Origin of the sequence: Nocardia sp. CDC160, from assembly GCF_035818795.1 — a bacterium.
Classification (GTDB): domain Bacteria; phylum Actinomycetota; class Actinomycetes; order Mycobacteriales; family Mycobacteriaceae; genus Nocardia.
Genome location: NZ_JAYKYT010000007.1, coordinates 1 through 57,671 on the forward strand (window position 1 = coordinate 1; position 57,671 = coordinate 57,671).

24 protein-coding genes (1 of these 24 running past the window's edge) are annotated in these 57,671 nt (G+C 69.8%); 8 read left to right on the forward strand and 16 right to left on the reverse strand.

What is annotated here, in order from left to right:
• Window positions 1-391: 391 nt before the first annotated feature.
• On the reverse strand, window positions 392-1,369 hold the full coding sequence (locus VMT40_RS32930) for a helix-turn-helix transcriptional regulator (protein ID WP_326363248.1): 978 nt from the start codon (window positions 1,367-1,369) through the stop codon (window positions 392-394).
• A gap of 62 nt (window positions 1,370-1,431) precedes the next feature.
• Here VMT40_RS32930 and VMT40_RS32935 point away from each other — a divergent pair, with 62 nt between their 5' ends.
• The 4 genes from VMT40_RS32935 to VMT40_RS32950 all read left to right on the forward strand — a co-directional run bounded on the left by VMT40_RS32935 (window position 1,432) and on the right by VMT40_RS32950 (window position 4,551).
• Window positions 1,432-2,544 carry an epoxide hydrolase family protein gene (locus VMT40_RS32935; protein ID WP_326363250.1) on the forward strand — a complete coding sequence of 371 codons (1,113 nt, stop codon included), beginning with the start codon at window positions 1,432-1,434 and terminating at the stop codon, window positions 2,542-2,544.
• Window positions 2,545-2,564: 20 nt separating this feature from the next.
• Window positions 2,565-3,146, forward strand: a complete 582-nt coding sequence (locus VMT40_RS32940; protein ID WP_326363251.1) for a TetR/AcrR family transcriptional regulator — start codon at window positions 2,565-2,567, stop codon at window positions 3,144-3,146.
• 78 nt (window positions 3,147-3,224) lie between these two features.
• Window positions 3,225-3,986 carry an SDR family NAD(P)-dependent oxidoreductase gene (locus tag VMT40_RS32945; protein ID WP_326363253.1) on the forward strand — a complete coding sequence of 254 codons (762 nt, stop codon included), beginning with the start codon at window positions 3,225-3,227 and terminating at the stop codon, window positions 3,984-3,986.
• A gap of 139 nt (window positions 3,987-4,125) precedes the next feature.
• The gene (locus VMT40_RS32950; protein WP_326363255.1) at window positions 4,126-4,551 is read left to right on the forward strand and encodes a DUF4254 domain-containing protein; all 426 of its coding nucleotides are present in this window, start codon (window positions 4,126-4,128) and stop codon (window positions 4,549-4,551) included.
• Here the strand turns inward: VMT40_RS32950 and VMT40_RS32955 are convergent.
• Genes VMT40_RS32955 through VMT40_RS32980 form a run of 6 tightly spaced genes read right to left on the reverse strand, consistent with a single transcriptional unit; the run spans window position 4,545 to window position 12,552 of the window.
• Complete coding sequence (locus VMT40_RS32955; RefSeq protein WP_326363257.1) at window positions 4,545-6,479, reverse strand: acetoacetate--CoA ligase; 1,935 nt, start codon at window positions 6,477-6,479, stop codon at window positions 4,545-4,547. The two genes, VMT40_RS32950 and VMT40_RS32955, sit on opposite strands and share 7 nt — an antisense overlap.
• An 11-nt stretch (window positions 6,480-6,490) precedes the next feature.
• The gene (locus tag VMT40_RS32960; protein WP_326363258.1) at window positions 6,491-7,324 is read right to left on the reverse strand and encodes an HpcH/HpaI aldolase/citrate lyase family protein; all 834 of its coding nucleotides are present in this window, start codon (window positions 7,322-7,324) and stop codon (window positions 6,491-6,493) included.
• Window positions 7,321-7,800, reverse strand: coding sequence for a MaoC family dehydratase (locus VMT40_RS32965; RefSeq protein WP_326363260.1), 480 nt, complete (start codon window positions 7,798-7,800; stop codon window positions 7,321-7,323). Before VMT40_RS32965 ends, VMT40_RS32960 begins: the two co-directional genes overlap by 4 nt.
• Window positions 7,797-8,957: an acyl-CoA dehydrogenase family protein gene (locus VMT40_RS32970; protein ID WP_326363261.1), complete on the reverse strand. Its 1,161-nt coding sequence runs from the start codon at window positions 8,955-8,957 to the stop codon at window positions 7,797-7,799. Before VMT40_RS32970 ends, VMT40_RS32965 begins: the two co-directional genes overlap by 4 nt.
• Window positions 8,954-10,969: an acetyl/propionyl/methylcrotonyl-CoA carboxylase subunit alpha gene (locus tag VMT40_RS32975; protein WP_326363262.1), complete on the reverse strand. Its 2,016-nt coding sequence runs from the start codon at window positions 10,967-10,969 to the stop codon at window positions 8,954-8,956. Before VMT40_RS32975 ends, VMT40_RS32970 begins: the two co-directional genes overlap by 4 nt.
• 8 nt (window positions 10,970-10,977) lie before the next feature.
• The gene (locus tag VMT40_RS32980) at window positions 10,978-12,552 is read right to left on the reverse strand and encodes a carboxyl transferase domain-containing protein (protein ID WP_326363264.1); all 1,575 of its coding nucleotides are present in this window, start codon (window positions 12,550-12,552) and stop codon (window positions 10,978-10,980) included.
• A 108-nt stretch (window positions 12,553-12,660) separates the two neighbouring features.
• On the opposite strand from VMT40_RS32980, the gene VMT40_RS32985 reads away from it, so the two are divergent.
• Window positions 12,661-13,254 carry an SACE_7040 family transcriptional regulator gene (locus VMT40_RS32985; protein WP_326363266.1) on the forward strand — a complete coding sequence of 198 codons (594 nt, stop codon included), beginning with the start codon at window positions 12,661-12,663 and terminating at the stop codon, window positions 13,252-13,254.
• 24 nt (window positions 13,255-13,278) lie between these two features.
• Here VMT40_RS32985 and VMT40_RS32990 read toward each other — a convergent pair whose 3' ends face one another.
• Window positions 13,279-14,046, reverse strand: coding sequence for an enoyl-CoA hydratase (locus VMT40_RS32990; RefSeq protein WP_326363268.1), 768 nt, complete (start codon window positions 14,044-14,046; stop codon window positions 13,279-13,281).
• A 21-nt stretch (window positions 14,047-14,067) separates the two neighbouring features.
• Window positions 14,068-14,511, reverse strand: coding sequence for an SRPBCC family protein (locus VMT40_RS32995; protein WP_326363270.1), 444 nt, complete (start codon window positions 14,509-14,511; stop codon window positions 14,068-14,070).
• A gap of 87 nt (window positions 14,512-14,598) precedes the next feature.
• Here VMT40_RS32995 and VMT40_RS33000 point away from each other — a divergent pair, with 87 nt between their 5' ends.
• The gene (locus VMT40_RS33000; protein ID WP_326363272.1) at window positions 14,599-15,819 is read left to right on the forward strand and encodes a TetR/AcrR family transcriptional regulator; all 1,221 of its coding nucleotides are present in this window, start codon (window positions 14,599-14,601) and stop codon (window positions 15,817-15,819) included.
• 3 nt (window positions 15,820-15,822) lie between these two features.
• On the opposite strand, the gene VMT40_RS33005 is transcribed toward VMT40_RS33000, so the two are convergent.
• Window positions 15,823-16,026: a hypothetical protein gene (locus tag VMT40_RS33005; RefSeq protein WP_326306059.1), complete on the reverse strand. Its 204-nt coding sequence runs from the start codon at window positions 16,024-16,026 to the stop codon at window positions 15,823-15,825.
• A 142-nt stretch (window positions 16,027-16,168) separates the two neighbouring features.
• Between VMT40_RS33005 and VMT40_RS33010 the strand changes: the two genes are divergently transcribed.
• Both VMT40_RS33010 and VMT40_RS33015 read left to right on the forward strand, forming a co-directional pair.
• Entirely contained in the window at window positions 16,169-17,044 is an 876-nt protein-coding gene (locus VMT40_RS33010; RefSeq protein ID WP_326363274.1) for an esterase/lipase family protein, read from the forward strand.
• Window positions 17,045-17,162: 118 nt separating this feature from the next.
• Window positions 17,163-18,935: a hydroxysqualene dehydroxylase gene (locus tag VMT40_RS33015; protein WP_326363275.1), complete on the forward strand. Its 1,773-nt coding sequence runs from the start codon at window positions 17,163-17,165 to the stop codon at window positions 18,933-18,935.
• 185 nt (window positions 18,936-19,120) lie between these two features.
• Here VMT40_RS33015 and VMT40_RS33020 read toward each other — a convergent pair whose 3' ends face one another.
• From VMT40_RS33020 to VMT40_RS33045, 6 genes are all read right to left on the reverse strand, one after another.
• Window positions 19,121-19,243: a hypothetical protein gene (locus VMT40_RS33020; RefSeq protein ID WP_326306057.1), complete on the reverse strand. Its 123-nt coding sequence runs from the start codon at window positions 19,241-19,243 to the stop codon at window positions 19,121-19,123.
• 27 nt (window positions 19,244-19,270) lie between these two features.
• The gene (locus VMT40_RS33025; RefSeq protein ID WP_326363277.1) at window positions 19,271-19,417 is read right to left on the reverse strand and encodes a hypothetical protein; all 147 of its coding nucleotides are present in this window, start codon (window positions 19,415-19,417) and stop codon (window positions 19,271-19,273) included.
• Window positions 19,418-19,511: 94 nt separating this feature from the next.
• Entirely contained in the window at window positions 19,512-19,730 is a 219-nt protein-coding gene (locus VMT40_RS33030; RefSeq protein WP_326306055.1) for an MbtH family protein, read from the reverse strand.
• Window positions 19,731-19,742: 12 nt separating this feature from the next.
• On the reverse strand, window positions 19,743-38,588 hold the full coding sequence (locus tag VMT40_RS33035; RefSeq protein WP_326363279.1) for a non-ribosomal peptide synthase/polyketide synthase: 18,846 nt from the start codon (window positions 38,586-38,588) through the stop codon (window positions 19,743-19,745).
• A complete protein-coding gene (locus VMT40_RS33040; protein WP_326363281.1) occupies window positions 38,588-56,464 on the reverse strand; it encodes a non-ribosomal peptide synthase/polyketide synthase in 17,877 nt (5,958 codons plus the stop codon). Before VMT40_RS33040 ends, VMT40_RS33035 begins: the two co-directional genes overlap by 1 nt.
• Before the next feature lie 457 nt (window positions 56,465-56,921).
• On the reverse strand, window positions 56,922-57,671 hold the 3' portion of the coding sequence (locus tag VMT40_RS33045) for a GAF domain-containing protein (RefSeq protein ID WP_326363283.1). It continues 603 nt past the right edge of the window; only the last 750 of its 1,353 coding nucleotides appear in the window; its start codon lies off the right edge, out of view — the gene reads right to left on this strand; it ends in the stop codon at window positions 56,922-56,924.

Genomic DNA, 57,671 nt, shown 5'->3' on the forward strand with positions numbered 1-57,671 from the left:
CCATCAGCCCCACCCACCAACAGCCCCACCCACCAACAGCCCCACCCACCAACAGCCCCACCCACCAACAGCCCCACCCACCAACAGCCCCACCCTCCAACAGCCCCACCGACCGAGACCCTGCCGAAAGCGCCCAAGCCCAAAGACCCCGAGGCTCAACGCTTCCCGAACCCGACCACAGCCGGTCGGCTCTTTGACAATTCCACAGAGACGATGAACGGCCGAGCGGTGAGTGGGCTGGGACGTGAGTGAGGTGCCATAGGTGAGGCGGCTGGGAGGTGCGGTTGTTTCCGCGAGGGGGCTGGTAGGTGAGGGGGCCTCGCAAGCTCGACCCGCCCCTCTCCCTCCTCCTGGCGTCTTTTGTCTTTTGTCTCTTTTTCTTTTCTTCTTTTTAGCTTTTGGTCTTTCGGGGTAGGAGGGCTCGGCGGGCGCGATCGGCGATCTTTTGGATCTGGTCGGCTAGTTCTTGGGGTTCGTGGACTTCGAAATCGCAGCCGAGTTCTAGTAGGCGGTGGGCTATCCATTCGGGGAGGTCGTCGCGGTGCATTTCTAGGGTGCAGGTGGTGTCGGTTCGGGGGACGATGTCGGTGGGGGCTTCGCCTAGTTTGCCGATTACCTGGTGGGCGGGGGCTTGGATTTCTACGCGGTAGCGCAACGTGGATGTGGGCCAGTCGGTTCGGGCTCCGGTTACGTAGGCGGCGGGGTCGGAGGCGGGGAGGGGGCGGGGGGTGAAGCGGGCGCCGGTGGGGTGGGGGGTGGCGATTCGGTCGGCTCGGAAGATTCGCCAGTCGGAGCGGTCGAGGTCGAAGGCGACCAGGTACCAGCGGTGTTTGTGGGGGACGAGGCCTATTGGTTCGGTGTTGCGGCGGGATTCGGTGCCGGTGGCGGATTGGTAGGCGAAGCGGACTCGTTCGCGGTTGGTGATGGCGGCGGCGAGGGTGGTGAGGAGTTCGGGGTCGATGGGGGTGGCGGCGGGGCCGGGGGTGATGGTCGCGGTGCCCAGGACTCGGACGCGGCGGCGGAGTTTTGTGGGGAGGACCTGCTCGAGTTTGGTGAGGGCGCGGACGGAGGCTTCCTCGATGCCCGCGATGGCGGATCCGGCCGCCGCGCGCAGCCCCACGGCAATGGCGACGGCTTCCTCGTCGTCCACCAGCAGCGGCGGCATCGCGGCACCGGCGACGAGGCGGTAGCCGCCGGTGGCTCCCATGGTGGCCTCGACGGGGTAGCCGAGCTCTCGGAGCCGATCGATATCGCGGCGAACGGTCCGATCGGTGACCCCGAGGCGTTCGGCCAGTTCACTTCCCGGCCATTCCCGCGGTGTTTGCAGAAGAGACAGCAGCCGAAGCAGCCGTGCGGGCGTATCGCTCATTCCTCCACCTTCCGCCAGAAATAGGACACGAATAGTCCTAGATGATTCATACCGTAGTTTCCATGACCAACACCGCACTCCGCCCGTTCCGCATCGAGATCGCCCAGGCCGACCTGGACGATCTCAACGACCGCCTGGCCCGCACCCGCTGGTCGGCGCAACTGCCCGGCGAGAACTGGGACCGCGGTGTACCGGTCTCCTACCTCCGCGAACTGGCCGACTACTGGCGCACCGAATTCGACTGGCGCGCACAAGAAGCCGCCCTCAACGCCCACCCCCAGTTCCTGACCGAAATCGACGGCCTCGACGTCCATTTCCTGCACATTCGCTCGGCCGACCCGAACGCCCTCCCCCTCATCCTGACCCACGGCTGGCCCAACACCTTCGTCGAATTCACCAAAACCATTCCGCTGCTGACGAAGTCCTTCCACCTGGTGATCCCGTCGGTCCCCGGCTTCGGATTCTCCGCAGCGCCACACGAAATCGGCATGAAACCCCGCCGCGTGGCCCGCATGTGGGTGGAGCTCATGGCCCGGCTCGGCTACGACCGCTATGGCGTGCAAGGCGGTGACCTGGGCGCATATGTGGTGCAGGAGATGGCGATCGCCGACCCGGACCATATCGTCGGCGTCCACATCGACGGCGGCATCGGACTCCCCACCGAATCCGATGTCCCCACCATGACCGCCGAGGAACTCGCCGAATGGGAGCTCATGCAGAAATGGCAGTCCGGCGTGAACCACCACGTCCTACTCAACAAGGCCCCGCAGACCTTCGCCCACGCCTGGACCGACTCCCCCGTCGGCCTGCTGGCCTGGCTGGTCCACAAGTTCAACGAATTCTCGCCCCTCGCAAACCATCTCGAAGACGCCGTGGACCGCGACCACCTGCTGACCAATATCAGCATCTACTGGTTCACCAATACCGCCGCCACGTCATCCTGGCCCATATACAACGGCCTCGGCGACAATGGCTTCACCTGGCCCGCGGGCCAGAAACTGGTCCCCGTGGGCGTCTACGCGGGCGGCTCCGCCCTCATGCGTCGCCTGGCCGACCGCGACAACATCATCGCCCACTGGCCCGAGGGCAATACCGGCAACCACTTCCTGGCCATGGACGTCCCCGAGGCCCACGCGGCCGACATCCGAACCTTCTTTCTTGACCGATTGGTCTAGATTCTCGTAGAGTGCTCGCCATGGCAAGGACCAAGGAGTTCGATCCCGACACCGTCCTGCGCCGCGCTCTCGAATTGTTCTGGGAGCGCGGCTATGAGGCGACGTCGATGTCGGATCTGGTTGAGCATCTTGGGATTGCCAAGGCGAGCATCTACGGTACCTTCGGGGGCAAGCGCGAGCTGTATCTGAAGGCGCTACAGAGCTATCTCGAAACCACCGACCCGGCGATCATGGCGGCATTGTCGCAGCCCGGACCGGTCCTGCCCGCGGTGCGCGAGCTGGTGCAGCGGTACATTACCGAAGCCGCCAGGCCCGACACGTATTTGGGCTGCATGGTTGTGAACAGCGCGGTCGAAATGGCACGCCGCGACGAGGCCGTGGCCCGCCTGGTGGAGTCCAGTTGGGCGCACCTCGAGACGACCCTCACATCGGCACTCCTGCGGGCCCGCGCACAGGGCGAATTGTCCGCCGATTCCGATCCGCGCGCGCTCGCACGATTCCTGCTCGTCTTCTTCCAGGGAGTCCGCGTGCTCGAGCGAACGCCGGATTCGGCTGCACGCCTGCGCGATGCGGCGCGCGTGGCCGTATCCGTCCTCGTCTGAACAGCTTTCCGATCCATCCACAGTCGTGACTGCCACCCGCATTCAAGACTGATCGTTCTACAAAGGAGTGCGAAACTCATGACCACACGCTTCGATGACAAAGTCGTCCTGATCACCGGCGGTGCGGGCACGATCGCGGGCGCGACCGCCCAGGCCTTCGCCGACCGCGGAGCCACCGTCGTCCTGGCGGGCCGAAACGCGGAGCAGCTGGAGAAGGCGGCCGCCGAGATCCGCACCGACGGCGGCAAGATCGACTGGGTGACCGCCGACGTCACCGACGCTTTCCAGATCGCCGCCATGGTCGAGGAGCTGGTGCGTCGGCACGGCGGCCTGCACGTGGCGTTCAACAATGCCGGAATACTGGGCATCCCCGCCCCGGTCGGCGATCTGGACGACAATGACTGGCATCGCGTGCTCGATGTCAACCTGACCGGCGTTTTCCTATCCATGAAGCACGAAATCGCCCACATGCGAGGCAATGGCGGCGGTGCCATTGTGAATATGGCGTCGAATATCGGTGCGCACGGCCGTCGCCCGGGTTTGGCCGCCTATGCCGCGTCCAAGGCCGCGGTGAGCGTGTTGACCCAGACCGCCGCCCGCGACCATATCGCCGACGGCATTCGCATCAATGCCGTGAGCCCCGGAGCCACCGATACCCGAATGTCGTTCCGCCCCGGCGAAACTCGCGCCGACCGCGATGCCCGGATGGCGACCGCGAACCCGCTCGGTCGTGTCGGCGACCCGGCCGAGATCGCGGCGGCCGTGGTCTGGCTGGCCTCCCCCGAATCCAGTTTCGTCATCGGACACGATCTCGTCATCGACGGCGGCGCGACCGCCTGACCTCACCGATTGCTCCACCGCGACCGCGAACTTTCAATAGCAAACTCGAAGTGGGCTGTTGAACCGGCAGTCATCCGCGTGTCATCTGCGCTGACTAATGTGCTCAGAATTCGCAGGTCGCGGTATTAGGAGCAGTTCGATGAGGGACACTCTGCCTTCCAAGAACCAAGTCCTTCAGGCTTGTCGCGGGTCCGATGAGCCCCGGCATCCACTACTACGCGCCGCGCACGACCTGACCGCGCTCCACGAGCGCCTGCTCTGCGCGGAATCGGACGAAATGGTCGAACTCGACACGCTCAGAGCCGATTTGGTGCATCAGATCGATCGGTGGGTGACCGCGCAATTGCCCCCGTCGCACGGGGCCGCCCGCGTGCACACCGAAACATTGGGTGCGGTCATCGACCGTTTGGCCCGCCTCACCGCGGCCGCCTATGCCGCGCTGGCCCGCCAATCCGGCCAGGAGCTCACCCTCGCGTGGGAGCATCTGGCCGAATTGGCGGTCGGCTATGAGGATTTGGCGTCGGAAGTGTGCACCGGGCGGCGTCGTCTGCCCGGGACTCATTGAGGCTTTTGCGCGGCATACCAGTCGAGGAGCTCGGGGGCGTCGACCGCGGTCGGAGCGACCACTGTCGACACCTCCGCCCCCTGGAAGAGCTTCTTGATGGGCACTTCCAGCTTCTTACCGGTCCGCGTATGCGGAATGCCCGGCGCCGCAATGATTTCGTCCGGCACATGCCGCGGGGAAACCTCGGCGCGAATGGTCGCGGTGATGCGCGATCGCAACTCGTCGTTCAATTCCGCACCGGAGGCCAGCACCACGAACAGCGGCATCCAATACCCGCCGTCGGGTTGTTCGGCCCCGATCACCAACGCCTCGGCGATTTCCGGAATGCGTTCCACGGCCTGATAGATATCGGCGCTGCCCATGCGAATGCCCTGCCGGTTGAGCGTGGAATCCGAGCGCCCGTGCACGATGATGCTGCCGTGCTCGGTAATGGTGATCCAGTCGCCGTGCCGCCAGACGCCGGGGAACATCTCGAAGTAGGCCTCCCGGTAGCGAGTGCCGTCCGGGTCGTTCCAGAACGACACCGGCATGGACGGCATCGGCTCGGTGATGACCAGTTCGCCGACCTCGCCGCGCACCGGGTGGCCCTGCTCGTCCCAAGAGTCAAGCGCCACACCGAGATACGGGGCGGAAAGCTCGCCGGGCCAGACCGGCACGGTGCGCACGCCGCCGATGAACGCCGACACCACATCGGTGCCGCCGCTGATGGACGCGACCGGAACCTGCTCGCCGACATTGTCCCGCAGCCACAGCGAGGAGGACGGCGGGAGCGCGGACCCGGTGATACCGACCAGCCGCAGCGCCGACAGATCGTGGTCCGTGCGCGGCACCGATCCGGCCTTGGCGCACGCCAGCACGTAGCCGGGACTGGTGCCGAGCACCGTCGTACCGGTCCGAGCGGCCAACTGCCACAACGCATCCGGCGTCGGCGCGGCCGGGCTTCCGTCGTAACAGACGATCGTCGCACCCACCAGCAGTCCGGCGATCTGGAAGTTCCACATCATCCAGCTCGGGCTGGTGTACCAGAAGAACGTGTCGTCCGGCCCGATATCCGACTGCACCGCAACGGCTTTCAAATGCTCGAGCAGCACACCGCCGTGCCCGTGCACAATGCCCTTGGGTTTACCGGTGGTCCCGGAGGAGTACAGCACCCACAGCGGATGCGCGAAATCCACCTGCTCGGTGGCAATGTCGACATCACCGTCGCCGGGCTCGACCTGCCGCCAGGTGATCACGTCCGGCAGCGCCGCGCCGATGCGCGGCACCAGTACGGTCGCCGCCAGCGACGGCAGCCCGGCCCGCAACGCCTCGATATCGGCGGTCTTGTCGTGCACCTTGCCGCCGAAGCGATACCCGTCGGCGGTGACCAGCACCTTCGGCTCGAGCTGCCCGAGCCGATCCAGGGCGGCCTGCGCGGAATAGTCCTGGCCGCAAGCACTCCAGATGGCGCCGATGCTGGCGGTGCCGAGGAACGCGATGACCGCCTCGGGAATGTTCGGCAGGTAACCGGCGACCCGATCGCCCGGCCCGACACCCAGTCCACGCAGGGTGTCGGCGAAGGCCGCCGCGGTGGTGATCACTGCGGCCCAGGAGATTTCGGTGATCTGCCCCGTCTCGTCGACGGACAGGATCGCGGGCCGGTCGTCGCGGACCTGCCGCACCACCTGATCCACGTAGTTGAGCCGGGTGCCCGGGAACCACTGCGCACCGGGCATGTCCGTGGACCCCAGCACCACCTCGGGCCGTTCACCCAGATCGAAGTAGTCCCAGAGCGCGCCCCAGAAACCCGCCACATCGTCCACCGACCATTGCCACAGCGCCCGATAGTCCGGCACCGACACCCCGGTCCGCTTCTCCACGAACAGCGCGAAGCTGGTCACCTGCGCCTCGGCGATATCCGCCGCGCTCGGCACCCACTGTGGTTCCACCGCAATACCTCCTACGACGCGAATCCCGCGCTACCGGCCATGGCCGCGCGCTGCACGATTCGCTCCGCATGCCGAATGACCGGCATGTCCACCATCCGCCCCTCGAAGGTGAAGACACCCCGATGGTTCGGCGCTTCCGCCAATAGTCTGCGCGCCCAGCGCACTTCCTCCGCCCCGGGTGCGTACGCGGTGCGAATCACGGGCACCTGGCTGGGGTGAATGGCCACCTTGGCATCGAATCCGATGGCCACCGCGTCCGCCGACTCGGCCGCCAGCCCCTCGAGGTCGGGAATATCCAGATACACCGAGTCGAGCGCGAACTTTCCGTATGCCTTGGCGGCCAGCAGGGATTGGGAGCGCACGTGCCGCGCCACATCCCGATAGCCGCCGTCGGCGTGCCGCGAGGAGTTCCCGCCGAGCGCGGCGACCAGATCCTCCGCGCCCCACATGACGCCGATGGCATTGCGCACCATGACCGCCCGGCCGACCGCCAGCGCGCCCAGCGGGGATTCGATGAGCGCGATCACCTCGTAGTCGGTCAGGCGCGTGATCTGTTCGGCCGATTCGCATTTCGGCAGCATGATGCGCCGGTACTCGGTGCGGACGAGAGCGTCGAGATCGAGCATGTGCTCGAGGGTGCCCGCGGCATTGACGCGTACAACGGTGCGTTCCGGATCGAGGGGATGGGCGATCAGCGCCTCGCGGGCCGCCGCCTTGTCCGCCTCGGCCACCCCGTCCTCGAGGTCGATGATGACCACGTCGGCCGCGGCGAGCGCCTTGCCGTAGCGCTCCGGCCGGTCGGCGGGGCAGAAAAGCCAAGCCGGACCGGGCATTTCCCAACTCACGATGGTTTCTTCCTGACCAGAGTTTTGCGGATGGCGGTGGCCACGACATCACCGTGCTGATTGCGCCCGGTGTGCGCGAAGGTCACGATTCCCTCGCCGGGACGGCTCTTGGATTCCCGCAGCTCGGTGACCACGGTCTCCGCGTACAGGGTGTCGCCGTGGAAAAGCGGCTTGGGGAACGCTATTTCGGAGAAGCCCAGATTCGCGACAATGGTGCCCTGGGTCAGCTGCGCGACCGACAGACCCACCAGCGTGGACAGCGTGAACATCGAATTCACCAGTCGCTGATGGAAAGGCGGCAGCGCGTCGGCGAACGCCGCGTCCAGATGCAGGGCCTGCGTGTTCATGGTCAGCGTCGTGAACAGCACATTGTCGGCCTCGGTAATGGTGCGGCCGGGCCGGTGCTCGTACACCACACCGGTCTCGAATTCGTCGAACCACAAGCCGCGCTGGACGACCCGCTTCGCGGAGCTCACAGGCCGAGCTCCCGCCCGATCAGCATCAACTGCACCTCCGTGGTGCCCTCACCGATTTCCAGGATCTTGCTGTCGCGATAGTGCCGCGCCACAGCATATTCGTTCATGAACCCGTAGCCGCCGAAGATCTGCGTGGCGTCGCGGGCATTGTCCATGGCGGCCTCGCTGGCGACCAGCTTGGCGATGGCGGCCTGCTTCTTGAAGGGCTTGCCGAACAGCATCAATGCGGCCGCGTCGTAGTAGGCGGTGCGGGCCATGTGGGCGCGCGCCTCCATGCGGGCAATCTTGAAGGCTATGGCCTGGTTGGTGCCGATGGGGCGGCCGAACGCCTCACGCTCCTTGGCGTAGCGGACCGATTCGTCCACGCAGCCCTGGGCCGCGCCGACCGACAGCGCCGCGATGGCGATGCGGCCCTCGTCGAGAATGCGCAGGAAGTTGGCGTAGCCGCGGCCGCGTTCGCCGAGCAGGTTCTCCGCGGGCACCCGGACGTCGTCGAAGGACAGCGGGTGGGTGTCGGAGGCGTTCCAGCCGACCTTGTTGTAGGCGGGTTCGGCGGTGAAGCCGGGGGTGTCGGTGGGCACGATGATCGTGGAGATCTCCTTCTTGCCCTCCGTGCTGCCGGTGACCGCGGTGACCGTGACCAGGCGGGTGATGTCGGTGCCCGAGTTGGTGATGAACTGCTTGGAGCCGTTGATGATCCAGCTGTCGCCGTCCAGGACCGCGGTGGTGCGGGTGCCGCCCGCGTCGCTGCCCGCGCCCGGCTCGGTGAGCCCGAACGCGCCCAGCGCGCGCCCGCTGGCCAACAGCGGCAGCCACTCGGCCTTCTGCTTGTCGTTGCCGAACCGGTAGATCGGCATGGCGCCCAGCGAGACGCCCGCTTCGAGGGTGATGGCCACGCTCTGGTCGACCTTGCCCAATTCCTCGAGCGCCAGGCACAGCGCGAAGTAGTCGCCGCCCATGCCGCCGAACTCCTCCGGGAACGGCAGGCCGAACAGGCCCATGTCGGCCATGCCCGCGACCACCTCGTAGGGGAAGCTGTGCTCGGCGTCGTGCTTGGCGGCGACCGGGGCCACCACCTGATTGGCGAAATCGCGGACGGTGAGCGCGAGTTGGCGGTACTCGTCCGGCAGGGTTCCGGTGGACAGGAAGTCGGTCATGACGGGGTGTTCTCCTCGGCGGGTGTGTCCAGGGCGACGATGCGGGCCAGCGGCTGTTCGAGTTTCACCTGCGCGCCCGGCTCGACCAGCAGTTCCACGCGCCCGGCAATGGGGGCGGTGAGGGTGTGTTCCATCTTCATGGCCTCCACGACCACGATGGGCGCGCCCGCGGCGACCAGCTCGCCGTCGGCGACGGGGGTGGCGATGACCGAACCCGGCATGGGGCTTTGGATTTCGGCATCGCCGACATGGGCGTCACCGCCGCGGATATCGGCCTCGGCGACCTCGCGGAGCAGGGCGGTGCCGGTGCGATCGGCGACCCAGATCTGGCCGGGGGCGGTGGCGATGCGGAAGTCGCCGCGCAGTCCATCGAGGGTGACGGTGAGGGTGTCGCCCTCGGAATCGACGGTCAGCGCGCGCTTTTCGCCGCCCTCGACCCACACGGTCGCGTTCTGCGGGGTTCCGGCGATGTACACGTGCGCGGTGCGGTCACCACCGGTCAGGCGAATACCCACGGGTGCGTGCTCGCCCACCCGCCAGCCGGTGGGTCGCTGCCACGGGTCGGCGGGTCCGCTCGGCCAGCGCCGCAGCCACAGCGCGGCGGCCGCGGCGATGAACTGCTCGTCGGTGACGGGCGCGGGCGTGAACTCCACCGCGCGCCGATCCAGCAGCCCCGTATCGAGATGTCCGGCAAGGACATCCGGGTCGGCGAGCAGGAAGCGCGCGAAGTCGGTATTGGTCCGCACGCCCAGGATCTGGGTATCCCGCAGGGCCGCATCCAGTTTGGCGATGGCTCCGGCGCGGTCCGGGGCGTAGGCGATGACCTTGGAGAGCATCGGGTCGTAGTCGGTGCCGACCACGGTTCCGGCACGCAGGCCCGAATCCACCCGCACGCCAGGGCCTTCCGGTTCCGACAGCGCCAGCACGGTGCCGCCGGTGGGCAGGAAGTCGCGGCCCGGATCCTCGGCGTAGACGCGGGCCTCGATGGCGTGCCCGGTGAGCCGGATGTCCTCCTGCGCGGCGGCCAGCTTCTGCCCGGCGGCAATGCGCACCTGGCATTCCACCAGGTCCACGCCGGTGACCAGTTCGGTGACCGGATGCTCCACCTGCAGCCGGGTGTTCATCTCCATGAAGAAGAACTCGTCGGGCTTGTCGGCGGAGACGATGAATTCGACCGTGCCCGCGCCCACGTAGTCCACGCTGCGCGCGGTATTGCAGGCGGCCGCGCCGATGCGGGCGCGGGTCTGCGCGTCCAGCAGCGGCGACGGGGCCTCCTCGATCACCTTCTGATGGCGGCGCTGCAGACTGCATTCGCGTTCACCGAGATGCAGGACGTGGCCGAACCGGTCGGCCAGGATCTGGACCTCGATGTGGCGGGGCCGGGTGACGAAGCGCTCCAGGAACAGGGTGTCGTCGCCGAAGGCCGCACCGGCCTCGCGCCGGGCGCTGACCAGCGCGGCGGGCAGATCGGCGGGATCGTCGACCCGGCGCATGCCCTTGCCGCCGCCACCGGCGGACGGCTTCACCAGCACCGGGTAGCCGACTTCGGCCGCGGCGTCGACCAATTCGGCGTCGGTGAGGCCGGGCTTGGCGATGCCGGGCACCACCGGGACGCCGTATTCGGCGACCGCGTTCTTGGCGGTGATCTTGTCGCCCATGATCTCGATGGCCCGGGCGGACGGGCCCAGGAAGGCGATGCCCGCCTCCTCGAGCGCGGCCGCGAAGGCCGAATTCTCCGACAGGAAGCCGTATCCCGGGTGCACGGCCTGCGCGCCGGAGCGCACGGCGGCCGCGACCACCTTCTCGATGTTCAGGTACGACTCGCGGGCGGGCGCGGGACCGAGGCGGACCGCGGTGTCGGCCTCGCGCACGTGGCGGGCGTCGACGTCGGCGTCGCTGTAGACCGCGACGGAGCGAATTCCCATGGCGCGCAGGGTGCGAATCACCCGCACCGCGATCTCGCCGCGATTGGCGACCAGCACGGTGTCGAAGGCGACGGGAGCTTTGTTCATCAAGGTCATCACATCCGGAAGACGCCGTAGGAGACGGGCTCGAGCGGGGCCTGCGCGCAGACCGAAAGGGCCAGGCCGACAACCGTTCTGGTGTCGGCCGGGTCGATCACGCCATCGTCCCAGAGCCGCGCGGTCGAGTAGTAGGGATTGCCCTGCGCCTCGTACTGCTCGCGAATGGGGGCCTTGAACGCCTCCAGGTCCGCCTCGCTCTGGTCGCCGCGCACCGTCGCCAGCACCGAGGCCGCCTGCTCACCGCCCATGACCGAGATGCGGGCATTGGGCCACATCCACAGGAAGCGCGGCGAATACGCGCGCCCGCACATGGAGTAGTTGCCCGCGCCGTAGGAGCCGCCGATGACCACGGTCAGCTTGGGCACCCGGGCGCAGGCCACCGCGGTCACCATTTTCGCGCCGTGCTTGGCGATGCCGCCCGCCTCGTAGTCGCGCCCGACCATGAAGCCGGTGATGTTCTGCAGGAACAGCAGCGGGATCTGGCGCTTGTCGCACAGTTCGATGAAATGCGCGCCCTTCATGGCGGATTCGCTGAACAGCACGCCATTGTTGGCGATGATGCCGACCGGGTGGCCGTGGATGCGGGCGAACGCGGTGACCAGGGTCCTACCGTATTCGGCCTTGAATTCCTGGTATTCGCCGCCGTCGACAATGCGGGAGATGACCTCGCGGACGTCGTAGGGGGTGCGCAGGTCGACCGGGACCACGTCGTAGAGCTCGTCCTGCGGTGCGATGGGGTCCACGGTCGGGGCGACATCCCACGGGGTCGGGGTCTTGGGGCCCAGTGTCGCAACGATATTCCGCACGATGCGCAGGGCGTCCTGATCGCTCTCGGCCAGGTGGTCGGTGACACCCGACGTGCGCGAATGCAAGTCGCCGCCGCCCAGTTCCTCGGCGGTGACGACCTCGCCGGTGGCGGCCTTCACCAGCGGTGGGCCGCCCAGGAAGATGGTGCCCTGATTGCGCACGATGACGGTCTCGTCGCTCATGGCGGGCACGTACGCGCCGCCCGCGGTGCAGGAGCCGAGCACCGCGGAGATCTGCGCGATGCCCTTGGCGGACAGGTTCGCCTGGTTGTAGAAGATGCGGCCGAAGTGCTCGCGGTCGGGGAAGACCTCGTCCTGGCGCGGCAGATACGCGCCGCCGGAGTCGACCAGGTAGATGCACGGCAGATGGTTCTGCAGCGCGACTTCCTGGGCGCGCAGGTGCTTCTTGACCGTCATCGGGTAGTAGGTGCCGCCCTTGACGGTGGCGTCATTGGCGATGATCACGCACTCGCGACCCGACACCCGGCCGATGCCGCCGATGACGCCCGCGCCCGGGCACTCGTCGTCGTACATGCCATTGGCCGCCAGCGGCGACAGTTCCAGGAACGGGCTGCCGGTGTCCAGCAGCTGATCCACCCGCTGCCGCGGCAAGAGCTTGCCGCGCGCCAGGTGCCGTTCCCGGCTCTTCTCCGGCCCACCCAGGGCGCTGACGGCGAGCCGCTGTCGCAACTCGTCGACCAATGCCAGGTGCGCGGCCCGGTTGCCGGTCTGCTTCCCGGTCTCGGACTGCTCGGTCAGCGTCATTCGCTCCGCCTCCCCGCGCGGGCGGACCCGCTCGGTTAGTCACCAATAACTGGAAAATAAGATAATCTCGACTAACTGAGTTGTCCAGCATCGACGAGAGGAACCACGGTGAACAGCACGGAAACCGTTACCCTCACCCGTCGCGAGCAACTCAAGGCGCAGCGCCGACAGCAACTGCTGGACGCCGGGGCGCGACTCATCGCGGACCGCGGATTCCTCGGTATGCGGCTCGACGATCTGGGTGCGGCGGTGGGCATCAGCGGTCCCGCGGTGTATCGCCACTTCCCCAATAAGGAGGCGCTGCTGGTCGAGCTGCTGGTGGGGATCAGCCAGCGACTGCTCGACGGCGGACGGGCCGTGGTCGAAGCGGCCGACTCCCCCGAGATGGCCCTGAACGGCCTGATCGATTTCCACCTGGACTTCGCCCTGGGCGAGCCGGAACTCATTCGCATCCAGGACCGTGACCTGGAGAATCTGCCGGAATCGGCACGACGGCAGGTGCGCCGCACCCAGCGGCAGTACGTGGAAGTCTGGGTCGCGGTGCTGCGCGAACTCCACCCCGACCTACCCGAACAGGCCGCCCGCGTGCAGGCACACGCCACCTTCGGCCTGATCAACTCGACCCCGCACAGCGCACCCGCGACCTTGGCCACCCGCGCCCGCCCGGTCCTGCGAAAGATGGCCCTCGCCGCCCTGAGCTGATGCGGGGCGAGTTGCTTTACCGCCCTAGGGCTTTGGCGCGCTGGAGATGCTGGCCTGTATCGCGGCCAGGCGGGCGGCGAATTCTGGGGATTCGAGGGAGGCGAGTTGGGGGACGACCTCGGTGCTGACGGCCTCGGCGTGGGCGGCCAGGGCGCGGGTGGCGCGCATGGTGCGCTTGGTGGTGATGAGCAGGTCGCGGGGGACATCGGCGGTGGCGCTGGCGAATTCGACCGCGGCGTCGATCAGGGCGTCGTGGTCGCCGTCGACGACCCGGTGGACGAGTCCGGCCTTTTCGGCGGCCGCGGCACCCAGGACCTCGCCGAACAGGGTCATGGCGGCGGCCTGCTGCGGGCCGACCGCGCGCTGCAGCATCCAGGTCATGCCCCCGCCGGGGTGAATGCCCAGCTTGAGGAAGCGAGCGTCGAAGCGGGCCTTGGGGTTTGCGAAGCGGATGTCCGCGGCGAGGGCGAGGTTGAGGCCCGCGCCGACGGCCTGGCCGCCGACGGCCGCCACGGTCGGCAGCTTGCAGCGCGCCACCGCGAGGAAGCCCTCGTAGATGGCGCGCAGGCCCTCCTCCTTCGCCTCGCCCAGGGCGGTGAGATTCGCGCCCGCGCAGAAGGCCGGGGGCGTTCCGGTGACCACCAGGGCGTGCACCGACTCGTCGGCCTCGGCATCGGCCACCGCATCCGCCAGATCGGCGGATAGATCCAGCGTCAACGCATTTCGCTTGTCCGGGTCGTGCACCGTGACGAGCGCCACCGCGTTCCGGCGCTCCACCTTGATCTCCGCCATGGCCCCAGATGGTAACCGGCGTCACCCGCCGCGCAGTTCACGTTCCGCGGTGCGCAGCACCATGACGAATCCGCCGCGCACCACCGGCAGGAACAGGCGGGTCCACAGCGGGGCGAACAGCGGCGCGGCGATCTCGAAGGTCGAGGACCAGTGCACCCGGGTGCCCGCCTTGCAGGGCTCGCAGACGATCGAGCCCTCCTGATGTCGTAGGGGCGGAACGGAATTCAGCAGCCGGTAGCGCATCAGGCGGGGCGGATCGTATTCGACGATCTCCTCGGTGAGGCGCAATAGTGGGGTCACCACCAGGCGGACCGCGCCCTCGCCATTGCCGGTGGTGTGGCCGGGCCGCACCAGGGTGACGCGGCGAACCAGCGGCACCCGTTGGTAATTGGTGACATCGGTGAGCCAATCGAAGACATCGGGCTGCGGTGCCGCGAGAGTGCGCTCAACATCGACCGTGCGCATGCGGGCAGCCTACGCCCGGTGATCACGCCCGGGATGAGATCGGCGGCACGGCGTCGAGGATTTTCCCTGGTGACTACCATTGCCCGTATGACCGTCGAGGAGCAGCCGCAGCGCGTGATCCGCCGCCGCCCGAAGAACCGGCGCGCCCAGATCGCCGCCACCTCGGCCGCCGCCTTCGGTTCGCTCGGCTATCACGGCGTGAGCATGGAGGACATCGCGACCCGGCTCGGAATCTCCTCGGCCGCACTGTATCGGCACTACCCGAGCAAATACGCGCTCTTTCGCGAGGAGTTGCTGCGGCTGGCGCGGCTGACCGCGGATTCGGCCACCCCGCCCGACGCGGCCGAGGGGCTCGCGCCGCGCGAACGCCTGGATCGGGTGCTGGATCGGATGATCGCCGAGACCATCGCCAATCGCTCGACCGTGACCCTGGTGCGCTGGGAGCGGCGCTACCTCGACGACGCCGACCGCGAGACCCTGGAGGCGGATTTCACCGCGGCGCTCACCGTGCTGCGCACGCTCCTCGGGGATGTCCGCCCCGAACTCGACGGCCACGATCGCGCGGTCCGGGCGGTGTCACTGCTGAGCGTGATCTCCAGCATCGGCGACCACCACGCCACCCTGCCCGCGAAATCGCTGACCGCCCTGCTGCATTCGGCCTGCGACGCCATTATCGACACCGAGCTGCCGCCGGAGGGCGATGCCACCGTCACACCCCGGGCGGTGGAGATCCCACAGTCGTTCAAGCACGAGCTGTTACTCCGGAAGGCCGTGGAACTCTTCCACGCCCACGGCTATCCCAATGTGAGCGTGGAGGACATCGCGGCGGCGGCGGACCTGTCGGCGGCCTCGGCGGTGTATCGGTACTACCGCAGCAAGGGCGATCTGCTGGCCGCGGCCTTCCGCCGGGCGGCGGATCGGGTGTCGGGCGCGATCGGCCCGGCGGTGGCGTCCTCGTCGAGTCCGGCCGAGGCGCTGAGCAAGCTGGTCGATCTGTATGTGGCCGGGTCGTTCGCCGAACGCGAGCTGACCTTCGTCTATTACGCCGAATTCGGCCATGTCTCGGCCGAGGAACGCACCATGCTGCGCAATGTGCAGCGGCTCATCGTGGCCGAATGGGTGCGACTGCTGGTGTCGGTGCGCCCGGAGTTGTCCGAGGGCGAGGCGCGCATCCTGGTGCAGGCCGCGTTCGGCCTGGTGGTGGACCTGGGCCGAGAGTTCGGCGCGCATCCGTCGATCTGCCCGCAGCCCAGGGTGATCCGCCTCATGGAGGCCACCCTCTTCGGCGCCGGAACCCCGGAGTCCTGACCCCTAACCGGTCATCGAGGTCATGGGCGTGAACGGCGCGTAATCACGCACATGCCCGTTCTCCCACTCCCACAGCGAGATCGGGTCCACGGCCACCCCACTCTGCAAAATAAGCCGCCACCCCCCATCCTCCCGCTGCCAGATATCCCCATCGCGATCCCAGTAGAGACCGACGACCGCTGGTTCGGTAGTCCCACTCCGGCTCATGATCTTCCTCTCATAGCTATCCGTCAGCGATTGCATGAGTGGTGATTTGCGCTGTTGTTCCGAATGAATATATTTGCCAAACATTCACCCATGGAGGAAGCGCCCCCAGCGAGTCGAATTCCTTTTCGCCAGAATGCTGGACATGAGAATTGCCGCGAGGATCGCCGCCGCTGCCCTGGGCGCGGCATTGCTGTCGAGTGTTACCGCACAGGCCGCACCGAACAGCGGGTCCGGGACCGCGACTCTTTCACCGGGGACCACCATCGAGCCGTCGATCGATTGCACACCGACCGCCGCGCATCCGCATCCGATCGTCGTCCTGCCGGGCGCGGACGGCACCACCGAGCAGACCGAGGCGCAATGGGCGACCATGCTGGCGGCATTGCGCGGGGCCGGATACTGCACTCTGTTGTTCCAGGGCGGCATTGTCGGTGACAAGCGCTGGGGCGGCGATATACCCGGCGAGGCAGCGCAAGTCGGCGATTTCATCGCGAAGGTGCGGCAGACCACCGGGGCCGACAAGGTCGAGATCGTGGCGCATTCGGCCGGGACCATCGTGTCGAATTACTACTTGAAGGTGCTCGGCGGCGCTCCGTCGGTGAGTCACGCGGTGTTCATCACGCCCGAGGCGCGCGGGTGCGATGGCGCGGGCGTGTTGGGTCTCGAGAATCCGCCGATCACTCCGGTGCAATTGCTGAGCGCGCTGCCGTTCATTCAGCCGGTGCTCGCGGCGGCCTCCCAGGAAATGGCCGTTGCCATGCAGATGACTCCGAACTCGCCGGTGTACAAGGCCATCTTCGACGGCAATGCCACGCAGCCCGGGGTGACCTACTCGGCGATCGCCACCCGCAACGATCGACTCGCGACGCCCGCACCCGCGTGCTCGACCCTCGATGAACCCGGTGTGGTGAACGCGGTCTACGAGGATCTGTTCCCGGGCGCGGAGGCGGTGGACCATTCGCTGATCCGGTCCAGCGAGCTCACCGCGGGGTGGGTGCTGGGGCAGCTGCAACGCTGACGTGTCATGAAGAATGCTCATCGACTTATCGGCGGAAGATACTTGGAAACCGCACATTCGAGATGAGAATTGTCATTAACATAGCCGCCAGTTGCAGACTCGACGGGCGGAGGCTCGGATGCGCCGGACACGACGACAGTTCATTCAGGCGGCGGCCAAGGCGGGAGGAGTGGCGGCGGCGTTGACGCTTGCGCCTACCGGGGGGCGGGCCCATGCGGAGCCCGGGCGGGCGGTGGCGGTGTTCGGGGCGGGACCGGCCGGGCTCACGGTGGCGCACGAGCTGGCCGAAAGGGGGTTCAGTGTCACGGTTTTCGAAAAGCTCGGGGACTTCGGGGGGAAGACGCGCAGCATTTACACCCCCGACGGCCTGCCGGGGGAGCATGGGTTTCGGAGCTTCTTCGGGTTTTATCACAATCTGCCGGATACCTTGCGGCGCATACCGTTTCCTGGGAATCCGCACGGGGTGTGGGACAATTTGACGCGGTTGAACGCGGCCATGATCGCGGGGATGGGTCGGCACAATCTCACGATTCCGCTGCCGTTTCCGTTGCCGTTCAGCCAGTTTCCGGAGACGCCCAAGCAGTTCGTGGATTCGATTGTGGCGGTGTTCGAGTCACTGTTTCGGCTGCCGCCGCAGGAGGCGGTGTTCGCGGCCGAGCGGCTGGCGGTGTTTGTGTCCAGCTGTGATGAGCGCAAGCTCGGGCAGTGGGAGAAGATGACGTGGACGGACTTCGCGCGGCTGGACAACTCGTCGCCGGAGTACAACCGGTTTCTCGGGGACGGGTTCATTCGGGAGCTGGTGGCCACGAAATCGCGGAACTGCAGCGCGCATTCGATCGGGCTGGTCGGCGAGGAGTATGTGTGGTCGTTGCTCAATTTGAACAATGATGGCGATGGCAAGGGCAATGACCGGGTGATGAACGGGCCCACCAGCGAGACGTGGATCAATCCGTGGATCGACTACCTGCGCTCGATCGGCGTCACCTTCCACCAGGGCTACAAACTGACCGGATTGGCCACCGACGGCGCGCACATCACGGGGGCCACCGTCACCGACGCGAGCGGTGCCCGCCACGGCGTGGACGCCGACTATTACGTCGCCGCAATCCCTTTGGACAAGATCCCGGCCGTGCTCACCGACGAGCTGACCGCCGCCGATCCGAACCTGGATCGCATACGGAACCTGCAGGCGGCCTGGATGGTCGGCATCCAGTTCTTTCTCACCCGCCCGGCCCCGCTGGCCAATGGCCACGTCGGATACAACGACGCCCCGTGGGGCTTGACCTCGATCAGCGAGGCGCAATTCTGGCGACGCCCACTCACCGCCTATGGCGACGGCAGCGTCCAGGAGGTGCTGTCGGCCATCATCTCCGAATGGGACGAGCCCGGCACCTTCAATGGAAAGCCCGCGCGGCAGTGCACCCCCGAGGAATTGGCGCGCGAGACCTGGTCCCAGATCAAGGCCCACGTGGACCACGACGGCGACAATCCCCTCACCGACGACATGCTGCGTTCCTGGCAGATCGATCCCGCCCTCACCAATGCCGGAACCCCCGACATCGATTACGACGACGCGATTTTCATCCAGAACCCGGGCTCCTGGGACGACCGCCCGAACGCCTGGACCGACATCGACAATCTCTTCCTGGCGGGCGACTGGATCAAGACCCAGATGAACGTCGCCTGCATGGAGGGCGCGAACGAGGGCGGCCGCCTCGCGGCCAACGCGGTCCTCCACGCCTCAGGATCCGCTGCGCCGCCAGCACAGATCACCCCGCGCTACCGCATGCCCCTGTGGGAACCCCTCAAGGCGGTCGACCTCCAGCTCTACCGCGCGGGCCAGCCCAACGCCTTCGACGTGATCGACCGCCGCTACCCCATGGTCAGATAGCCGCGCCGAGGCCGACTTTCACGGTGGCGCGCGCCGGGGCCGCCAGGGCGAAAAGCCCTGGCGGCCTTTGTATCCGCGCCGGGTTATGCCGTTGGCGGGAAGGTGTAGGAGGAGCCGGTGCCCAGCGCCTTGGCCATCCATTCGAACAGGTTGTTCACCGCGCTGCCGCTGAACATGGGGGCCTCCTACGCGGTCGGGGTGGTTGTGCCACCGCCGGGCTGCGTGATCGAGGTCGACGAGCCCGAGGTGATCAGGTGGGCAAAGGCCAACAGCAGATCGGTGAAGCCGCTACCGGAGTAAACGGGCATGGGAAATCCTTTCGTACAAACTGCGAATTACTTCGCGGTGTCGCTCTTGAGCTTGGGGCCCTTGGGGTTGTAGCTCGTCGTGGAACCACTGCCGAGGAACTTCAGCACCTGGGAGATGATGGCGCCGATGTCGACGGTGGTGCCGCCACCGGTGGGCGGAGGAGTGGTGGTCATGGTGTTTCCCTTTCTTTCACGACGCGGACAGACCCCCTCGATTTCTGGGTGATTCTCGGGACCGCCGCACGGGGCCTGGATGACCCCGGGTCTTCTATTCGGGTTCGACCGCCATGGCCTGGACCAGGGACGCCGGACGCATATCGGTCCAGTGCGCTTCGACATAGTCCAGGCAGCTCTGCCTGCGGGCCGGGCCGTGCGCGACGGACCAGCCCCCGGGTATGGCGGCGAACACCGGCCACAGCGAATGCTGGGCCTCCTCGTTGACGAGCACGTAGAACTGGGCGTCTTCGTCATCGAAGGGGTTACTCATGGGGATGCCTTTCTAAGTCCGCGGGGTGAGGGCGTTGAGGACGCGGCCGATGTTCGCGAGCGCGTCGGGCGAGGTCAGCTGCCAGTGGGTGGCGGGGACGGCGTGGTTGTCGAGCTCGCCGTCGATGGCGTCGGTCCAGGCGGAGACGCCCCGGGTGCCGCTCGGATCGTCCAGCGCGGCATGGAAATACAGCAGATCGCCCTTGAATCGGCGGGGACGATAGGCACCGATGAGCGGGAAGGAGGCGCGGGCACTGTCGATGATGCGGGTGATCCGTTCGGCCCCGGCCTCGGATTCGAGGTCGACCAGTCCGGCCGCCGCGCCCATGAGCTCCGCCACCGGGACCGCGGTCTCGAGGTCGACCTCGCTCTCCAGTGAGCTGTCCAGCATGGCCAGCAGGGCGACCTCCTGTCCCTCGTCCTGGAGTTGCACGGCCATGGCGTGCGCGAGCACGCCGCCGAGCGACCAGCCGAGCAGGTGGTAGGGGCCCTCGGGCTGGACCGCGCGAATCTCGCGCACATAGCGCGCCGCCCACTCCTCGATCGATTCCGGCAGTGGCACATCGGCGGCCAGGGTCGGCGACTGCAGCCCGTAGAGGGGCCGGTCCTCGTCCAGGTGGGCGGCCAGGCCCGCGAACGACCAGGACAGACCGCCGACCGGGTGGACGCAGAACAGCGGTGCGCCGGTCCCCGCGGGCCGCAGCGGCAGCAGGACGGCGAACGCGGCGTCGGCGTCGATACCGCCCGACGTGCCCAGTGGCTCGGCCATTTCGGCCGGGCTCGGGGCCGCGAACACCAGGACGACGGGGATCTTGCGACCGAGGGTCTCCCCCAGCCGGGTGGCCAGGCGGACCGCGAGCAGCGAATTGCCGCCCAGCTCGAAGAAGTTGTCGTCCAGGCCGACCCGCTCGACCCCCAGCACCTCGGCGAAGACCGCGCACAGCGCGATCTCCATTTCGGTTGCGGGAGCGCGGTATTCACGGGCCGCAAAGACCGGTGCGGGCAGGGCGGCGCGATCGACCTTGCCATTGGCATTGCGCGGCACCGCGTCCAGGGCCACCAGGGCCTCGGGCACCATGTAGCTGGGCAGCAGTCCGGCCAGCCGGGCGCGGACCTGCGCCGCGTCGATCTCGTCGACGGCGTCGAAATAGCCGACCAGCCGCGCGGAGTCGGCCGTGCCGTGCACCACCACGACGGCGTCGGTGACGCCGGGTTGCGAGCGCAGGGCGTGCTCGATCTCGGCCAGCTCGATGCGGTAGCCGCGCACCTTGACCTGGAAGTCGCGGCGTTCCACGAATTCCAGGACACCGGAACCGGTTTCGTCGGCCGGTCGGGTCCAGCGCACCAGGTCGCCGGTGCGGTAGAGGCGAGAACCGGCCGGGCCGAAGGGATCCGGGACGAAGCGCTCGGCCGTCAGCTCGGGACGCCCGTGGTAGCCGCGGGCCAGTTGCGCGCCGCCCAGGTAGAGCTCACCGGTGACGCCGACCGGCACCGGCCGCAGCCGGTCGTCGAGGACGTACACCCGGTTGCCCGCCTCCGGGGTGCCGATGGGCACCACGGCCTGACGAATCGGCGCGTCGGTGCGGAATCGGGTGACCGACACCGCCGCCTCGGTCGGGCCGTACAGATTGTCGATGCGCGCGGCGGTGGCACGCCGGGCGCGGCGCACGGTCTCCGCGGGCAGGGCCTCGCCGATGACCAGCAGGCGGCGCAGCGATTCCGGGAGCCCACCGTCGGCGACATCGACCAGCATGGCCAGCAGCGACGGCACCAGGGTCAGGGTGGTGACCGACTCCCGGCGCACCAGCTCGAGCAGACCCTCCGGATCGTGTTGCGCGCCCTCGGCGGCCAACACCACCCGCGCTCCGGTGCGCAGTGCCCACCACAGTTCCCAGATCGAGAGGTCGAAGGCGGCGGAGGTCATCCACAGCACCGAATCGCTCTCGGCGAGTGCGTATTCCGATTGCATCCAGTCCAGCTGGTGCGCGACGGCCGCGTGCGGAACGGCCACACCCTTGGGCTTGCCGGTCGAACCCGAGGTGAAGATCACGTAGGCGGGGTCGGCGGGCCGGGAAGGAGCGTGGCGCTCGCTGTCGCGAATCGGGTTGCCGGACAGGGACTGATCCTCGGCAAGCGCGACATCGAGCACGGTCGTCGCCTCCGGCAGTCCGGCCGGGAGCGTCATGGGACGGGCGGCGCTGGTGAGAATCACCGGGGGCGCGGCGGTTTCGATCACCATGGCGGTGCGCTCGAGTGGGTGCGCGGGATCCAGCGGCACATACGCGCCGCCCGCCCGCACCACGGCGTACATGGCGGTGAGCAGTTCGATACTGCGCGGAAGTGCCAGTGCCACCAGTGTTTCCGGTCCAACGCCCTCGTGGATGAGGACCCGGGCCAGCCGGTCGACGCGTTCGGCGAAGTCGCGGTAGCTCAGCGCCCGGCCCTGTTCGACCACCGCGATGGCGAAGGGTGTGCGCCGCACCTGTGCGTCGAAGGCGTCCAGCAGTCCGGCCGCCGGGAATCCCGAGTCCGCGCCGTTCCACTCCCGCAGCAACCGTTCGGATTCCACCGCGCCGAGAATGTCGAGATCCCCGATCGCGGCGTGCGGATCGGCGATGACCCCGGCCAGCAGGCGCGTGAAGCGCTCGGCGAACCCGGCCACGGTGGCCTCGTCGAACAGTGCGGTGGCGTAGGTCATGGTCGCGGTCAGGCCCGCCGGTGCGCCGTCGGCGTCGTAGCGGTCCATGACCACCAGGTGCAGGTCGAATTGCGAGACGTCGGTGTCGAATTCGATGGCGCTGACCGCAAGTCCGTCCAGCTCGAAGGCGGCTTGCTCCTGGTTGTGGAAGGAGAAGCCGACCTGCACCAGCGGGTGCCGCGCGGTGGAGCGTTCCGGATTGAGCACCTCGACCAGGCGCTCGAAGGGCACGTCCACGTGGTCGAACGCCGCCACGTCCCCGGCTCGGACCCGCCGCAGCAGGTCGGTGAAGCCCTCGGCCGCGGCCACCTCGGTGCGCAGCACCAGGGTGTTGACGAACATGCCCACCAGGTCGTCGAGCGCGGCGTCACCGCGACCGGCAACCGGGGTGCCGACCGCGATATCGGTCGAGCCGGTCAATCGCGACAGCAGGGCCGCGAAGGCGGCATGCACCGTCATGAACAGGGTGGCACCGCCGGTGCGACCCAATTCGACCAGGGCGGCGTGGGTCTCGGCGTCGATGGTGAAGTCGACGCGGCGGCCGGTGGTGTCCAGCACCACCGGGCGGGGCCGGTCGGCGGGAACGGTGAGCAGCGGGGGCAGCCCGGCCAGGGTCTGTGTCCAGAAGCGCAGTTGCCGCGAGACCACCGAGGCGGCATCGTCCTCGGAACCCAGCAGTGCCCGCTGCCACACCGCGTAGTCGGCGTACTGCACCGGCAGCGGCGACCAGGCCGGGGCGACACCGGATTTGCGGGCCGCGTAGGCCGTCATGACGTCGCGGGCCAACGGGGCCAGCGAGCTGCCGTCACCGGCGATGTGGTGCATGACGACGACGAAGACGTGATCCTCGGGGGCCAGTGCGAACAGTGCCGCGCGCAGCGGCACGGTCGCGGTGACATCGAAGCCCCGGCCGATCACCTCGAGCACGGCCGCCATGACCGTGTCCTCGGTCACCGGAATCGGTTCCAGTGCAGGCAGATCCGTGGCCGCCGCGGCGGGCAGGACCACCTGCACGGGACCCGACTCGGTCTCGGGGTAGACCGTCCGCAGCACCTCGTGGCGGACCACCACGTCGGCGAGAGCGGCGGTCAGTGCCGCCACATCGAGGGGGCCGGTCAGGCGGATGGGCAGCGGGATGTTGTAGGCGGTGGACTCCGGATCGAGCCGGTTGAGGAACCACATGCGCTGCTGCGCGAGCGATACCGGCACCGGACCGTCGCCGGTGCGGGCCACCAGCGGCGGTCGGTCCCCGGTCTCGGGTTCGGCCGCGAGCGCGGCCAGGGCCAGTGCCTCGACGGTCGCATGCTCGAAGACCATGCGCACCGGGACGCGCGCGCCGAAGGCGGCGCTCAGTCGCGCGGCCACCTGCGTCGCGGTGAGCGAGTTGCCGCCGAGTCCGAAGAAGTCGTCGGCGATGCCGACCCGTTCGGCGTCCACGGTGCCCAGGACGGCGGCGAGCACCTCGGCGACCGTGCGCTCGGCGTCAGTGCGCGGTGCCACGAACTCGGCGACGCGGAAGACGGGTTCCGGCAAGGCCTTTCGGTCCAGCTTGCCGACCGGGGTGAGCGGAATGGCGTCGAGCACCATGATGGCGGCGGGCACCATGTAGGCGGTCAGCGACCGACCGGCGTGGGCCACCAGTTCGTCGACGTCGATGCTGTGGCCGGGCGCGGCCACCACGTACGACACCAGCGACACCGCACCGGATTCGCCGGTGTGGCCGAGGGTGACCGCGAATTCGACGCTCTCGTGGGCGGTCAGCGCCGCGTCGATTTCCCCGAGCTCGATGCGCAGGCCGCGCACCTTGACCTGATGGTCGGCGCGACCGACGTATTCGAGCACGCGGCGGCCGTCGGGGCGGCTCGCCCAGCGCACCAGGTCGCCGGTCCGGTAGAGCCGCTCCCCCGGCGCGCCGTAGGGGTCGGCGATGAAGCGTTCGGCCGAAAGTCCCGGTCGCGCATGGTATCCGCGGGCCACGCCGGGACCGTTCAGGTACAGCTCACCGGTCACGCCCACCGGCACCGGCCGCAACCGGGCGTCGAGCACGACCGCGGTCATGCCCGCCGTCGTCGCGCCGAGCTCGACCGGTTCGCCCGGCAGCAGCGGGGCGCTGATATTGGAGGTGATGGTGGTCTCGGTCGGACCGTAGCCGTTGTGCACGGCGCGGCGGCCGGTGGTCCAGCGGGCCACGGTCTCCGGGCCGAACGGCTCACCGCCGATGGACAGTTCACGGAATTCCGGCAGTCGCGCCGGGTCCAGGGTCTGCAGGACCGAGGGCGTGATGAAGGCGTGGGTGACACCCTCGGCGGCCATGAGGTCGGTGAGCTCCGCACCGCCGAAGACATCGGCCGGTGCGATCACCAGGCGCGCGCCGACCGCGGTGGCCATGAGGAATTCCAGCGGGTAGGCGTCGAAGCTCGGCGAGGACACCTGCAGCACCCGGGCATCCGTGCCGACGCGGTAGCGCTGACGCTGGCTGACCGCGACGCCCGCCACGCCGCCGTGCGAGACGACGACGCCCTTGGGCAGGCCGGTGGAGCCGGAGGTGTAGATCATCCAGGCCGGGTTGGCCACGCGCACGGGGCTGCACAGTTCGCTCGCCGCGATCGGTGACGGGTCGAGTTCCCGTGTGGCCGCCTGGAATTCGGGTGCGTCGAGGATCAGCCACTCGGCCGCGCCGGGCAGCTTGTCGCGGCTCGCGGTGACGGTGAGACCGAAGGTCGCGCCCGAGTCGGACAGCATGTGCTCGATGCGGTCGGCCGGGTAGTTCGGATCCACCGGGACGAACGCCGCGCCCGCCTTCGCGATGGCCCACACCGCGAGCAGTGTCAGGTCGGATCGTGGAATGGCCAGCGCGACATAGTCTTCCGCGCCGAGGCCGCGCTCGATGAGCACCCGGGCCAGTCGCGAGGACTCGGCGTCGAGTTCCCGATAGGTGAGCTCGCGCCCCTGGTAACGCAGGGCCACGGCATCCGGATGCCGCGCGGCGGTCTCGGCGAAGACCTCACCGAGGGTGCGCGGGGTGACCCGTTCCGTCGCGGCGCGATCCAGCAGCGCGGCCCGCTCCGACGGGGCCATCAGCTCGATGTCACCGATGCGCACGGTGGCGTCGGCGGCGACCGCGCCCAGCACCCGACCCAGGCGGCGCAGCAGCCCGGCCGCGGTGGCGGCGTCGAAAAGGTCGGTGGCGTAGTTCAATTCGACCGCGAGGTGGCCGTCCACGTCGGGTTCGTCGGAGACGGTGAACTGCAGGTCGAAGCGGGCCACCCGATGCTCGAAGTCGACCGGCTCCAGCACCAGGCCGGGCACCGCGTAGGTCTGCGAGACCAGGTTCATGTAGCTCAGGGCCACCGTGAACAGCGGATTGCGGGCCTGCGTGCGGACCACGCCGAGGGCCTCCACGACCTGGTCGAACGGCACGCTCGCGTGATCGAAGGCGGCCAGGTCGACATCGCGGACCTGGGCCAGCAGTTCGTCGAAGCGGAGAGCCGCCGTGGGCCGGGTGCGCAGGGCGAGGGTGTTGACGAACATGCCGACCAGGTCGTCGAGGACCGCGTTGCCGCGCCCGTCGAGCGGGGTGCCGATGGTGATGTCGTCGGTGCCCGACAGCCGGGCCAGCAACACCGACAGCGCGGCGTGCCACACCATGAACGGAGTCGCGTTGTGCGCCTCCGCGATTCGCTTGACCGCCGCGGCCAGGCCGCCGTCCAGGCGTGCCTGCACCCGCTCGCCCCGGAAGGAGGCGACGGCCGGGCGCGGCCGGTCGGTGGGCAGCGGCAGCTCCTCGGGCAGGTCCGCGAGGTTCTCGGTCCAGTACGCGAGGTCGCGCTCGGCGGTCCGTTCGAGCACGGCCCGGTGCCACAGCGTGTAGTCGGCGTACTGCACCGACAGCTCCGGCCAGACCGGGGCGCTGCCCGCGGCACGGGCCAGATAGGCGGTAATGGTGTCGCGCAGCAGCGGATCGGTCGATTGGCCGTCACCGGCGATGTGGTGCAGCACCACCGCCAGCACGTGGCTGTGCGCGGATTCGCGAATCAGGGCCGCGCGCACCGGGACCGTGGTAGTGACGTCGAAGCCGCGCGAGATGAATTCCTCGAGCCAGGACAGGTCCGCCGCGTCGGCGTCGGTCCGCAGTTCGAGGTCCAGCGGGGCGGTGTCGGCGGGCAGGACCAGCTGGTAGCCGACCCCGTCCGCGTCGGCCGGGTAGATGGTGCGCAGTACCTCGTGGCGGGCCACGATATCGGCGAAGGCCGCGCGCAGCACGGTGGTGTCGAGTTCGCCGGTGACGCGAATGGCCGAGGGCACGTTGTAGGCCGCCGAGGCGGGGTCCAGGCGATTGAGCAGCCACATGCGAGTCTGGGCCGGGGACAGCGGGATTCGCTCCGGGCGCGGCATGGGCCGCAGCGGCAGGCCGGGTCCGCCGCTGCCGACGCGGGTCGCCAGTTCGGCCACGGTCGGGGCCTCGAAGAGCTGACGGACGGTCAGGTCCGCCCCGAGCGCGGCATTGGCGCGCGCCACCAGGCGCATGGCCAGCAGCGAATTGCCGCCGCGCGCGAAGAAGTCGTCGTCCGCGCCGATGGTGATCCCACCGAGCAGGTCGCCGACGAGCCCGGCCAGGACGGTCTCGGTGCCGGGCCGGGGCGCGCGGTAGGCGACGGTGGCGGCGGTGAATTCGACCGGGGGCAGCGCGTTTCGGTCGAGCTTGCCGACGCTGGTGAGCGGCATCTCGTCCAACACCACCAGGTGGGCGGGCAGCATGTAGGAGGGCAGCTGGGTGCGGGCGTGGTCGAGCACGGCGTCGGCGTCGAGCCCCGCGCCGGAGACATAGCCGACCAGGCACTCGGTTCCGGCGGTGTCGCGGGCGAGCACGACCACCGCGTTGGCCACCCCGGGCGCGGCCAGGAGAGCAGCCTCGATCTCCCCCAGTTCGATGCGCTGGCCGCGCAGCTTCACCTGGAAGTCGTTGCGTCCCATGTAGACCAGGTCACCGGCGCGGTTCCAGCGCACCAGGTCGCCGGTGCGGTACATGCGCGCGCCCGGAATGCCGAAGGGGTCGGCCACGAACCGGTCGGCGGTGAGCCCGCCCCGGCCCTGGTAGCCGCGGGCCAGCTGCGCGCCCGCCAGGTACAGCTCGCCGATGACGCCCGCGGGCACCGGGCGCAGCCGGGCGTCGAGCACGTAGGCGCGGGTGTTCCAGTTGGGGCGGCCGATGGCGACCTCGAAATCCGGGTCGGCGTCGGAGAATTCGTGGTAGATGGTCGAGATCGCGGCCTCGGTCGGGCCGTAGGCATTGTGCACGGCACCGCCCACGAACTCCCGCAGGCGGCCGAGCAACTCGACCGGCAGCGCCTCACCGCCGGTGTGCAGGTGGCGGAAGGAGCGCAGGGCGTCGCCGTGGCCCTCGGCAATGAGGGCCGCCAGCACCGAGGGCACGTGTTCGGCGATGGTGACGCCGAATTCGCGCATGAGCCCGGCCAGGTAGTCCAGGTCCTGATGCCCGCCGGGGCGCGGAATCACCAGGGGCGCACCGACCAGCGCCGGGAGGAAGCACTCCCACACCGAGACGTCGAAGGCCAGCGGGGCACGCTGCATGATGCGGTCGGCGCGGGTCACGCCGTAGCGGTGCTCGAGCCAGCGCAGCTGATTCATGATGGCGCGGTGGCTGGTCGCCACGCCCTTGGGCAGACCGGTGGAACCGGAGGTGTACAGGACGTAGGCGAGATTGTCCGGACGCAGGGTGCCGCGCCGCTCACCGTTGGCGACCGGGTCGGCCGAGAAGGATTCCAGCGCACCGGATTCCGTGAGCTCGGTGACGTCGAGCACGCGCGTAGCGCCGAGCTCCGGCAGTTCCGCTCCGCCGACGGAGAGCAGCAGCGAGACCTCGGAGGTGGCGAGGATGTGTGCGATGCGCTCGGCCGGGTGGGACGGATCGACCGGCACGTAGGCCGCACCCGCGGCCACCACCGCGTACAGCGCGATCACCATGTCGAACGACCGCTGGGAGATGACGCCGACGATCCTGTCGGGGCCGACTCCCTCCGAGATCAGCAGCCGGGCAAGGCGATTCACGCGCACGGCCATGGCCGCGTACCCGAGACGCTCGCCCTCGAAAACCAGGGCGTCCGCGTCGGGATCCCGCGCGGCCCGGGCGTCCAGCAGATCGGCGAGCGTCTCGGCGGGCACCGCGTGGGCGGTGGCATTGCGGTCGCACAGCAGCTCACCGCGTTCGGCGCGGGACATGAGCTCCACGTCCCCGGCGGCGATGCGCGGGTCGGCCAGCAGGGCGCGCAGCACGCGCTCGTAGACGGCCTGGAAGCCGCCGACGGTGTCGGCGTCGAAAAGGTCGGTGGCGTAGGTGATGTAGACGTCGATGCCCGCGGGCGCGCCCGCGGCGTCGGTGGTCTCGGCCAGGGTCCAGTCCAGATCGAACTGGGTGGCGGTGGCGTCGACCGGCAGCGCCTCGATGGCCAGCCGATTCAGCCGAATGGCGGGCCGGGTGTGGTTCTGCAGGGTCAGGGTGACCTGGCACAGCGGTGAATGCGACTGGGAGCGCACCGGATTCACGGCCTCGACCAGCATTTCGAAGGGCACCACGGCGTGGTCGAAGGCGGTCAGATCGGTGTCGCGGACCTGGGCGAGCAGCTCGTCCAGCGAGGCGTCCGGGCGCACCTCGGTGCGCAGCACCAGGGTGTTGACGAACATGCCGACCAGATCGTCGAGGGCCTCGTCACCGCGTCCGGCCACCGGCGCGCCGATGACGATGTCACCGGTGCCCGACAGCCGCGCCAGCGTGACCGCGAGCGCGGTGTGCAGCACCATGAACGGCGTCACCCGGCGCGCGGCCGCGAATTCCAGGATGGCCGCGTGCAATTCGGCGTCGAAGCGGGCGCCGAGGCCCGCGCCGCGACCGCTGGCCACGGCCGGGCGGGGGCGGTCCGACGGCAGCGCCAGCACGTCCGGCACCCCGTTCAGGCGGCGGGTCCAATGGGTGAGCTGGCGGGCCAGCACCGAGTCGGCGTCCTGGGCGCTGCCCAGGGCCGTGCGCTGCCACAGCGCGAAATCGGCGTACTGCAGTCGCAGCGGCGGCAGTTTGGGGGCCTCCCCCGCGCAGCGGGCCACGTAGGCGGTGGCGATGTCGCGGGTGAGCGGGCCGAAGGACCAGCCGTCCGCGGCGATGTGGTGCACCACCATGACCAGCAGGTAGGTATTCGGTTCCTCGGCGAGTTCGAGCAGCCGCACCCGGAACGGCACCTCCGCGGTGACATCGAAGGCGGTGCGCGCCACCGCTTCCACCAGGCCCGGCAGTTCGGCGGCCGAGACGCGTTCGGGCACCAGGTCGATCAGGCGGGTGCCCGCGGGCAGGATGAGCTGGCTGGCCTCGCCGTCGTGCTCGGGGTAGAGGGTGCGCAGGGTCTCGTGCCGGTCCACCACATCGGCGACGGCGGCCCGCAGGGCCTCGAGATTCAGCGCGCCGGTCAGCCGCAGCGCGAACGGAATGGTGTAGCCGTCGCGAATGTCGAACCGATTGAGGAACCACATGCGCTGCTGCGCGATGGACAGCGGAATGCGGTCGCCGCGCTCCTGTGCGGAGATCGGCGGCAGCTCGACCACGGATTCGGCATCGGCCGCGACGATGCGGGCCGCCAGACCCGCCACGGTGGCGTCGTCGAATACCGCGCGCAGCGGCAGCCGCACACCGGCGACCTGGCCCAGGCGCGCCACCAGCTGGGTGGCGATGAGCGAATTGCCGCCGAGGGCGAAGAAATCGTCGTCGGCCCCGACCCGTTCGACGCCGAGCAGCGACGCGAAGACCTCCGCGACGAGCCGCTCCTCGGGACCGGTGGGCGCGCGCAGAGCGGTGGCCGCGGAGGGCGCGGGCAGGGACGCGCGATCGAGCTTGCCGGAGGCATTGAGCGGGAGGGCGTCCAGCCACAGGTAGACCGCGGGCACCATGTAGGCCGGAATGCGCTGGGACAACGCTGTTTTCACGGCACTGACCGACGGCTCCGCGCCGGGGGCGGGTACCAGGTAGGCGACCAGCTGCGGATTGGCGCCACGCACCAGGACCGCGGCCTGGGCGATGGAGTCCAGTGCGGTGAGCGCGGACTCGATCTCGCCGAGCTCGATGCGCAGGCCGCGCAGCTTCACCTGGAAGTCGGTGCGGCCCAGGTATTCCAGTTCGCCGTCCCGGTTCCACTTGACGAGGTCGCCGGTGCGGTACATGCGCTCCGAGGTCCCGAAGGGGTTGGCCACGAAGCGGTCCGCCGTGAGGTCCGGGCGCGCCACGTACCCGGTGGCGAGCTGATTACCCGCGAGGTACAGCTCACCTGCGACGCCCGCCGGGACCGGCCGCAGCTGCGAATCCAGCACGTACAGCCGGGTATTGAACACCGGCCGCCCGATCGGCACCGTATCGACGTCGGCATCGGTGACCTCGTGATAGGTGACGTCGACGGCGGCCTCGGTGGGGCCGTACAGGTTGTGCAGCTCGGCACCGGTCACCTCGCGCAGTCGATGCGCGTGCCTCGGGGACAGTGCCTCACCGGATGCGAAAACCTTGCGCAGGCCGGTGCACCGCGCGGCCGCCTCCTCGGCCACGAACACCGCCAGCATGGAGGGCACGAAGTGGGTGACCGTAATGCCCTCGCGGACAATCAGTTCGGCGAGCGCCGCCGGATCCCGATGGGCGTCCGGGCGCGCCACGACCAGGCGCGCGCCGATCAGCAACGGCCAGAAGAATTCCCACACCGACACGTCGAAGGTGGCCGGGGTCTTCTGCAGGACGCGATCGTCGGCGGCCAGCCGGTACTCGGACTGCATCCAGACGAGGCGGTTGACAATGGCCGAGTGCGGCACCGCCACACCCTTGGGGCGGCCGGTCGAGCCGGAAGTGAAGATCACGTACGCGTCGTTCGACTCCCGCAGCGGCGCAAGACGATCCGCGTCCGTCACCACGTCGTCGGGGTAGGCCGACAGGTCCAGCAGATCGATCCGCACCTGGGCGGTGTCGACGAGCAGGTCCTCACCGGAGGTCAGCACGGTCACCGGATCGGCGGTCGCGAGAATGTACTCGATGCGTTCGGCCGGGTGGTCCGGATCCAGGGGAACGTAGGCGGCACCGGCGGTGATCACCGCGTACATGCCGACGACCAGGTCCAGTGAGCGTCGCATGCCCAGGGCCACCAGGTCGCCCGGTCCGACGCCCTCGGCGATCAGCCAGCGCGCGAGCCGCCGGACCCGACCGGCGAACTCGGCGTAGTACAGGCTCGAGCCCTCGAAGGTGATGGCGGTCGCGCCCGGGGTGCGTTCGGCCTGCGCCTCGAACAGCGAGACCAGGGTCGAGCCGCTGTTCAGCTCGACACCGGTCTCGTTCCACTCGTGCAGGATCCGGGCCCGCTCGTCGGCGTCGAGCAGGTCGAGATCGCCGACCTTGGTGGTCGGATCGGCGGCCATGGCGGCCAGCACCCGGCCGAGGCGGTCGCCGAGGGCGGTGGCGGTGGCGGCGTCGAACAGTTCGGTCGCGTAGCGCAGGCTGCCGGTCAGTCCGGCGTCCGCGCCCAGATCGCCGACCACCAGGTGCAGGTCGAATTTCACGGTGGGGTCGTCGATCTCGACCGGGCGCACCGTCAGACCGGGCAGGGTGAAGGAGTCGGCGTCGCCCATGCGGGCGGCGTCGGTGAAGGTGAGCATGACCTGGGCGAGCGGGGGCGCGCCGGTGGTGCGGTCCACGGCCAGCGCGTCGACAATGCGCTCGAACGGCAGGTCGGCGTGGGCGAAGGCCGCCAGGTCGGCGGCGCGGACCCGGGCCAGCAGGTCGGCGAAGGACAGTTCGCAGTCCACGTGGGTGCGCAGCACCAGGGTGTTGACGAACATGCCGATGAGGGCGTCGAGTTCGCGTTCGCCGCGCCCGCCGATCGGGGAGGCGACCGCGATGTCGGCGGTGCCGCCGCTGCGGGCCAGCAGGGCCGCGAAGGCCGCGTGCACGACCATGAACAGGGTGACGCCGTGGGCGCGGGCCAGCTCCCGCAGCCCGGCGGCGACCGCCGGGTCCACCGAGAAGGGCACGGACGCACCGGCATTAGTGGGCTGCGCGGGGCGGGGACGGTCGGTGGGCAGGGACAGCTGGGGTGGCAGGCCCGCCAGTGTCTCGCGCCAGAATCGGAGTTGCCGGTGCGCCAGACTGTCCGGCTCCCGGTCGTCGCCGAGCAGTTCGTGCTGCCAGAGGGTGTAGTCGGCGTACTGGACGGGCAGCGGTTCCCAGTCGGGTGCGACGCCCGCGATCCGGGCGGTGTAGGCCCGCATCAGGTCGGCGATGAGTGGCGGCAGGGACAGGGCGTCGGCGGCGATGTGGTGCACGACCACGGCCAGCACGTATTCGGTGGCGGTCGCGTCGGTCGGCTCGTCGTCGATGACGAAAAGTCCGAGGCGGGAGGGCAGTTCGCGGCTCACGTCGAACCCCGCGGCGGCGAAAGCGGCGATCGTGCCCATGATGTCGGACGGCGCGACCGGGACCGGGCCGAGGCTCAGTCCGATGTCGGCGACATCCAGGATGTCCTGGTAGGGGCCGGATTCGGAATCCGGGTAGGTGGTGCGCAGGGATTCGTGGCGGGCCAGCACGTCCAGGGCCGCCTGTTCGAGCGCGGCAATATCCGGGGAGCCGGTGAGCCGCAGGATGATCGGCAGGTTGTAGACGCTGTGCTCACCGGCCTCGACCTCGAGGCGGTTGAGGAACCACAGGCGCCGCTGGGCGGGCGAGAGCGGAATGCGGTCCGGGCGCGGGCGCGCGACCAGGGCGGGCCGAGCCGCGTCGGGATTGGTGGCGACCAGCACGGCGGCCAGGCCCTCCACCGTGGAGGCCTCGAAGAGCACGCGGACCGGGACCCGCGCGCCGAGTTCCGCGCCCAGGCGCGCGGTGACCCCGGCGGCATCGAGCGAGCTGCCGCCGAGGGCGAAGAAGTCGTCGTCCAGGCCGACCCGCTCGACCCTCAGCACCTCGGCGAATACCGCCGCGACCAGACGCTGGGCGGCATCGACGGGGGCGCGGAAATCCTTGGCGCGCAGCTCGGGAACCGGTAGCGCCTTGCGGTCGAGCTTGCCGCTCGAATTGAGCGGTAGCTCGGGCAGGACCATCAGGGCGGTCGGCACCATGTAGGACGGCAGCACCCGGGTCAGGCCCTCACGCAGGGCATCCACGTCGGCTTCGGCACCGGGGGCCGCGACCACGTAGCCCGCGAGATAGTCACCGGTGTCGGCGGTGATCAGCCGCACCGCCGCCTGCGCGACCTCGGGGGCCAGCAGCAGCGCGCTCTCGATCTCGGCCAATTCGATGCGCTGGCCCCGGAATTTGATCTGGAAGTCGAGGCGCTCGAGGTAGACCAACTCGCCGTCCTCGGTCCACTTCACCAGGTCGCCGGTGCGGTACATGCGCTCGCCGGGCCGCCCGAAGGGGTTGGCCACGAAGCGATCCGAGGTCAGGTCGACGCGGCCGTGGTAGCCGCGCGCCAGCTGGACACCGGCCAGATACAGTTCGCCGGGCACCCCGATGGCCACCGGATGCAGGCGCGAATCCAGCACGAACACCTGGGAATTCCACTCCGGCTCACCGATCGGGACGGTGAGGACATCGGAGCGGTGCGCCTCGCGGAAGGTGACCGACACCGCGGCCTCGGTGGGACCGTACAGATTGTGGACACCGGCGTCGCTGACCGCCCAGAAGGCGGTGACCGTCTCCGGCGGCAGCGCCTCGCCGATGACGAAAACCTCACGCAGCGAGTCGAGTTCGCCCGCCCGGGCGTGGGCGGCGAAGACCGCGAGCATGGACGGCACGAAGTCGGTGAGCGTGACACCGTGCGCGGCAATGGTTTCGGCGATGTAGCGGGGATCGCGGTGGCCGTCGGGGGTGGCGACCACCAGGGTCGCGCCCGCGCGCAGCGGCAGGAAGTAGCCCCACAGCGAGACGTCGAAGGTGGTGGCGGTCTTCTGCAGGTAGACATCGCGGGCCTGCACGCCGTATTCGGCCTGCATCCAGGCCAATTGGTTGGCGATGGCGCGGTGGGTGACCGCCACGCCCTTCGGCTGGCCGGTGGAGCCCGAGGTGAACAGGACATAGGCCGGGTGGTCCGGGTGCAGGACCGCGCGCCGCTCGCGATCGCCGATCTTGCCCGCCGAATACCCGGCGAGATCCAGTTCGTCGAGGTGATGCAGTGGCACGTCCACGGTTTCGGGGAGGACGAAGCCGTCGCGGCGGGTGGTGAGCACGACGCGCGGGTCGGCGGTGGTGAGAATGTGGCCGACGCGCTCGACCGGGTGCGCCGGATCCACCGGCACGTACGCGCCGCCCGCGCGCAGTACCGCGTACATGGCGACCACCAGCTCCACCGAGCGGGCCATGGCCAGCACCACCAGCGATTCCGGGCCCACCCCGCTGGCGATGAGGTGCCGGGCCAGCCGGTTCGCCCGCTCGGAGAGCTCGGCGTAGGTGAGTTCGGTGTCGCCGAAGACCAGGGCGCGGGCCTTGGGGGTGCGCGCGGCCTGCGCGTCGAAACCCTGGTGCAGGAACAGGTCCGGGACGCGGGCTCCGGTGGCGTTCCAGCTCGAGGTCACGTAGTCGTGTTCCCCGGCGTCGAGGAGTTCGATATCGCCGACGGCCACCGCGGCGTCGGCGGTGGCGGCGGTGAGCAGGCGGGTGAACTTGGCCGCGAACTCGCGCACCGTGTGCTCGTCGAAAAGGTCGGTGGCGTAGGTGTATTCGACGCGGTAGCGGTCCTCGTCGCCGACCACGGTCAGCTGGAGGTCGAATTTGGCGATGCCGGGATCGAAGTCGAGCTCCTCGGCGCTCAGGCCGGGCAGGGCGGCGGAGAGCTCGCCCAGGTTCTGCATGAACAGCGCCACCTGGAACAGCGGGTGCCGGTTGCGGGCGCGCGGCGGATTGAGGACCTCGACGAGTCGCTCGAAGGGCACGTCGCGATGGGCGAAGGCGCGCAGATCGCGGTCTCGCACATGGGAGATCAGTTGGGCGAAGGAGTCCGCGCCCTTGACCTCGGCGCGCAGCACCAGGGTGTTGACGAACATGCCGACCAGGTCGTCGAGGGCCCGGTCACCGCGTCCGGCCGCGGGGGTGCCGATGGCGATGTCGCCGGTGCCCGATAGCCGGGCCAGCACGGCGGCCAGCGCGGCGTGCAGGACCATGAACGGGGTGGCGCGGTGCTCGGCCGCGACCCGGTCCACGGCGGCCCGCAGCTGCGCGTCCAGCACCGTCTCGAAGGTCGCGCCCCGGAAGGTGGAGGCCGCGGGGCGCGGGCGGTCGGCGGGCAGATCCAGCTGCGCCGGAAGGTCGGCGAGTTCGTCTGCCCAGAAGGCGATCTGGCGGGCGGACACCGATTCCGGATCGGACTCGTCTCCCATCCAGGCGCGCTGCCACAGCGTGTAGTCGGCGTACTGCACGGCCAGCGGTTCGTACTGCGGGTGCTGCCCCGACTGCCGGGCCAGGTACGCCATGACCAGGTCGCGCACCAGCGGTGCGACGGACGCGCCGTCGGCGGCGATGTGGTGGGCCACCACCACGAGGGTGTGGTCCTCGGGACCCGACCGCAGCAGCCGGGCGCGCAGCGGCACCTCGGCGGTCACGTCGAATCCCTGTGCGGCCAGGGCGAGTACGGTCGCGCGCAGCTGGTCCTCGGGCACCTCGCGCGGGGTCAGGTCCACCGCGGCGGCGGGCAGCACCACCTGGGCGGGGCCCGCCTCGGTGGCCGGGTAGTAGGTGCGCAGCGACTCGTGGCGTTCGATCACGTCGGCGAAGGCGGCGGCCAGCGCGTCGGCGTCCAGTTCGCCGCGCAGGCGCAGCGCGAAGGGCATATTGTCCACGGCCGACGGATCGAATTCGTCGGCGGCCGGGTCGTATTCGCTGCGCGCGTAGTGGTTGAGGAACCACATGCGCTGCTGGGCGGGCGAGAGCGGAATGTGGTCCGGGCGCGGCCCGGCGGTCAGCGGCGGCCGGGCGGCCGGGCCCCCGGCCTCGCCGAGGGCCGCCAGCGCGGACACGGTCGGGCGTTCGAAGAAGTCACGTACGTCCACGCTGACGCCCAGGGTCTCCCGAATGCGGGCGATGGCGCGGGTGGCGATGAGGGAATTGCCGCCCAGGCCGAAGAAGTCGTCGTCCGCGCCGACCACGGCCAGGTCGAGCAGGTCGGCGAAGATCGCCGCCACCGCCTCCTCGGCGGGGGTGGCGGGGGCGCGGTAGGCGGCGGTGGCGTCGGCGAACACCGGTTCGGGCAGCGCCTGGCGGTCCACCTTGCCGTTCACATTGAGCGGCAGTTCGGCCATGGGCACCAGCAGCGACGGCACCATGTACTCGGGCACGTGCGAGCGAACCGTGGAAAGCACGGCGGCACTGTCGATCTCGTGCCCCTCGGCGGGCACCACGTAGCCGACCAGGGCCTGCTCGCCGTTCGGGCGGGTGTGCATGAGCACCACGGCCTGCGCGACGGCGCTCTCGCGGCGCAGCGCCGACTCCACCTCGCCGAGCTCGATGCGCAGGCCGCGCATCTTGACCTGGAAGTCGCTGCGGCCCACGTACTCCAGCTCGTCCGGACCGCCGTCGGTCGACACCCAGCGCACCAGGTCGCCGGTGCGGTACATGCGATCGCCGGATGGGCCCTCGGGATTGGCCACGAAGCGTTCGGCGGTCAGTGCCGCGCGGCCCAGGTAGCCGCGGGCCAATTGCGGTCCGGCCACGTACAGTTCGCCGACCACGCCGACCGGCACCGGGCGCAGGTCCTCGTCGAGCACCAGCAGGTCGACATCGTCGCCCGGGCTGCCGATCGGAATGGAGTCGATATCGGCGGCGGTCACCTCGTGGGCGGTGGCCAGCACGGTGGACTCGGTGGGGCCGTACACGTCGAACAGGGTGGCGCCGCTGACGCTGCGGAAGTCAGCGGCGATGCTCACGGGCACGGTCTCGCCGCCGGTCAGCAGATAGCGCAGGGAGTCGGGCATGTCCTCGCCGCCGCGCATCACCTCCGCCAAGAGCGCCGACAACATCTGGGTGACGAAAAAGGTGGTGGTGACCTGTGATTCGCGAATCACGCGGAGCAGGTACGCGGGATCGAGGTGGCCCTGCGGGGTGGCGAGCACCACGCGCGCGCCGTTCTGCAACGGCCAGAAGATCTCCCACACCGAGGCGTCGAAGGTGGTGCTGGTCTTGAACAGGGTGGCGTCCTGCTCGGTGAGCCGGAATTGCCGCTGCTGCCAGCGCAGGAAGGTGATGACCGCGCGGTGCGGGGTGGCCACGCCCTTGGGGCGGCCGGTGGAGCCGGAGGTGAAGATGACGTAGGCGAGATTGTCCGGGCCGGGCTGGGCCAGTTCCGGATCGTCGGCCGGGGACAGCACCCGCTCGCCCGCGACGCCGAGTTCCTTTGCGGTGGCCTCGAATTCGTCGATGCGCAGCACCGGGCAGGCCGCCTCGAACCCGGGCTGGTCGGCGGTGGTGGTGAGCACCACCGCGGGCTGGGCCACCTCGAGCACGTAGGAGATGCGCTCGGCGGGGTGGTCCGGGTCGATGGGGACGTAGGCGCCGCCCGCCTCGAGAATGGCGTACATGCCGACCAGCAGTTCGAAGGAGCGGCGCACCGCCAGGCCCACCAGCACGTCCGGGCCGACGCCCAGGCCGCGCAGGTGGCGGGCGAGAACCGTGACGCGGGTGGCGAATTCGGCGTAGGTGAGGGTTTCGCCCTCGTATTCGAGGGCCACCGCGTCGGGGGTGCGCTGCACCTGCTCGCGGAACAGGGTGCTCAGGGTCTCGACCGGGGCCAGCTTGGGGTCGAGCACATCGGAGGCGGCCAGGACGGCGTCGTCGACGAGCGCCTCCAGGGTGGCTGTCAGCCCGCCCTCCTCGTTCAGCAGTCCCGGCAGCTGACCCGAGACCACGACCTGCATGAGCGCCTCGGGTTCGAGCGCCCCGCCCATGGCCTCGCCGAGCATGGCGATCTCGGCGGCTAGGGCACCGTAGGCGACGGTGTCCCCGCCGTAGCGTAGGGCGATGCGGTCGGGTTCCAGGTCGGCGACCACGGCGATCAGGCAGGGTAGGTCGCCCACGCCGTAGGCGCGGCGCAGGGCCGTGACCCGGCCGGTTCGGCTGGTGGTGATGGACTCTGCGTAGTGCATCAGAGGCTTCCTTCCGACGTGCTTTCCGAGCGGAGGACCAGCGCCTGCGCGTCCGCGGTGAGCGTGCTCAGGGTTTGGTGGAGTCCGGCCGCGCCGAGGGCGGCCAGAATGCCGGGCACCAGTCCGGCGAGTGCCACGTTCACCAGCGCCTCCGGCTTCGCGGCGGCGCCCAGGGCGCGGGCGGTGACGGCGATCTTCTCGGCGAGATCCCCGAACGTCACGGTGTGGTCGCCGTGGACGAGCGCGACCGACGCGGGGTCGGCCGCCGCCGCGGCGGCGATCAGCGTGGGCAGGTCGGTGGCGGGCACGGTCTGCCCCGGCACGACGGCCTGCTGCGGCGCAATGGATTCCGTCCTGGCCGCACCGGTGCCGGGGCGGCGGGTGCGCTCGGCCTCGGTGCGAATGTCTATGGCGCGCACGGGGGCCTGCGGATCGGCGACCACGGCGTGCAGCACCAGCAGCAGCCGCTGGGCCAGCAGACGCACCGACTCGGGACCGAAAATGTCGGTGGCGTAATCGAATCGCATGGCCAGACCGGTCAGGTGGCCGGTCGCGTCACGCTGTTCGATGGCGGTGAGCTGTAGGTCGAACTTGGCCTCGACCAGTCCGGGTTCGACGGCTTCGACCGTCAGGCCCGGCAGTTCGACCGCGCCCGCCGCCATGTTCTGGAAGGCGAGGGCCACCTGGAACAGCGGGTTGATCGCGGCCGAGCGAGCCCGTCCGGTGGCGGCCAGCACGGCCTCGGCCACCCGCTCGAATGGCACGTCGCCATGGTCGAAGGCGGCCAGATCCCGGTCGCGTACCTGGCGCAGCAGGTCGGTGAAGGCGAGCTTGCCGTCCACCTCGGCGCGCAGCACGACGGTATTGACGAACATGCCGATGAGCTCGTCCAGCGCGCGCTCGCCGCGACCGGCGACGGGGACGCCGATCGAGATGTCGCGCTGGCCCGACAGTTTCGACAGCAGCACCGCGAAGGCGGCGTGCACGACGGCGAACAGGGTGGCACCCTGTGCGGTGGCCAGGGACGAAAGTCCCTCGACCAGTTCCGTCTCGACGGCGAATTCGACGGTGTCGCCGAGCATTTCGCGCCGTGCGGGCCGGGGCCGGTCGGTGGGCAGCGCCAATTGCTCGGGTGCGGAGGACAGTTCGTTCACCCAGAAGGACAGCTGCCGCGACAGCAGGCTCTCCGGGTCGGTGTCGGAGCCGAGGACGCTGCGCTGCCAGGCGGCGTAGTCGCCGTATTGGATCTCGAGTGGCGTCCAGGCGGGCGCGGTACCGGCCAGCCGGGCGGTGTAGGCCAGCATGAGATCCCGGGTCATGGGCAGCGCCGAGTAGCCGTCGGTGCTGATGTGGTGCAGCACCACGAGCAGCACGTGCTCGGTCGGCGACAGCGCGAACAGGTGCGCCCGCACCGGCGGGGCGGCGGTGACGTCGAAGCCGACGGTGGCGGCCGCGAGCAGGCGTGCCCCGAGTTCGCTCTCGGGCACCGGGATCGGGGTGAGCTCGCCGTCGAGTTCGCCGAGTTCCAGCACCACCTGCACGGGCTCGCCGTCCACCTCGGGGTAGCGGGTGCGCAGAATCTCGTGGCGCTCCAGCAGATCTCGCAGGGCGGCGGTGAGCGCGGCCAGGTCCAGCTCGCCGGTGAGCCGGACGGCGGCGGGCACGTTGTAGGCCCCCGACTCCGGGTGCAGGCGGTTGAGCACCCACATGCGCTGCTGGGCCAGTGAGAGCGGGGCCGGGCCCGGCTCGGTGCGGCGGGTCAGGGCGGGGCGGGCGTCGGTCGGGTCGGCGGCGGCGATCCACTCCGCCAGCCCGACCGCGGTCGGGGCCTCGAACAGCGCCGAGACCGGTACGCGCACCCCGAGATCCGCGCCGAGCCGGGCGGCCAGCCGGGTCGCCATGAGCGAATTGCCGCCCAGGGCGAAGAAGTCGGCGTCCAGGCCGACGGTCGCCGGGTCCACGCCGACGATCTCGGCGAAGACGGCGGCCACGGCCCGCTCCAGCGGGGTCACCGGTTCGCGGTAGGCCGCCACGGGGAAGACCGGTTCGGGCAGGCGCGCCCGATCGACCTTGCCATTGGCGTTGAGCGGCAGGGCTTCCAGCACCATCACCGCGGCCGGGACCATGTACTTCGGCAGCTCCGCGGCCAGTGCGGCGCGCAGCGCGGCCGACACCTCCGCGCGCCGCTCCTCGGTGGTGCCGGGGACCGCGACATAGGCGACCAGCCGGTCCCCCGCGTCTGCGGTGGCCCGGGCCACCGCGACCGCGGCCTGCACGCCGGGCTGGCGGCGCAGGGCCGTCTCCACCTCGCCGAGCTCGATACGGAAGCCGCCGATCTTGACCTGGAAGTCGGCGCGTTCCACGTACTCGAGCGCGCCGTCGGCGCGCCACCGGACGATATCGCCGGTGCGATACATGCGGCCGCCCGCGATGGGATCCGCCACGAACCGGTCCGCGGTCAGCGCCGGACGCCCGTGGTAGCCGCGGGCCAACTGCGCACCGGACAGGTACAGCTCGCCGGGTACACCGATCGGCACCGGCTGGAGGCGGGCGTCGAGCACGTAGACGCGGCTGTTCCAGGCGGGCGAGCCGATCGGCACCGCGTGGCGGTGGTGTTCGCGCACCTCGAACGCGGTGATGGAGACCGCCGCCTCGGTCGGGCCGTAGAGGTTGAAAAGCCGTGCCGCATCGGCGTTCTCGGCCTGCTTGTCGAGGAACTCGGCGGCGGTGGCGGCGGGCAGCGCCTCACCGATGGCCAGCACCGTGCGCACCGACGCGGGCAGTGGGCCGCCCGCCAGCAGCATGCCCAGCAGGGACGGCACCGGATGCAGGACCGTGACGCCGTGGGTCTCGATCAGGGCGCGCAGGCGATCCGGATCGCGCTCGTCGCCCGGGGCCGACACCAGCAGGCTGCCGCCGGTGGTGAGTGCGGACCAGAATTCCCACACCGACAGGTCGAAGGTGGCGGGGGTCTTGAGCAGCGCGCGATCCGTCGCACCCAGGTCGAAGGTGGCCTGCAGCCAGTACAACTGATTGACGATGGCCGCGTGCGGTACGGCCACGCCCTTGGGCAGGCCGGTCGAACCGGAGGTGAAGATGACGTAGGCCGGGTGCTGCTCGCGCAGCGGGCGCACCCGCTCGCGGTCGGTGACCGGACCGGTGGGCAGGCCGCCGAGGTCGAGTCGGTCCACCTCGAGCACAGGTACCCGCGCGGTGAACAGCACACCGTCGGCAGCCGTGGTGAGAACCACCGCCGGAGAGGCGGTTTCGACAATGTAGGCGATTCGGTCGGCCGGATGGTCCGGGTCGATCGGCACGTACGCGCCGCCCGCCTTGACCACCGCGTACATGGCCACCACGAGGTCGATGCCGCGGCGCATGGCCAGCACCACACCGGTCTCGGGTCCGACCCCGTACCCGATGAGGGCGCGGGCCAGGCGGTTGACCCGGGCATCGAATTCGGCGTAGCCGAGCGTGATTTCGCCGTCGAGCACCGCGACCGCGTCGGGTGCGAGCGCCACCTGGGTGTCGACCAGATCGGCCAGGGTGGCCGGGGCGAGCTGGCGGGCGGTGGCGTTCCAGTCGTGCAGCAGCCGCTGTCGCAGGCCCGCGCCCAGCAGATCGATATCGCCGATGGCCAGGTTCGGCTGCGCGGCAACGGTTTCCATCACCCGCGCCAGCGCGGCGAGTACCCGCTGAGCCGTGGCATCGGTGAACAGGTCGGTGGCGTAGCCCAGGGTGAGGTCCAGCCCGGCGGGCGCGCCCGAGTCGGTGTAGTGATCGACCGCGAACAGGTGCAGATCGAATTGCGCCACGTGGGTGTCGAATTCGATCTCGGCCACGGTCAGGCCGGGCAGGGCCAGTTCGGCGCGCTCCACGTTCTGGAAGGACAGGCCCACCTGCATGAGCGGGTGGCGGGCGGTCGAGCGCGCCGGGTTGAGGACCTCCACCAGCCGCTCGAATGGCACGTCGGCATTCGAGAAGGCCGCGATGTCGTTGGCGCGCACTCGCGCCAGCAGGGCCGAGAAGGATTCGGCGGCATCGGTCCTGGTGCGCAAGACCAGGGTGTTGACGAACATGCCGATCACGTCGTCGAGGGCGCGGTCGCCGCGGCCCGCGATCGGGGTGCCGACTGCGATGTCGTCGGTGCCCGACAGTCGGGCCAGCAGCGCGGTGAAGGCGGCGTGCACGACCATGAACAGGGTCGCGCCGTGCGCGCGGCCCAGCTCGGTGAGCCGGGTGTGCAGGTCGGCGTCGAGGGCGAGCCGAATGTAGTTGCCGTGCAGGCTCTGTCGGGCCGGACGCGGATGGTCGGTGGGCAGGTCGAGCTGGTCGGGCAGTCCGGCCAGGGTGGTGCGCCAGTAGTCGAGCTGGGTGGCGGCGACCGAGTCGGCGTCGTCCTCCGAACCGAGCAGGGCGTGCTGCCACAGCGCGTAGTCGGCGTACTGCACGCTCAGCGGCTGCCACGCGGGCGCGGCTCCCGACAGGCGCGCGTGGTAGGCCAGCATGAGGTCGCGGACCAGCGGGACCACCGAGGAGCCGTCGGCCGAAATATGGTGCAGCACACCGGCGAGCACATGATCGCCGGTGGCATTGCCAGCGGCGTCCACCACGCGCAGGAGTTCCACCCGCAGCGGGACTTCGGCGGTGACGTCGAAGGTGGTGGTGAGGATCTCGCGGACCCGCTCCGGCACCTCGGCCTCGGTGACCGAGGCGATGGTGAGTCCCGAGAAGGCCTGGGCCGCGGGCAGGATCACCTGCGCCGCGCCCTCCGGGGTCTCCGGGTAGACGGTGCGCAGGGTCTCGTGCCGGGTCACCACATCGGCGAAGGCGGCCGACAGGGCCGCATCGTTCAGCTCGCCCGACAGTCGCAGCGCGATCGGCACGTTGTAGGCGGTGGAGGCGCGGTCGAAGCGGTTGATGAACCACATGCGCTGCTGGGCCGGGGACAGCGGCAGCCGGTCCGGGCGCTCGCCCGCGACCAGCACGGGCCGCCGCGCCTCCCCGGTGCCCTCCGCGATTCGCGCGGCCAGCGCGGCGACGGTCGGGGCCTCGAAGAGCGCGCGCACGCCGACGGTCGTCCCGAAGACCTCGCCGAGGCGGGCCGCGGCCTTGGCCGCGACCAGCGAGCTGCCGCCCAGGGCGAAGAAGTCGTCGTCCGCGCCGACCCGCTCGCGGCCGAGCAGTTCGGCGTAGACGTTGGCGATGAGCTCTTCGGCCACGGTGGCGGGCTGCCGGTACTCGGTGCCCTCGAAGACCGGCGCGGGCAGGGCCGCGCGATCGAGTTTGCCATTGACGGTCAACGGGATTCGGTCGATCACGACGAGCGCGGCCGGAACCATGTGCTCGGGCAGCTGCCGGGCCGCCGCCGCGCGCAGCTCGGTGACCGAGAGCGCCGCGTCGGCCCGCGGGACCACGTAGCCGATGATCCGGGCCTCGTCCACGGCGGCGTCGTGGCGCACGATGACCGCCGCCTCGCGCACGTCCGGGTCGCGCAGCAGCACGGCCTCGATCTCGCCCAGCTCGACGCGGAAGCCGCGCAGGTTCACCTGCTGATCGATGCGGCCCAGGTATTCCAGGTCGCCGTCGGCGGTCCAGCGCGCCAGATCGCCGGTGCGGTAGGCGGATTCACCGGGTGCGCCGTACGGGTCGGCCACGAAGCGTCCGGCGGTGAGCGCCGCGCGATCGAGGTAGCCGCGCGCCAATTGCCCACCGGAGACGTAGATTTCGCCGGGCACGCCCACCGGGACCGGGAGCAGTCGCGAATCCAGCACGCGCACGGTCAGGCCCGGCAGCGCACCGCCGATCACGCTGGCGGCACCGGTGTCCGCGGTGATCGGGCGGTAGGAGACGTGCACCGTGGTCTCGGTGATGCCGTACATATTGATCAGGGCGGGCGTGCGCGGGTGGCGGTCGAACCAGCCCGAGAGCCGTTGCGGCTCCAGGGCTTCGCCGCCGAAGATCACGTAGCGCAGCGCCAGCTCGGTGTCGGCCTCGGCGTCGGCGGCAATGAGTTGATAGAACGCCGACGGCGTCTGGTTGAGCACGGTCACGCCCGCGCTGGCGAGCAGCTCCCGGAACTGTTGCGGCGACCGCGAGGTGAAGTAGTCGACCACCACCACGGTGCCGCCGTACAGCAGCGCGCCCCACAGCTCCCACACCGAGAAGTCGAAGGCGTAGGAGTGGAACAGGGTCCACACGTCGGCGGGCCCGAAACCGAAGTGCCCCTGGGCATTGTCGAACAGGCGGATCACATTGCGGTGCGGGATCACCACGCCCTTGGGGCGGCCGGTGGAGCCGGAGGTGTAGATGACGTAGGCGGTGTCGGCCGGGCGCAGCGGTGCGCGGCGGTCGCGATCGGTGACCGGGGTGGCGTCGTAGCCGTCCAGGCCGATGGTGTCGAGGTCGATGACCGGTCCGCCGAACCAGCCGTGCGGCAGGCCCGCCGCACCGCTGCTGATCGCGCACACCGGGCGGGCGTCGTCCACCGTGTATTCGATGCGGTCGGCCGGGTAGTTGGGGTCGATGGGCAGGTAGCCGCCGCCCGCCTTCACCACGGCCAGCAGGGCGACGACCAAGTCCTCATCGCGCGGAAGGGCCACGGCCACCAGGGCTTCCGGCCCGACACCGGCCGCGATGAGACAGCGGGCCAGACGGTTGGAGCGGGCGTCGAGTTCGGCGTAGCTGAGCGTCACGTCACCGGCCCGGACGGCGGGTGCGGCCGGGTCCAGCGCGGCCGCGGCGGCGAATCGGTCGGCGAGCGTGGTGAATTCGGCGATGTCGGGGCCGGTCCCGGACCACTCGTGCAGGACCCGGGCCCGCTCCTCGGTGCTGAGCAGCGCGATGTCGCCGACCACCACGGTCGCGTCGGCGGCCACCGCCGAGAGCACGCGGTCGAAACGATCCGCCAGGGTCGCGACGGTCTCGGCGTCGAAAAGGTCGACGGCGTAGGTGATCTCGATGTCCAGGCCACCCGCGTGGCCGTCGGCGGCCCGGTTCTCGAGCACGGTGAACTGGAGATCGAACTTGGCCACCCCGGCGTCGAGGGTCTCCGGTCGCACCGCCAGCTCCGGCAGCTCCACCGTGGGCAGTTCGTAGTTGTGGAAGGCCAGGGCCACCTGGAACAGCGGGTGCCGGGCCTGCGAACGGGCCGGGGACAGCACCTCGACCAGGCGCTCGAACGGCACGTCCGCGTGCGAGAGCGCGGCGATGTCGTCGGCGCGCACGGTGCGCAGCACGGTGTCGAAACCGGCGCGCGGATCGATCTCGCTGCGCAGCACCAGCGTATTGACGAACATGCCGACCAGGCCGTCGAGCGCCTGTTCACCCCGGCCCGCGACCGGCGTGCCGATGGCGATATCGGTGCCGCCCGACACCCGGGCCAGCAGCACCGCCAGCGCGGCGTGCACGGTGGTGAACAGGGTGGTGTCGTGCTTGCGCGCCAATTCGCCGAGCTGACTGTGCAAGTCGGCGTCGACGCGCATGCGGTGCACGCCGCCGCGCAGCGAGGCGACCGCCGGGCGGGGACGGTCCGTGGGCAGCTCGAGCTGTTCGGGCAGTCCGGCCAGGCGCTGCCGCCAGAACTCCAGCTGCCGGTAACCGAGGGTGGTCGGATCGGTGTCGTCGCCGCGGCGCCGCGCCTCCCACAGCGTGTAGTCGGCGTACTGCACCGGCAGCGGCGTCCAGGTGGGGGCCGTGCCCGCGCGGCGGGCCTGGTAGGCGAGCATGACGTCGGTGGCCAACGGGCCCAGCGAGAAGCCGTCGGCGCTGATGTGGTGCACCACCAGGACCAGCACGTGGTCGGTGTCGGAGGCGCTGAAAAGCGCGGCACGCAAGGGTGTTTCGCCGGTCAGGTCGAACCCGTGCCCGATCAGCTCGGCCACCCGGCCGGGAATCTCGTCCGCCGCGAGCCGCTCGGCGCGCAGCGTGGCCTCGACGGTCGGCAGCACCCGCTGCTCGGGTCCTTCGGGACCGTCGGGGTAGACGGTGCGCAGGGTTTCGTGCCGCCACACCACATCTCGCAGCGCGGCGTTCAGCACGGATTCGTCCAGCACGCCGGTCACCCGCAGGACCAACGGGATATTGTCCGCCGCGCGGCCGGGGCCGTCGGCGTGGAAGCGGTTGAGGAACCAGATACGCTGCTGGGCCGCCGACAGCGGCACCCGATCCGGGCGCGGGTGGGCGGTCAGGGACATGTGCGCGGTGCTGCCCGAGCGGGCCTGGGCCAGCGCGGCGAGCGCGGCAACCGTTGGCGCATCGAACAATTCGCGCACCGACAGCTCGGCATCCAGTGCGCCGCCGATCCGGGCCACCGCGCGGGCGGCCAGCAACGAGCTGCCGCCGAGAGAGAAGAAATCGTCGTTCGCGCCCACTCGGTCGACACCGAGCAGATCGGCGAACACGCCCGCCACGACCTCCTCGGCCACGGTCTCGGGCGCGCGGTAGACGGCGGTCTCGAACACCGGGGTCGGCAGAGCGGCCCGGTCGAGCTTGCCCGACGCGGTGACGGGGAAGGCGTCGAGCACCACGAAGGCCGCCGGAACCATATAGCCCGGCAGCGCACCACCCAGTGCGACCTTGATCGCGTCCGGGTCGATCACGGCGTCGGGGTCGCGCTGCAGGTAGGCCGCCAGCTGATCGCCCGCGTGCGGATCCGAACGCACCAGCACCACGGCCTGATTGACGCCCGGCTGCGCCAGCAGCGCCGCCTCGATCTCACCGAGTTCGATGCGCTGACCGCGCAGCTTGACCTGGAAATCGGTGCGCCCCAGGTAGGTCAGCTCGCCATCGGGACCCCAGATGACCAGGTCGCCGGTGCGGTACATGCGCTCCGACGTCCCGAACGGGTTGGCCACGAAGCGATCCGCCGACAGGTCGGGACGGCCCAGGTAGCAGCGCGCCAGCTGATCGCCCGCCAGGTACAGCTCACCCGCGACGCCCGGCGCGACCGGGTTCAGGCGCGCATCGAGCACGTAGGCCCGGGTGTTCCAGACCGGGCGGCCCATGGGTACGAACGCGGTGTCGGTGTCGAGGACCTCGTGGTGGGTGACCTCCACGGCGGTCTCGGTGGGGCCGTACATATTGTGCAGGCGCGCCCCGGTCAGCTCGCGCAGCCGAGTGGCCGCGCCGACCGGCAGCGCCTCACCGGAACAGAACACCTGCCGCAGTCCGGTGCACCGCGCCGCGGCGGGTTCGGTCACGAAGATCGCCAGCATGGACGGCACGAAGTGGGCGTGCGTCACCCCGGCTCGAACGATCAGCTCCGCCAGGTACTTCGGGTCGCGATGCCCGTCCGGCGCGGCGATCACCAGCCGCGCGCCGATCTGCAAGGGCCAGAACAACTCCCACACCGACACGTCGAAGGTGACCGGGGTCTTCTGCAACACCACATCGGCGGCGGTCAGACCGAATCGGGCCTGCCCCCACACCAGACGGTTCACCACCGCGGCATGCGAGAGCGCCACGCCCTTGGGGCGGCCGGTCGAACCGGACGTGAAGAGGACGTAGCAGGTGTTCGAGTCCCGCAGCGGCGCACGGCGATCCGCGTCGGTCAGCGCGGCAGCGGCATAGCCGTCCAGGTCGAGCGTGTCGATGGCCAGCACCGGAATGTCGCGGGCGGTGGTGAATCCATCGCGCTCGGTGGTGAGGACGAGGACCGGCTCGGCCGCGTCGAGGACGTAATCGGTACGCAGTTCCGGCTGATCCGGATCGACCGGCACGTACGCGCCACCGGCGGCCAGGATCGCGTACATGCCCACGAGTAGTTCGGTAGAGCGTCGAATCGCCAGTGCGACACGGGCTTCCGGACCGACACCGGACTCGACGAGCTTGCGGGCCAGCTGATTCACCCGGTCGGCGAACTCGCCGTAGGACAGAGTCGTGCCCTCGAATTCGACGGCGGGCGCGTCCGGGCAGGCCAGGGCGCGGGCGTCGAACAGCGCGACGAGCGTCTTGACGGGTACGTCCAGATCGACCGCGGTCGCGTTCCAGGTGCGCAGCACGCGCTCGCGCTCATCGTCGGTGAGCAGGTCGATATCGCCGACCGGGCGCTCGGGGTCGGCGGTGACGGCGTCGAGCACCCGGTCCAGTCGCCGCGCGAAGGTCGCGATGGTGGATTCGTCGAAAAGGTCTGTGGCGTAGGTGAATACCGCGTCCAGCCCGCCCGCGGCCGCGTCCTCGGTCAGCGACAGCTGCAGATCGAACTTGGCGATGCCGGGATCCAGATCGATCCGCGACGCGCTCAGCCCCTCCAGTTCCAGGCCGGTGTGCGCGGTGTTCTGCAGGTCCAGGGCCACCTGGAACAGCGGGTGCCGGGCCTGCGAGCGCATGGGGCTGAGCACCTCGACCAGGCGCTCGAACGGCACGTCGGAGTGCGCGAAGGCCCGCAGATCGGTCTCGCGCACCCGCGCCAGGAGCTCCCGGAAGGACCGGTGCGGTGCCACCTCGGTGCGCAGCACCAGGGTGTTGACGAACATGCCGACCAGCTCGTCGAGGGCCCGCTCACCGCGGCCCGCGACCACCGAGCCGATCGAAATGTCCTCGGTGCCCGACAGTTTCGCGAGCAGGGTGGCGAAGGCCGCGTGCAGCGCCATGAAGACGGTGGCGTGGTCACGCTCGGCGAGTTCGCGCAGTCGCCCGTACCGCGCCGCGGAGACCGCGAACCGGAACTGCGCGCCCCGGCGGGTCGCCACGGCCGGACGCGGGCGATCACCCGGCAGCTCCAAAGTCTCCGGCTGCCCGGACAATTCGGCGCGCCAGAAGCGAATCTGCTCGGCCAGCACCGACTCCGGATCGTCCTCCGCGCCCAGCAGCTCGCGCTGCCACAGCGTGTAGTCGGCGTACTGCACCGGCAGCGGCGTCCACGCGGGTGCCACACCGGCGCGTCGGGCGGCGTAGGCCAGCATGAGATCCCGGGTCAGCGGTGCGATGGACCAGCCGTCGGCGGCGATGTGATGCACCGCCAGCACCAGCACGTGGGTCTCGGGTGCGACCGTGAGCAGGGTCAGCCGCGCGGGCACGGACTCGTCCACGGCGAACGGCAGTACCGCCAGCTCGAAGATCCGAGCTCGCAGCCGATCGGCTTCGACCGGTTCGGAAACCAGTGCGACACCGGACTTCTCGACCGGCAGCACCACCTGGCGGCCCACGCCGTCCACGGCCGGGTACACGGTGCGCAGCGTCTCGTGCCGCGCCACCACGTCGGTGACCGCGGCCGCCAGCGCGTCCACGTCCAGCGGGCCGTCCAAACGCAGGGCGGCGACCAGATTGTCGGCAATGGAGCTGTTGTCGAAGCGGTTCAGGAACCACATGCGCTGCTGGGCGTAGGACAGCGGCACCACCTCGGGCCGCTCCCCCGCCACCAGCGGGGTGCGGCGACCCGATCCGGCCAATTCGGCCAGGCGGGCCGCCAATTCGGCGACGCTGGACGCCTCGAACAGCAGGCGCACCGGCACCTGGGTGTCCAGGGCCGCGCCCAGGCGGGCCACCACCTGGGTGGCGATGAGCGAATTGCCGCCCAGCTCGAAGAAGTCGTCGTCCGCGCCGACACCGGTTCCGGCGGGCAGGTCGCGAACGACGGCACCGGCGGGCACCACCTCGGCGGCCGGGGCCAGGCCCAGCACCTCGGCGAAGACCTCCGCCACCAGCACCTCGACCGGCGTTGCGGGAGCCCGGAATTCGCGGGCGGCAAAGACCGGCGCGGGCAGCGCGCGGTAGTCGAGCTTGCCGTTGACGGTCATCGGCAGGGCGTCGAGCACCGTGAAGGCGGCCGGAATCATGTACGCCGCCAGCCGTCCCGACAGCGCCGAGCGGACCTGCGCCACGTCGATGTCCCCGGCGCTCGGCACCAGGTAGGCCACCAGCTGGTCGCCGCGCGCGGCATCGCGGTGCAGGGTCACCACGGCGGTGCGCACCTGCGGCAGGGCCGCCAGCGCCGCCTCGATCTCGCCGAGTTCGATGCGGAAACCGCGCAGCTTGACCTGAGTGTCGTTGCGGCCCAGGTATTCCACATCGCCGTCGGCGGTCCAGCGCACCAGGTCGCCGGTGCGGTACATGCGCTCACCCGGCGACCAGGGGCAGGCCACGAATCGGGCCGCGGTCAGGGCCGGGCGGTCCCGATAGCCGCGGGTGACCGGATTGCCCGCCACGTACAGTTCGCCGATCGCGCCGACCGGCACCGGCCGCAGGCGCCGATCGAGAATCCACTCCCGCGCGCCCGGCACCAGTCGGCCGATGGTGACCGGCCGATCCGGGGACATGGGACCGGTGATATTGACGACCACGGTGGCCTCGGTGGGCCCGTAGGCATTGATGAACTCGCGCCCGGCCGCGGTCCAGCGCCGCACCAGCTCGGTGGCGAACGCCTCGCCGCCCACCGCGACGTGCGCCAGGGTCGGCACCTGCGCCGGGTCGATGGTGCTCGCGCCGGACGGGGTCATGAAGACGTGGGTAACCCGCTGCGTGCGAATGACTTCGGCCAGTTCCGCGCCGATATGCGCGCCCGTGGGCGCGACCACCAGGGTGGCGGCCGAGCGCAGGGCCAGCAGCAGCTCGCCGATCGAGACGTCGAACGAGGAGCTGGTGACGTGCAGGACGCGCGCGTCGGCGCAGCCGGAGAAACGCTCGTACTGCGCCTCGGCCAGACCGGCCAGTCCCGAATGGGTGACCACCACGCCCTTGGGCAGACCGGTCGAGCCGGAGGTGTAGATGGAGTAGACGACATTCTGTCGGCGCAGCGGGCGCACCCGGTCCGCGTCGGTGATCGGGTCGGCCGCGAAAGCGGCGTACCGATCGGTGAATCCGGCGTCGTCGACGAGCAGCCAGGGCAGCGTGTCCGGCAGCGACTCCCGCACCGCGCCCAGGGACAGGCCGAGCACCGCGCCCGCGTCCCGCACGATGTAGGCGATGCGGTCGGCCGGGAAGGCCGGATCGACGGGCACCCAGGCCGCGCCGGTCTTGGCGATGGCCCACACGGCCACCAGGTACTCGATGGATCGCGGCAGGCTCACCGCCACCATGTCCTCGGGTCCCAGGCCGCGCGCGATCAGCATGCGCGCCAGGCGATTCGACGTGGCGTCCAGTTCGTTGTAGGTGAGCGCGATATCGCCCTCGACCAGGGCGAGATGATCCGGCGCGGTGGCCACGGCGGTCGCCATGATCTCCGGCAGCAGTCGGATCGACTCCACCGCGCAACCGGAACGGGTTGTCAGATCGGCGTATTCGTCCTCGGACAGCAGCGGCAGCGCGTCCACGGCGACGGAGGTATCGACGGTAATGGCCTCGAGCAGGCGCACGAAACGGCGCGCGAGTACCTCGACGGTGGCGGAATCGAAGAGATCCACCGCGAATTCGAACTCCGCGTGGATCCCCGCCGGTGCCGGACCTTCCCCGGGACCGGCACCGGCGAAGCTTTCGGTGACCGCGACCGAGAGGTCGAATTTGGTCACTCCGGTATCCAGCGTACCTGTCGTGGCAAGCAATCCGGGCAGTTCGAGGCTGATGTCTCCGGTGGCCGTAAAGGACAATGCCACCTGGAACAGCGGGTGCCGCGCCTGCGAGCGGGGCGGATTCAGGACCTCCACGAGCTGCTCGAACGGGACGTCCGCGTGCGCGAACGCGGCCAGGTCGGTCTCGCGGACCCGGCGGGCGAACTCGGCGAAGCTCACGGCCGGATCGATCTCGGTGCGCAGCGGCAGCGTATTGACGAACATGCCGATCAGATCGTCGAGTTCGCGCGCGCCGCGGCCGCCGACCGGCGTGCCGATGACAATGTCGGACACACCGGACAGGCGCGACAGCAGCACCGCCAGGGCGGCGTGCAGCAGCATGAAGGTCGTAACACCCTCGGCACGAGCGGTTTCCGCGAGCCGGGAGTGCAGGTCGGCGGGCAGCTCGACGGCCACCTTCGCGCCCCGGCCGGTGGCGATGGCGGGGCGCGGGCGGTCGGTCGGGAGTTCCAGCAAATCGGGCGCGCCCGCCAGGGTCTCGCGCCAGAAGTCCAGCTGGCGGGAGAGCAGCGAGTCCGCGTCCTCGGCGGTGCCGAGGCGATCACGCTGCCACAGCGTGTAATCCGCGTACTGGACCGCCAAGGGCTGCCAGCCGGGGGCCCGGCCTTCGGAACGCGCGAGGTAGGCCGTGATGAGGTCGCGGGCCAGGATCGGCAGTGAGAGACCGTCGGCGGCAATGTGGTGCAGCACGATGGCGATGGCGTATTCGGGAACGTCCAGATCGGCCGTGTCCACCGAAACGGGACCGCCCAGTCCGCAATCCGAGGCGACAGCACCGGTCACGGTGAACAGGCGTGCACGGAACGGGATCTCGTGCTCGAGATCGAAACCGCGGGCGGCGAAGGCGCGCAGGCGCTCGTCCAGGTCGTCGGCGTCGACCGTCTCCCGTGCCACGGGGTCGATCGCGTCGGCCACGGCCAGCACCCGCTGATGGGCGAAACCGGTGGTGGTCGACGGGAATACGGTGCGCAGCACCTCGTGCCGGTCCAACACGTCGGCCAGCGCCGTCCGCATGGCCGACTCGTCGGCCTCACCGCGCAGCCGCACCACGAACGGCATGTTGTAGCTCGCGCTGGCGGTGTCGAAACGGTTCAGGAACCAGATGCGCTGCTGCGCCGGGGACAGGGGCAGTGGCTCGGGGCGCTCGCGGCGCACCAACGCGACCCCATCGCCCGCGACCGCGTCGGCGTCCAGGAACTGGGCGTCGATCACGGTGGCCAGCTCGGACACGCTGGTGGCGCTGAACATTTCGCGCACGGACAGCCGCGAGCCGAGCTCGGCGTTCAGGCGCGCGGCCACCTGGGTGGCGATCAGGCTGTTGCCGCCCAGGGCGAAGAAGTCGTCGGTGCGGCCGACCTCGGGCGCGTCCAACACCTCGGCGAACACCCGGGCCACGGCGCGTTCGGTCACGGTGGCCGGAGCCTCGTAGCGGGCCGCCGCGCGCACCGGCTCGGGCAGCGCGGACCGATCCAATTTGCCGGAGGCATTGACCGGCAGGGCCTCGAGCACCATGTACGCGCTCGGCACCATGTAGCCCGGCAGCGCCCGCGCCGCCGCGGCCTTCAGCTTGGTCGTATCGAAATCCGCGGGCGCTACCACGTACGCCACCAGCTGCTCATCGCGCACGATCACCACCGCGCGGGACACGCCGTCCACGCCCGCCAGCACCGTCTCGATCTCGCCGAGCTCGATGCGCAGGCCGCGCACCTTCACCTGGAAATCGGTGCGGCCCAGGTACTCCAGCTCACCATTGTCGGTCCAGCTGACCAGGTCGCCGGTGCGGTACATGGCGTCACCGGGCGCGCCGAAGGGGTCGGCCACGAAGCGCTCGGCCGTCAGACCGGGACGCGCCACGTAGCCCCGGGCGAGCTGTACCCCCGACAGATACAGCTCACCCGGGGTGCCCACGGGAACCGGCCGCAGGCGTGCGTCGAGCACGTACAGCCGGGTGTTGAACACCGGTGCTCCGATGGGCACGGCAACGGTGTCCGCGGCGGTCACCTCGTGGAAGGTGACATCGACCGCAGCTTCGGTGGGTCCGTAGAGATTGTGGAGCGACGCGCCGGTCAGCGCGCGCAGCCGCTGCGCGGTCGGACCGGGCAGCGCCTCACCCGATGCGAAGACCCGGCGCAGCGAATCGAGTTCGGCCCCAGCGATTTCGGCGGGTTCCAGTTCGGACACGAAGGCGTCCAGCATGGACGGCACGAAATGCGCCGTGGTGACGCCGTATTCGGCGATGATGGCGCGCAGGTAGGCGGGATCGCGGTGGCCGTCGGGCTGGGCCAGCACCAGCGTCGCGCCGATCTGCAACGGCCAGAAGAACTCCCACACCGACACGTCGAAGGTGGCGGGCGTCTTCTGCAGCACCACATCGGCGTCCGTGAGCCGGTAGGTGCGCTGCATCCACTCCAGGCGGTTCACGATCGCGGCATGGGTCACGGCCACGCCCTTGGGGCGACCGGTGGAGCCCGAGGTGAAGATGACGTAGGCCGTGTTCGAGGGGCGCAGCGGAGCCACTCGCTCGGCATCGGTCACCGGCGCGGCCGAGTATCCGGCCAGCGCGGCACCGGCCAGCTCGTCCAAATCGAGTGTGGTGACCGAGGTTTCGGGGCTGTCGGCCGAGGTGGTCAGCAGCACTGCGGGCGAGGCCGTCTTCAGAATGTGGGCGATGCGCTCGGCCGGATGATCCGGATCCAGCGGCAGGTAGGCCGCACCCGCGGCCTGCACGGCGTACATCGCGACCGCCAGTTCCGGCGACCGGCGCAGGTGCAGCGCGACCAGCGATTCCGGGCCGACGCCCAGCGAGATCAGATGGCGGGCAAGGCGATTCACCCGTTCGGCGAACGCGCCATAGGTGAGATCGCGCGCGGGTTCACCGGCAAAGCGCACGGCCGGGGCCGACGGCGTGCGGGCCGCCTGCGCGTCGAACAGCGACACCAGCGTCGCCGCGGCGTCCACCGGATGCGCGGTGTCGTTCCACAGCCGCAGCACCACATCGCGTTCCAGGTCGGTGCAGACGTCCACGCCCGCGACCGGCGCGGCCGCGTCCAGGCCGACCAGCCGCTCCAGGAAATTCACGAAACGCCGGTGATGCCGGATGGTCTCGGCGCTGGAGTAGAGGTTCGGATTGACCTCGAGGTCCAGGTGGATCCGGTCGTTCTCGCCGTAGATGAGATTGAGGCTCATGTCCTCGACCGGGCTCGAGGACAGCAGGTGCAGGCGCGCCTTGATATCGCCGAACTCGAGCTGCGGATGGAACAGCATGATGTTGACCATCGGGCCGAACAGGCCGCGCGCGGCCGGGCTGCCCTGCTGCTCGGCGTCGCGGTGAATGTCCTCGTGCCGGTAGCGCTGATGCCGCAGCGCGCCCGAGATCTCCACCCGCGCCGACTTGAGCAGCTCACCCCAGGTGGTGTCCGCGCCGACGGCGATGCGCAGCGGAACGATATTCGACAGCATGCCCGTCGAGCGCCGCATGACCGCGGTGGTGCGCGCGGTGACCGGCAGGCTCAGCACCGCCTCGTCCTTGCCGGTGAGCCGGGCCAGATACGCCGCGAAGGCCGCCACGATGACCCCGGCCAGACCCGAATCCTGCCGCGCGCCAACCTCTTCGATCCGCCGCTGCAACTGCTCGGGCAGGGCCGCGTCGTAGTGCATGTTGCCCGCCCGGGGCGGGGCGGTGCGGCCCTTGAGGGTGGTGGGCCCATCCAGCCCGGCCGTGCGCTCGGCCCAGTGCGCGCGATCGGCCTGGAATCGGCTGCTCTCGCGATAGGCCAGTTCGGATTCGACCAGCTCCCGCAGCGTGCCGACCTTGACCGCCTCCGGTTCCAGGCCGCGTTGCAGCGCGGTGTAGCGCCGCGCCGACCACTGCATGGTGTTCATGGCGGCATAGCCGTCGCCCACGATGTGGTGGCCGACCACGAACCAGAACCAGCGCCGCTCGGCGACGCGAATGAGGGTGGGCGCGAAGAGCATGTCGACGTCGGTGAGCACGTTCACCGGCTGCACGATCTGGGTGCGCATCCATTCGTGCGCGGCGGCAACGGGATCCGCGGCCGAGCGCAGATCCATCAGCGTCGTGTTGTGGCCCGCGGTCGGGTCGATGTACTGGAACGGCTGGCCGTCGATCTCGACGAAGCGCAGCTGGGAGGTGCGCCAAAGCGGCACGCCGTCATCAGAGACCCGCAGCAGCAGGTCGACGTCGAAATCGCCTTCGATATCGACGTATTGGGCCATGGTCAGGGGAACATCCGGATTGAGCAGCTGCGCGTACCAGACGCCGAGCTGTGCGGGTCCGAGGGGAAACGGCGCTGAGATCTCCGACGGCGGAACGTCCTTCGGTCGCAGACCACTCGAGTCCGTACCCTGCACCAGAGCCTCCCTTGTCATGGCGAATTGCTGTGTCGACCAACTGTTTCGGGCATTGCGAAATAGACCTGGAATCCGCTCGCTGGACGAGGGCGCACCAGGCCGCGAAAGATCGCACCGCCCTGGGTGATTCGACGAATGCGCGGGAAACCGCGCGTGATTCAACTAGTGCTCGAAGCGGCCGGGCCTACTGGCTCGTCGGCCGGGATGCGAGTGCCTCCGGGTCATCGCATCCACTGGTGTCCTGCTGCCGATCTCCTCCAACTGTCACCTGCATCACACGGATGCCGTTCATGCATGTGGACACTAGGCGTTTACACAATAAAAAGGAACTTTTTCCTGAAAAAAAGTTGGACGAGCGTCTAGTTGGGCGAGAGGCCGACGCGAAGATCGCGATGAATGTGGGTACGACCACATGGCGAGGCGGCGGTGTGACCGACCGCACTTTCGGATGTGGAGACTATGAGTCGAAACGTTGCAACTGCGTTGCATCGGCGCCCATGCGCCGATCGAGCACGCGGATCTTGGCCTCGATCTGCGCGTACAGCGGAGACTCCCGATCAACGGTGGCGCGGTAGGCCGCCCACGCGGCCGCATCGTCGCGCCCCTCGGCACCGGCAGTCCACCGACTCAGGACCGATGCGTCACCGGAACGTAATACCGCGGTGCGCAGGCGAACTCGCAATTCATCGCGAATGTCTATAACTCCCGGCGCGGTCGAGCGCGGCAGCACCGGGCCCGCGTACAACCGCACGGCGGTATCCACATCCCCGGAATCCAGTGCGGCGCGCAGTGCTTCCACATCGGTCGCGATCGGAACGCGCAAACGGTAGGGGCGCGAACCGAACACATTCGACCCGACCACCGACCGCAGCCGCGACATGGCAGCGCGAATGGTGGCATTGTCCAGATCGGCGTCGTCGAGCAGCAGCGCCAGGTGATCGGCCGACAGGCCCTCGGTGTGCTCGGCCAGCAGCAGCAGGATCTCGGCGTGCCGCTGCGACAAGGGAACCCGCTCCCCCGCCACCGTCAACTGCGGCTGCCCGAGCCCGAGCACCTCGAGGCCCAACCGTTCCGGGGCGGGCGCGTCGGTCCGCCCGCGGCGGTCCTGACCCGAACGCACCGCGGCCAGCAGCAGATCCATCTCCGCGGCCGTCGCGGCGGCCTTGACCAGCGCCAGGATCTCCGGGCGCGCCACCCGCACCCCACC

Bases quoted from the DNA above. Each gene is read 5' to 3' on its own strand.
- VMT40_RS32935 (WP_326363250.1), top strand. From the start codon at position 1,432: ATGACCAACACCGCACTCCGCCCGTTCCGCATCGAGATCGCCCAGGCC.
- VMT40_RS32995 (WP_326363270.1), bottom strand. From the start codon at position 14,511: ATGCGCACGGTCGATGTTGAGCGCACTCTCGCGGCACCGCAGCCCGAT.
- VMT40_RS32970 (WP_326363261.1), bottom strand. From the start codon at position 8,957: ATGACCGACTTCCTGTCCACCGGAACCCTGCCGGACGAGTACCGCCAA.
- VMT40_RS33005 (WP_326306059.1), bottom strand. From the start codon at position 16,026: ATGAGCCGGAGTGGGACTACCGAACCAGCGGTCGTCGGTCTCTACTGG.
- VMT40_RS32980 (WP_326363264.1), bottom strand. From the start codon at position 12,552: ATGACGCTGACCGAGCAGTCCGAGACCGGGAAGCAGACCGGCAACCGG.
- VMT40_RS33030 (WP_326306055.1), bottom strand. From the start codon at position 19,730: ATGAGTAACCCCTTCGATGACGAAGACGCCCAGTTCTACGTGCTCGTC.
- VMT40_RS33010 (WP_326363274.1), top strand. From the start codon at position 16,169: ATGAGAATTGCCGCGAGGATCGCCGCCGCTGCCCTGGGCGCGGCATTG.
- VMT40_RS32975 (WP_326363262.1), bottom strand. From the start codon at position 10,969: ATGAACAAAGCTCCCGTCGCCTTCGACACCGTGCTGGTCGCCAATCGC.
- VMT40_RS32930 (WP_326363248.1), bottom strand. From the start codon at position 1,369: ATGAGCGATACGCCCGCACGGCTGCTTCGGCTGCTGTCTCTTCTGCAA.
- VMT40_RS33015 (WP_326363275.1), top strand. From the start codon at position 17,163: ATGCGCCGGACACGACGACAGTTCATTCAGGCGGCGGCCAAGGCGGGA.
- VMT40_RS33025 (WP_326363277.1), bottom strand. From the start codon at position 19,417: ATGACCACCACTCCTCCGCCCACCGGTGGCGGCACCACCGTCGACATC.
- VMT40_RS32940 (WP_326363251.1), top strand. From the start codon at position 2,565: ATGGCAAGGACCAAGGAGTTCGATCCCGACACCGTCCTGCGCCGCGCT.
- VMT40_RS32990 (WP_326363268.1), bottom strand. From the start codon at position 14,046: ATGGCGGAGATCAAGGTGGAGCGCCGGAACGCGGTGGCGCTCGTCACG.
- VMT40_RS32945 (WP_326363253.1), top strand. From the start codon at position 3,225: ATGACCACACGCTTCGATGACAAAGTCGTCCTGATCACCGGCGGTGCG.
- VMT40_RS33020 (WP_326306057.1), bottom strand. From the start codon at position 19,243: ATGCCCGTTTACTCCGGTAGCGGCTTCACCGATCTGCTGTTGGCCTTT.
- VMT40_RS32950 (WP_326363255.1), top strand. From the start codon at position 4,126: ATGAGGGACACTCTGCCTTCCAAGAACCAAGTCCTTCAGGCTTGTCGC.
- VMT40_RS33000 (WP_326363272.1), top strand. From the start codon at position 14,599: ATGACCGTCGAGGAGCAGCCGCAGCGCGTGATCCGCCGCCGCCCGAAG.
- VMT40_RS33035 (WP_326363279.1), bottom strand. From the start codon at position 38,588: ATGCACTACGCAGAGTCCATCACCACCAGCCGAACCGGCCGGGTCACG.